Below are 56732 nucleotides of genomic sequence, written 5' to 3' on the forward strand. Positions count from 1 at the left end.
CCACGTTTCTCTTTCTTCACAATATTCAATTGTCAAATAACAGACAGCCCTAAGCCGTCGACAAAACCCGTTCCAAACTCGCGCCCAGAACACAAACCAGCAATCCGCTAATCCGCTTGAGTTTCTTCAGAACGAAAGACTTCGTCGCCAGCAGCGCCGCCGCCCTCGTTCAGTGAGTGGGCTTATAGAACTAACCCATTAGAACAGTCAACACACCCAACCAAAGTTTTTTGACATTTTTGTAACAGGTTGATTCGGCTTGTGTTTTGTTGATGGGTATTATCCACAGGGCGCGTTTTCGGAACGGATTTTCGAAAAAATCTTTACCGACTGGTCAAAAATCCACCGGAAAGTCGCTCTCAGCTACCGAAAGATAGCGGAAAAACAGGATCTTGCGCGGATTTATGGTTAACAGAGGATTAACGTGCCCCCAATCGGCGAGCTTTAAATTTCCGTCACAAATCAGCGGCTGAGATTTCGGAACCTATCACCGAGTTGGGTGTTGTCTTTCCCATTGAAGGAAGGAGACCAACATGGCTGCCAATACCGATGATATCAGAGCATCTGTCAGCAAGGACATTACCGCACTCCAGCAGGAAGTCTCGCGCCTGCAGAAGATGATTTCCGCTCAGGGCGCCGAAGCCTATTACGAGGTGCGCGGCCGCGCCGGCAAGGCTTATGATGAAGCCCTGCCCCGGGCAAAAAATGCTGTCGCCCAGATCAGGGCCGAAGGCGTCGCCGCCGCCGACGCCGCCCGCGAGCATCCGGCCGCAACGACCACTGCGCTGGTGCTTGCAGGCGCCATCGGATTCCTCGCCGGGTACCTGCTTTCCGGCAGCCCACAGCCCCAGCCTCGCCAATGGTGGCGCTGAACGCGCTTACCCACCCATAAACTAGTTTTTACGCACCCGCCGATCCGTTTTTCGGCAGGGTGCGTAAATGCTTATGTCTTACAAAAACCAATTTTTAATGTGAGCTATGGGAACATAAAAAAATGAAGGGAGGACTACCATGGAAAACAAGCGGGCCAACTGCATTATCGAAGTCAGCGTCGACAGCGCCAATGGCCGCTATGCGGTCGGTATCATGAATATGCGCCAGGCACTCGATTTGCCGGAAATGCCTAGTCTGTCCTACACACATCCGGACCCGGTCAAGGCCGCCGCTGGTATCGTCGTCAGCCGTAAGGAACTGGCCGGCTTCATGGCCTGCCGCTGAGGCAGCGCCACCCTATCAAGCCGTGACGGCGCTTTCCCCAAAGCGCTGGGCCTCTTTTGCGGCGCCTGTTATTCCCCCTCGTTTTTAATTTGCCTTGCTGGCATCCTTGCGCCGTTCATGCCAAGAAAGCGGCACCAAAAGCAGGACAAGGATGGCAGATGAGGGAGCGGCGCCCACCGCACAAGACGCGTGAGCGGACAAAGCCCGCCGATAACGCCGCGGCTAAGCGGGTTACCCTTCCCCGCGCCCTTTCCAAGCTCGGTTATTGCTCCCGCACGCAGGCTGAACGTCTGATTGCCGAAAATCGCGTTGCGGTCGACGGGCGCACCGTCAGCGATACCTCCGCATGGGTCGATCTTGCCACGGCAAGGATCAGTATCGATGGCCTCGTCATCGCTGCCGAGGCGAGAATCTATCTGATGCTCAACAAGCCCCGCGGTCTCGTCACCACCCGCCACGATCCAGAAGGAAGGCCGACGGTCTATGATTGCCTCAGGGATTTCGACATCCCGCATCTCTCTCCGGTCGGCCGGCTCGACAAAGCGAGCGAGGGCCTGCTGCTTTTCACCAACGACACCGAATTCGCCCAGATCCTGCTCGATCCGGTCACGCATGTGACGAAAACCTATCATGTCCAGATCGACCGCATCATGGACGACGAGGACATTGCCGCCATGACATCGGGCATCCGCCACGACGGCGAGTTGCTGACGGCGACCGCCGCGCGGCGCCTGCGCCAGGGCGACAGGAATTCATGGATCGAGGTCGAGCTCGACGAGGGCCGCAACCGCCAGATCCGCCGCATGCTGGAGGCGCTGGGAACCGAATGCCTGCGCCTCGTGCGCGTCGCAATCGGCGGGCTTGAACTCGGCGAACTACCGAAAGGCGCCGTGCGTGCGCTGACCGAACCGGAATTGCAGGCACTGCGCCGGAGAACCGGCATGGAAAGGACGAGACGCAATTGACAGCTGTGACGGAGATGGCGCCGCACGATTTCTGGCAAGAGATCCACCCGCCCGGCACCTTTGCCAGCGATGGGGAATTCACCTCCTTCTATGTCGCTGCGCTCGAAGACGGTCGTCAGCTTCGCCTGCCGATCCGTGTGCTCGCGGATGGCGATCACGCCCTCGCCTCGCTGATCGTCAACCAGGCAAGCTTTGCCGTGCTCGATGCGCTCGCCGAATGCCTTGCCGAAAAGATCAGGTCCATGCGCATCGATGTCGTCGCCGGCCTGCCGACGCTCGGCCTGACGCTGGCCGCCGCCGTGGCGCAGAAGCTCGGCCATGACCGCTACGTTCCGCTCGGCACCTCGCGCAAATTCTGGTATCGCGACGAACTCTCCGTTGCCCTGTCTTCGATCACCACGCCGACACAGCAGAAACGCCTCTATATCGATCCGCGCATGCTGCCGCTGCTTCAGGGACGGCGCGTCGCACTCATCGATGACGTCATTTCCAGCGGCGCCTCGATTGTTGCCGGTCTGCATCTGCTGACGGCCTGTGGTATCGAACCCGTTGTCATCGGTGCGGCCATGCTGCAATCGGAGCGCTGGCGCGAAAGCCTCGCAGCCGCCGGGCCGCAATGGATCGCGCGCACCGTCAGCGTCTTCGCAACCCCCATTCTGCAGCGGAACGCCGCCGGCCGGTGGCAGGCACCACCAGCCTGACGCGAGATATGAGGATTGTTCAATCTTGACCTGAAGGCGCTCTGTACAGCGCAGGAGGAACGATTACAGTTCGCCTGGTCGATGAAACAACGGACCCGCCCATGTCGTTCGAGCAAGCATCCCTGCTGATCCTTCTGCTGGCGATGCTCATTCTCTTCTCGCTCGATCGCATCCGCATCGAGGTGGTCTCGATCGCCGGCCTGCTTGCCGGCTACGCGCTCGGCCTTTATCCCGCCGACCAGATCTTCACGGGCTTCGCCAGTCCCGTCGTCATCACCGTCGTCGAGATCCTGCTGATCGTCCAGGTGCTGGCGCGCGCCAGGCTCTTCGACAGTCTCGCCGCCCGTTTCGCGGCCGCAAGACCCTCGGACTTCACTGTGATCGCCGGCACATCTGCGCTCGCCGGCTTCATGTCCATCTTCATGAACAATATCGGCGCTTTTGCGATCACCTTGCCGGTAGCGCTGCGTCTCGGCACGGTCCTGACGATCCCCCGCCGCCAGCTCGTCATGCCGGTCTCGTTCGCGGCCCTGCTTGGCGGCCTCGTTTCGCTGATCGGCACCCCGGCCAACCTGCTCGTCAGCGATGCCCTTACCAAAACGACCGGAACCGGCTTTCGCTTCTTCGATTTCGCTTATGTCGGCCTGCCGGTCGCCATCGCCGGAATTTTGCTTATCGCCTTTCGCGTGCAGCGCCTGTTTCCGGAACCCGACGAAACACCGGTAACGATCCCCCCGGCCGCGCGCCGCATCGTCGTCGAGCGTCGCATCCCTGACATCTCGCCGCTGATCGGCGTGCGACTTTCCGATTGCCCGGTGCGTTTCGGTATCAAGCCGCACGCGCTGATCCGCGGTGATAATTTCGTCTTCGGTCCGCTCGACCAGTCGGTAATCGAACCTGGCGACGTGCTGCTTGCCGAAGGCGCCGATGCGGTCTTTACCGACCTTGCCGCCACACAGGCGCTGATGGCCGATGCCCATCCGCATGGCCTGCAGCCGGATTTCACCCGTGTCGAAGCCGTCGTCATGCCGGAAAGCACGTTGGTCGGTTCGCGCGTCCGCTCGCTCGAAATCTTCCACCGTCGTGGCATCGCGGTCACCGCCCTTTCCATGCGCGCGCCACGCATCGAGGGCCGCTTCCTCGACCTGCAATTATCGATCGGCGATATATTGACACTGGAGGGGCCGCTCACGGCGATCGGCGAAGCGTTGGAGGAAAGCGAGTGCCTGCCGCTCGCCCCGACAGCACCGGCCAAACCGGCGCTCCTCTCCTGGCGGCCCTTCGCGCTCTTTGCCTGTGGCGTCGCCGCCTCCGCTGCCGGCCTGCGTCCCGACGTCGCTTTTGCCGGCGTCGTACTCGTGCTCGCTCTGCTCAATCATCTGAACATCCGTCAGGCGATGGCCGATCTCAATTGGCCGATCATCATCATGCTGGCGGCGATGATCCCGATCGGCCAGGCGGTGGCGAGCACCGGAGCGGCTGAAACCATTGCCGGCTGGCTGAGCCTCGTCGTGCCGATCACTCATCCGCTCTTCGGTATCGCCCTCATCCTCTTCCTGGCCATGGCATTGACGCCTTTCGTCAACAACGCGACGGTCGCAATCGTCCTGACCCCGATCGCACTGGAATTCGCAAGAGCCGGCCGGCATGCGCCGGAAGCCTATCTGATCGCGGTCGCAGCCGGCGCCTCCCTGGATTTCCTGACACCCTTCGGCCATCACAACAACACACTGGCAATGGGCATCGGCGGCTACCGCTTCGGCGATTTCCTGCGCACCGGCTGGCCACTTGCCGTCACAAGTTACGGCCTCGCCCTGCTTCTTACCGCTCTGTTCTGGCTGTGATGCGATATCCGATCGGCTTGACTTCCCCAGCAATGAAACTAGAGCAAGAAGTCTTCACCCAATAATTAAGGACAGTCGAGCGCCGTGCGAATTCTTTCCGAAGCCCATTTCCCGGAATTGCCGAACTATTATCGCGGCAAGGTGCGCGAGAATTACGATCTTCCGGACGGACGCCGCATCATTATCAGCACCGACCGGCTGAGCGCTTTCGACCGCATTCTCACCTGCATCCCCTATAAAGGCCAGGTGCTGACACAAACGGCGCGCTACTGGTTCGAGGCGACAAAGGACATCTGCCCGAACCACGTTCTCGACTATCCCGATCCGAATGTCGTCATCGGCAAGCGGCTCGACATCCTGCCGGTCGAGATCGTCGTGCGCGGTTATCTCGCCGGCACCACCGGCACCTCGATCCTGACGCTTTATAAAAAAGGCGAGCGCGAGATGTACGGCATGCGTCTGCCCGACGGCATGCGCGACAACCAGATCCTGCCGGAACCCGTCATCACGCCGACCAGCAAGGAATTCGACGGCGGCCACGATGAACCGCTGACGCCGGCCGAAATCGTCACGCGTGGCCTTCTCACGAAAGAGCAATGGCAGACGTTGTCGACATATGCGCTCGCCCTCTTTGCCCGCGGCCAGGAGATGGCGGCGAAAAACGGGCTGATCCTGGTCGACACCAAATACGAGTTCGGCACCGACGGTGACGGCAACATTATCCTCGCCGACGAGATCCATACGCCGGACAGCAGTCGCTACTGGCTTGCCGAAAGCTATCCGGCAAGCTTTGCCGCTGGAAAACGCCCGGAAAGTTTCGACAAGGATTTCGTCCGCGCCTGGGTGGCGGAGCGTTGCGATCCCTATAAGGACGAGATCCCGGAAATCCCCGCCGAACTGATCGAGCAGACCTCGGCCGTCTACATCAAAGCCTACGAGGCGATCACCGGTGAGCATTTTGCTCCCGACAACAGCGGCGAGACACCGCTTGCCCGTGTCCGAACCAACCTCGCCCGCTATTTCCCTTGAAATCGCGGCACACGAAAGCCGCCGGGCCGATCACCGGCTTGCAGCATTTCGTCCAATTGCGCTAGAGCGCCGCGCGTCCGAAAGGACGCGCTATCACTTTGAATTGGCGCATAATCCTTTCCGAAAATCGATTCCGATTTTCGGGCTTATACGCTAGCATTGGCAAAAAGGGGTATCGGGCTCGGCCCGGCGGGGAACAGATGGCAAGAAGGCCAAGACGCAAGGCCGAGGAAACGCGAGAGGACATTCTCTCCATGGCGGAGATGCTGTTTCGCGAGCGCGGCTTCGTTGCTGTGTCGATCGCCGATATCGCCGGCGCGCTCCACATGTCGCCCGCCAATGTCTTCAAGCACTTCCGTTCCAAGGTCGCGCTCGTCGATGCGATCGCCGGACGCCATCTCGACGATGCTGCCGAGCGCTTCGCCGCCTTTGATGGGAACCTGCCGCCGAGGGAACAACTGCTCCGCTTCATCCTGCGCCTGCTGGAAAGCCACCTGCAAGACATCCAGAAGAACCCTTATATCTTCGAAATGGTGCTCTCGACGATCGAAGCCAAACTCGAGGCCGGCAATCGCTATCGCGCCCGCATCGAAGCGACGCTCGGCGAGATCATCCGCGAAGGCATGGCGGAGGGACGTTATCATTGCCGCGATCCAAAGAGCGCGGCACATACGGTCGCAGATGTCCTGGCCTGCGTGCTGCACCCTGTCCTGATCGCCCGCGACGACAAGGAGACACTCGTGCACCGCGCCGAAAAAATCGTGTGTTTCGTCGATGCCGCACTGCAAAATAGCGCTTGCTAAGTGATGATTGCTGAATTACGTCACTTCGTAAAGCTTTTCTTAAATTCGGATAACGGCATTTGAAGCCAACCCAATCCTGACGCCTATATCAGCCTGCGCTCGCTCAAGCCGAGCCCGCAGGCCCGAGCTCGTAGATTGGACGGCGATTGCCACCGCACAGGAATTCAGCATGATACGGCGTGCCTTCCTCATCTCCTCGGCCCTGGCATTCGCAGCCCTTCTCGCCGCCTGCAGCGACAGTGGCTCCAAGCCCGCCGGCAATGCGGGTGCAGCCGGGGCGCAGCAGGCTGCCCCCGTCGGCGTCATCACGCTGACGAAGGGCAGCTTCCCGATCACCACGATCCTGCCCGGCCGCGCCGAGACATTTCAGACCGCAGATATCCGGCCTCAGGTCAGCGGCCTGATCCGCGAAGTCGCCTTTAAGGACGGCGGCGAGATCAAGAAGGGCGACCTTCTCTACCAGATCGAGGATGCACCCTATATCGCCGCCGTCGAGCAGGCCAAGGCGGCGATCTCCAAGGCGCAGGCGAGCGTGCCGAGCGCTGAAAGCAATCTCGACCGCTACCAGCGCCTCGTCGGCAGCGGCGCCACCCAGATCGAATTCGAAACGGCCAAGACGACGCTGCTCCAGGCCAAGGCCGAAGTCGAGTCGGCGAAGGCCTCGCTTTCCGCTGCACAGATCGACCTCGACCACACCAGGATCGTCGCCCCTTTCGATGGCATCATCGACCAGACGGCCGTTAATGTCGGCAACGTCGTCTCGGCCAACCAGACGACGGCGCTGACGACGATCCGCCAGCTCGATCCGATCTACATCTCGCTGACGGAATCGAGCACCAACCTCTTGAAGCTGCGTGATGCGATGGCCGCCGGCGACATCAAGGGCGAAGCCAACGTCGTCTTCCATCTGATCCTGGAAAACGGCAAGGAATACAACCAGCAGGGCAAGCTCGACATGTCAAAGCAGGTGGTCAGTGAGACGACCGGCACCTTCATCATCCGTGTGCTCTTTCCCAATCCCGACCGTATCGTGCTGCCCGGCATGTATGTCCGTGCAACCGTCGAGCTCGGCGCCGAGGCCGGTTATGCGCTGCCGCAGCTGGCGACGAGCCGTGACGCTAACGGCCGGCTGACGGCACAGTTCGTTTCCGCCGACGGCAAGGTCGAAACCCGCGCCTTCGAGAACAGCTCGCCCTCCAACAATTCCTGGCTCGTGACCGAAGGCATCAAGGACGGCGATCAGCTGATCGTCAGCGGCCTGCAATCGATCACCTCAGGCATGCCGGTGAAGCCGGTCCCGATGAAGATTAACGACACCGGCGTGGTCGTGCCTGCCGAGCAGCCCGCGGCCGGTGACGCGCAGAAGCCCGCAGCGAAATAATCGCCGCAGGCCCGCATCGTCACCGTCTCAGCCGCACAGGAACAACCGATGGCCAAGTTCTTCATCCGACGTCCGATTTTCGCCTGGGTCATTGCGATCACCATCATGCTCGCCGGCCTGCTGGCGATCTTCACGCTGTCGATCTCGCAATATCCCGACATCGCCCCGACGACGGTTCGTATCAACGCCACCTATCGCGGCGCCAGCGCCGAGACTGTCGAGAAATCGGTGACGACGATCATCGAAGACGGCATGACCGGCCTCGACGACCTCACCTACATGACCTCGACCTCATCGACGGGTTCGGCCAGCATCCAGCTCACTTTCGGGACGAGCGCCGACCCCGATATCGCCCAGGTGCAGGTGCAGAACAAGCTGCAGCTGGTTCAGTCGCAGCTTCCAAGCGACGTCATCGATGCCGGCATCAGCGTCACCCGCTCGACCTCGAGCATCCTTCTGGTCGGCTCGCTCGTTTCGACCGACGGCAAGCGCAACTCTGTCGACCTCGGCAATATCATGTCGACCTCGATCGAGGATCAGATCCAGCGCCTGGAAGGCGTCGGCAGCATCAATGTCTTCGGTTCGGGATACGCCATGCGCGTCTGGCTCGATCCGTTCAAGCTGCTGAAATACCAGTTGACGCCGAGCGACGTGACGTCTGCCATCCAAGCCCAGAACACCCAGGTCTCCGTCGGTTCGCTCGGTGCTCAGCCGACGATCCCCGGCCAACAGATCAACGTCACCATCACCGCCCAAAGCCAGCTGACCACTGTCGCCGATTTCGAGCATATCATCCTGAAGGTCGAAAAGGACGGCGCGACGGTGCGCTTGAGCGACGTCTCGCGCATCGAGATCGGTCAGGAAAGCTACGGCGGCAGTTCTCGGTACAACGGCCAGCCGTCAACCGGTTTTGCCGTCAACCTTGCGATCGGCGCCAACGCCATCGATACCGCCGCCCGCGTGCGCTCCGCGCTTGAGGTTATCAGCCGTGGCCTGCCGGCGGGCGTGGAGATCACCTATCCCTATGACACGACACCCTTCGTGGAACTGTCGATCGAGAAAGTTGTCCACACGCTGATCGAAGCGATCGTGCTCGTCTTCGTGGTGCTGCTCGTCTTCCTGCAGAATCTTCGTGCGACGCTGATCCCGACGATTGCCGTTCCCGTGGTGCTGCTCGGCACCTTCGGGGTGCTGGCGGTCACCGGTTACTCGATCAATACCTTGACGATGTTCGCCATGGTGCTGGCGATCGGCCTTCTCGTCGACGACGCCATCGTCGTCGTCGAAAACGTCGAACGCATCATGTCCGAAGAAAAGCTTTCGCCGCTCGAAGCAACGGAAAAATCGATGGGCGAGATCACCGGCGCCATTGTCGGCATCGCGCTCGTCCTCACCGCCGTCTTCATTCCGATGGCCTTCTTCGGCGGTTCGACCGGCATCATCTATCGGCAGTTCTCAATCACCATCGTCTCAGCCATGCTGCTGTCGGCGCTCGTCGCCCTCGTGCTGACGCCTGCACTTTGCGCCACAATGCTGAAGCCGGTCGGCGAACACAGGAAGCACCGCGTCGGCGACTGGTTCAACCGCAACTTCACGCGCTCGACCAACGGCTATATCAGCGCCATCGGCTATCTGCTGAAGCGACCGATCCGCGTCATGCTGGTCTTCCTTCTGGTCGGCGCCGGCTGCGCCTATCTCTTCACCCGTCTGCCGAGCTCCTTCCTGCCGCAGGAAGACCAGGGCGTGCTGCTGACTATCGTCACCACGCCGCCGGGCTCGACCACGCAGCAGACCCAGGCTGTCGTCGAGAAGGTCGAGAAATACTATCGTGAAAACGAGAAGGATGCCGTCGATTCCGTGTTCGGCGCGCTCGGCTTCGGTTTCAGCGGTTCCGGCCAGAACAGCGCCATCGTCTTCACCAAGCTCAAGGATTTCGCACAGCGCACCGATCCGACGCTGAGCGCCCAATCGGTCGTCAACCGTGCGCTGCGCAGCTTCTTTGCGATCCGCGAGGCGCAGGTCTTCGCACTGCTGCCGCCGGCGATCCAGGGGCTTGGCGTATCGAGCGGCTTCTCGATGTATCTCGTCGACACCGGCGGCCATGGCAACGATGCCCTGACGGCCGCCTCCAAGCGGCTGATCCAGATGGGCAACACGTCAGGCAAGATCGTGGCGCTGCGCAGCAGCAGCAAGGAAGTCGAGCCGCAGATGCGCATCGTGCTCGATCAGGAGAAGATCGGCGCCATGGGCGTCGACATCGCCTCGGTCAATTCGATGCTGTCGATCATCTTCACCGGCCGCGACGTCAACGACTTCACGCTGAACGGCGAGATCAAGCCGGTCTATGTCGAGGGCGATGCGCCCTTCCGCATGCAGCCGAGCGATCTCAACCACTGGTACGCCCGCAACAATGACGGCGAAATGGTGCCTTTCTCCGCCTTTACCCGCACGGAGTGGGTGAAGGGCGCGCCTTCGCTTGCCCGCTTCAACGCCGTCAGCGCCATTCCGCTCGACGGCGCATCCGCTCCCGGAGTGTCCTCCGGCGATGCGATGAACGAAATGGAAGCGCTGACCAATGAGCTCGGCGGCGGTTATACGGTCGCCTGGCAGGGCATCTCCTATCAGGAACGGCTTTCCGGTTCGCAGGCGCCGATGCTCTATGCGATCTCGGTTCTCGTCGTCTTCCTCTGCCTGGCAGCGCTTTACGAAAGCTGGTCGATCCCCTTCTCGGTGATCATGGCGGTGCCCGTCGGCATCCTCGGAGCGCTGACGGCGGCAACCCTTTTCGGCCAGGCGAACGACGTCTATTTCAAGGTCGGTCTGCTCACAACCATCGGGCTGGCGGCGAAAAACGCCATCCTGATTGTCGAATTCGCCAAGGATCGTATGGAAAGCGGCATGGGGCTCTACGAGGCGACATTGGAAGCAGCGAGATTGCGGCTGCGGCCGATCATCATGACCTCGCTTGCCTTCATTCTGGGCGTCGTGCCGCTGGCAATCGCCACAGGCGCGGGCTCGGCGGCACAGAATGCCATCGGCATTGGCGTTCTCGGCGGCATGCTGGCGGCGACGATGCTCGGAATTTTCTTCGTGCCGTCGTTTTTCGTCGTCATTCGACGCATCTTTGCCACACGCGGCAAAAATGCGGCAGGACTGTGATATAAATGCACTGTGATAATGCAGTTCGCGTTGCTACATTGCGCCCGACTGCTTCGGAATGGTGTTTTTGGTAGAACGAAGCGCGGCGGCCGATAGTGAAGCATGAAGCTTCGGACAAGAATTGACTTGCTCGAGTACAGGATGAAATGAATGGTATCTCTTCGTTTTGCCACACCGGCATTATTGTTATTGTTGTCGGGCTGCGTTGTAGGCCCAGATCATGTTCCTCCTGAGATGCCGCTGCCCGCCAAATTCGGAGAGGGTGGAACCAAGAGCGATGGCGATGTTGCTACTGCAGCATGGTGGACCGCCTTCAAGGATTCAAGACTGAACGGCTACGTCAAGGCCGGCCTCGATCAGAACCTGACAGTTCAGCAGGCGATCGAAAGAATCAATGCAGCTTCCGCAAACGTCACCACCGCCGGCGCCGGCGGCCTGCCGAGCCTCACGGTCGGCGCCTCGCAGACGGTCAGCGGCCAGAAGGGCGAGCTGCGCACGCAGCTCGACACGCGCAACACCAGTGCCGGCGACGTCCAGCTGAGCTGGCTGCTCGATCTCTTCGGGCTCTACAAGCGCAATACGGAGAGCGCGCTTGCCTCGCTCGATTCCGCTTACGCATCGGCTGACGTTGCCAGGCTGACCCTCATACAGGACCTTGTCTCGAGCTATATCGACGTTCGCTTCTTTCAGCAGCGCCTGGCGCTTTCGAAGGCCAACCTGAAGTCTCGCCAGGAAACCTACGAACTGACCAAGTTCCAGCTTGAAGCTGGCGCCGCCTCGCGTCTTGACGTCGTTCAGGCCGAAGGCCTGGTGCAGTCGACGCTCGCCGAAATTCCCGGCCTCGAAACCAATATCCGAATATCAGCCCATCACATCGCCACGCTGCTCGGCCTGCCGGCTTCGGCTCTTGTCGATGAATTGCTGAAGGGCTCCGGTCAGCCGGTATTCCGCGGCGGCATCACCTCCGGCATCCCGGCCGACCTGATCCGCAACCGTCCCGACATCCGCGTCGCCGAGCGTGATCTCGCCGCCGCAACGGCCAATATCGGTGTTGCCCAGGCGCAGCTCTATCCGAGCATCTCGCTTAGCGGCTCGATCTCGCCGTCCTACATCAACCAGCGTGGCATCCATGGCGGCCTGACGCCCTGGTCCTTCGGCCCGACGCTCAACCTGCCGATCTTCGATGGTGGCCGCCTTCGCGCCAACGTCAAGTCGGCACAGTCCGATGCCGCGACCGCCTATCTCAACTGGAAGTCGACGGTGCTGACCGCGGTCGAGCAGGTCGAGAATGCGCTTTCGGCCGTCCGGCGTGACGCACAAACGGTCGCGGCGCTTCAGGCCCAAGTGAAGACCACGCAGGAAACGCTCGAACTTTCCACAGCATCCTACAAGGACGGCGCCTCCTCGTTGCTCGACGTTCTCGACGCGCAGCGCCAGGTTTCGCTGGCCCAGGCAAGCCTTGCCGCATCCGTCCAACAGATGGCCAAGGACTACGTCTCGCTGAACATCGCAGTCGGCGGTGGCTTCGCCCCCGGCGGCAAGACGACCGCACCGGCGGCGAAGGTTGTGACTGTCAAGGGCTGACAGCTGCTGCAATCGACCTGAGGAATACAAAGCCTCGCGATCGTCTCGCGGGGCTTTTTCTTGCCTGTCGCATGCCGTAACCGAATAATTGCGCATAAGATGAATTCAGATTCGACACGCGGAAAGAGCTAAGCTACTAATCTGGTTAAACGATTAATCAGAGTAATCTCGTCAATCATGACAGCATCGCGCCCGGGACCGAACCTCAGCAGGATAGCGACGTCGCTCGGCGTCTCCGTCGCCACGGTCTCCAATGCGCTTTCCGGCAAAGGCCGGGTCTCCGGCCAATTGGTCGAAAGAATTCGCGAGCGTGCAGCCGAGCTGGGTTACGTCCCGAGCCAGGCCGGCCGGGCCTTGCGGACCGGCCGCAGCGGCGTTCTCGGCCTGGTGCTGCCCGATATCGCCAATCCGCTGTTCCCGAAGATCGCGCAGGCGATCGAATTCGCTGCCTCCGCCGCCGGTTACGGCGTGCTGATCGCCGATTCCCGCGGCGATGTCGCCGCGCAGACCGAGGCGATCAACCGGCTGGTCGAGCGCGGCGTCGACGGCATGGTCATCATTCCTCGCCGCGCCACCCGCATTTCGGCCGCTGCCTGTCCCGTCGCCATCATCGACACTCCCTCGACGCCTGGAAACACCGTTGCTGCCGACCACTGGCAGGGCGGGCTCGAAATCGCCGGCCATCTCGCGGGTCTCGGCCATCGCCGTGTCCTCATCATCGGCAACAATCAGGAATCCAACGTCCAGAATGACCGCGCCGGCGGCATCCGCTCCGGCATGCGCTCGGGCATGCATTCGGAAACCCTGTGGATCGACCGGCTGGAGCAGGAGAACGGCATTGGCTGCCCGCTCGGCCTCGCCGAAAAAGTCAGGCAGGGCTTCACCGCCTTTGCCGCCCTCTCCGACCTGCAGGCGTTGCGGGCACTGACGGAGTTGCAGCAGGCTGGCATCAACATTCCCGCCGATGTCAGTGTCACCGGCTTCGATGACCTCATCTGGTCGCCTGTTGTTACGCCGTCGCTGACTACGGTCCGGATGGACATGGATAGGATTGCCGAAATTGCCGTGTCGGCGCTGGTGGATACCATAAAAACAAGCAGCATCCGGGAGGGCGTGCTCGTTACCGCAGAGATCGAACGCGTCGCCATGCAGCTAATCGTCCGCCAATCATCCGGGTCCCGCGAACCCGGCACAAAAGACCTCAGAGATGGAGAACATGTAAGATGAAAGCTTTCATTGCCTCACCAGCACTCCTCATCGATACCGCACTCGCCTTCGATCTGCCGGTTGCCCGCGCGGCAACCCTCAAACGGTTCGGGTGAAATCATGGGCGTCTGGATCGACACAGACATGGGCTTCGACGACATTGCCGCCATTCTGGTGGTGGCACAGTCTGAATTTGAGATCGACGGCGTATCACTGGTCTTCGGCAATACGCCGCTGCCGCAGGTGAGAATGAATGCCGCCGGCGCCGCCAGTGCCTTCGGCTGGAGGTTCCCCATTCACACCGGTCGCGCCATGCCTGTTCTCGGCAAGCTCGAAACCGCTCAGGCGATCCTTGGCGAAACCGGCATCCCGACATCAGGCAAGAGCCTGCCGAAGGCAGCAGCCCTTGCCGAAAGCGACGCCTTCGCAGCACTCTGCCGTTGGCTGGAGCGCAAAGGCCAGCACCGCATCCTCGCGCTTGGCCCGCTCACCAACATCGCCGCCGTGGCGCTTGCCCGGCCCGATCTTGCCGCCCGCATCACCGAACTCGTCTGGATGGGCGGCGGCGTCACATCAGGCAACCATACGGCCTCCGCCGAATTCAATGCGCTCGCCGATCCCGAGGCCCTGTCGATCGTCATCGCCCACGGCTTGCCGCTGCGCATGGTCGATCTCGACCTCTGCCGCAAGGTGCTGGCAAGACCCGAGGATGCCGAGCCGGTGCGAAATGCCGGCGGCGCCAATGCCGAACTCATCGCCGATATGTTCTCGGGTTATATCCGCATCGGCACCAGCCGCGGCCGCCCGGCCATGGCAATCTACGACCCTTCCGCCGCCGTCGCCTTCGTCACTCCAGATATCGTCAGCTTCCGCCCCGCCCATATCGACGTCGAGCTGCAGGGTGCCCTCACCCGTGGCCGCACCGTCGTCGAGACCCGCGCCACGCATGCGACCTTCAATGCCCAATTCGCCGCCGACATCGATGCCGACATGGCGCGTGTCATCATTCTTGCCGCTTTGGTCAACGAGGCCCGCAAATGACCGCCACCCCTCGTCAAGAACCCGCCGATCTCAACGATCCCGCCTTGCGCGCCCGCGCCGTCACTGCTGCGCGCGGCGACGCACCTTTCGACATGCTGATCACCGGTGGCCGGTTGCTCAATGCGGTGACAGGCCTGATCCGGGAAGCCGATATCGGCCTCGTCGGCGCGCTGATATCAAGCGTCCATGCCCCCGCAAGCCGCACGGATGCCGTCGAGATGATCGATGCTTCGGGCAGTATCCTGACGCCCGGCCTGATCGACACGCACATGCATATCGAAAGTTCGATGGTGACACCCGCCGAATATGCGAGCGCCGTCTTGCCGCGCGGCGTCACCACGATCGTCTGGGATCCGCATGAATTCGGCAACGTCCATGGGCTCGACGGCGTGCGCTGGGCGATCGAGGCGGCGCGCTGCCTGCCGCTGCGCATGATCCTGCTCGCGCCCTCCTGCGTGCCCTCCGCACCGGACCTGGAACTTGCCGGCGCCGATTTTGATGCCTCCGTCATCGCCGAGATGCTGCGCTCCTCCGCCGTCGGCGGCGTCGCCGAAGTGATGAACATGCGCGGCGTCATTGACGGCGATCCACGGATGACAGCCATCGTCAATGCCGGCCTTGCCTCAAGCAAGCTCATCTGCGGCCATGCCCGCGGCCTCGAAGGCGCCGACCTCAACGCCTTCATGGCATCAGGCATCACCTCCGACCACGAACTTACCTCCGGTGCCGATCTCCTCGCCAAGCTTACCGCCGGCCTGACGATCGAGCTGCGCGGCTCGCACGACCATCTGCTGAAGGAGTTCGTCGAGGTGCTGAACGGTCTCGGCCACCTGCCTTCAACCGTCACGCTCTGCACTGACGACGTCTTTCCCGACGAACTGCAGGAAGATGGTGGCCTCGACGACGTCATCAGGCGCCTGGTGCGCTACGGCATGAAGCCGGAATGGGCCATCCGTGCCGCGACTTTCAATGCCGCACAACGTCTGAAGCGCTCCGATCTCGGCCTCGTCGCCGCCGGCCGCCGCGCCGACATCGTGCTCTTCGACGACCTCACGGAATTCCGGGCTCGGCTGGTCATATCAGGTGGCCGCATCGCTGCCCGCAACGGCAGCATGCAGGCTGCCGTCCAGCAGATTGATACGGCGCCGCTTGTCAATTCGGTGAAGCTGCCCCCGCTGACCGAGAATGATTTCCGCATTCCGGCGAAGGGCGAGCGTGTCCGCGTCGCCACCATCGACCGCCCGCGCTTCACGCAATGGGGCGAGGCCGAAACCGAGGTCAGGGACGGTTTCGTCGTGCCGCCGGCCGGCAGCGCCATGATCGCCGTCGCCCATCGCCACGGCAAAGCAGATGGTACCCCGCGTATCGGCTTCCTCACCGGCTGGGGTGAATGGCGCGGCGCCTTCTGTACCACCGTTTCGCATGACAGCCACAACCTCACCGTCTTCGGCGGCAATGCTGGTGATATGGCGCTCGCCGCCAATGCCGTCATATCAGCCGGCGGCGGTATGGCGGTCGCCAAAGACGGCCGGATCGAGGCGCTCCTGCCGCTACCGCTCTCCGGCCTGGTGACGGATGCATCGCTGAAGGACACTGCCTTGGCCTTCACCAGCATCCGCAAGGCAATGGAAAAGATCGTCGACTGGAAACCGCCCTATCGGGTCTTCAAGGCCTGCTTCGGCGCAACGCTCGCCTGCAATGCCGGCCCGCACCAGACGGATCGGGGAGTTGCCGATGTGGTGACGGGGAAAGTGCTTGAGAGTCCAGTGCTGGAGGTTCTGTAAGCCGAGACGCACAGACTCTATGCAAAGGGGCGTGCGTCCCGCCACCTCAAACTCCAGCTAGACCTTCAATTCCCGCTCGACCAACGCAACCCAGTATGCCGCCCCATATCCAAGCGCTTCATCGTTGAAATCATAGGCCGTGTTGTGATGCAGCGCCCCATCCACCGCCGGGCCGTTGCCGAGCCAAACGTAACAGCCCGGCGTATTCTGGGCGAAGAAGGCGAAATCGTCGCCCGCCGTCGACGGCGGAAAGCTTGTCTGCACCTTCCCGCCAAACACCGAGCCGGCCGCCACGAGCGCCCGCGCGGTTGCATCCGCGTCATTGATGACAGGCGGAATCCGCCGTTCGAATGCATAGTCCACGGCGATGCCGTACATAGCTGCAGTACCCTGCGCCAACCGTCCGATCTCGGTCTCCAACTGATTACGCACATCAGGCGAATAGGCCCGCGCCGTCCCGCCGATCTCGACGATATCAGGAATGACGTTCAGCGCCTTCGGGTCGCCCGCCTGCAGGAAACAGGCGCTGACGACGGCCGGTTGCAGCGGATCGACCACCCGTCCGACGATCGTCTGCAGCGATGACAGGAAGGTGCCGGCGGCCGTGATCGGATCGCGGCCGAGATGCGGCTTGGCGCCATGCGTGCCGGTCCCGCGGAAGGTCATGCGCCAGCTATCGGAGGAGGCCAGCTGCGGGCCCTCGACCACGGCGATCTCATCGACCGCAAGCCCAGGCATGTTATGCAACCCGTAGACGGCATCGCAGGGAAAAAGCGTGAACAGCCCCTCCTCGACCATGCGCCTTGCTCCGCCTCGCCCTTCTTCGGCCGGCTGGAAGATGAAATGCACCGTGCCGGAAAAATCCCGCGTTGCCGCAAGGTGGCGCGCAGCACCGAGGAGCATCGCCGTATGGCCGTCATGGCCGCAGGCATGCATCTTGCCAGGCACCGTCGATTTATAAGGCCGCTCCGCCATTTCGGGCATGGCGAGCGCATCCATGTCGGCGCGCAGCCCAATCCTGCGTGTGCCGTTGCCGAGCTGCAGCGTGCCGACCACGCCGGTGCCGCCGAGGCCACGATGCACCGTGATGCCAGCCTCTTCGAGAAGTCTCGCGACAATGCCGGCGGTACGCTCCTCCTCGAAACCGAGTTCGGGATTGGCGTGCAGGTCGCGGCGCAGGGAGGTCAGAAACGGCAGATCGTCCTTGATCCGGGCGGGAATGCTCATCGGGCAATGCTCCTGGGGCCTGGATATCCTGTCATGCGAAACGGGCGCCCAACCGGCGCCCGCATCAGATCATTCTTTGTTTATCAAACGGCCCACAAGTTCAACCCCAGAACAGGATGATTTTAGGCCGGGCCAAAAATCTGAATCCTGTTCTCAAATAAAGAGTTAGAGCATGATGTCGTCCGAAAACCGCTCACACTTTTCGGCATCATGCTCTACGCCTCCTCGACGAACACCTCCTCGCGCTTCTTCTTGACGCTCGGCAGGAAGACGACAATGAGGACGGCGACAGCAATGGCGAGAAGAGTGGCACTGATCGGCCGCGTGACGAAGGTGGTCGGATCGCCGCGTGACAGGATCATCGCGCGCCGGAGGTTTTCCTCGAGCAACGGCCCGAGCACGAAGCCGAGCAGGAGCGGCGCCGGCTCACAGCGAAGCTTTGCCAACACATAGCCAATGAGCCCGAAGAAGGCGACGGCATAGAGGTCATAGACGTTGGCGTTGACGCTGTAGACCCCGATCGAGCAGAAGGCCATGATGACGGGGAAGAGCACGTAGTAAGGCACGGTCAAGAGCTTCACCCAGAGCCCGATCAGCGGCAGGTTGAGGATGACCAGCATCAGGTTGCCGATCCACATCGAGGCGATGATGCCCCAGAACAGCGCCGGCTGCTCGGTGGCGACATTCGGCCCCGGCACGATGCCCTGGATGATCATCGCGCCGATCATCAGCGCCATGACGGGATTGGCCGGAATGCCGAGCGTCAGGAGCGGAATGAACGAGGTCTGCGCACCGGCATTGTTGGCCGATTCCGGCCCTGCGACGCCGGCAACCGCACCCTTGCCGAATTCCTCCGGCGTCTTCGACATCCGCTTTTCCACCGTATAGGAGGCGAAGGAGGCAAGGATGGCGCCACCGCCCGGCAGGATGCCGAGCGCCGAACCGATCGCCGTGCCGCGAATGACAGGTGCGATCATCTCCTTGAATTCCTGGCGGGACGGCAAAAGGCCGGACACCTTGGCCATCAGCACCGTGCGTGTCGACTCGCCCTCGAGGTTGCGCAGGATTTCCGCCACCCCGAAGACGCCGACGGCGAGCGCCACGAAGTTCAGCCCGTCGGCATATTCGCGGATGCCGAGCGTGAAGCGCGGTGTGCCGGTATAGATGTCGGTGCCGACGAGGCCGAGCAGCAGCCCGAGCGCCACCATGGCCAGCGCCTTGACGACAGAACCATGCGCGAGAGCGATCGAGGAAACGAGGCCGACGATCATCAGCGAGAAATATTCCGCCGAGCCGAACTGCAGCGCGATTGCGGTGAGCGGCGGCGCGAAGATCGCGACGAGGAAGGTCGACACGGTGCCGGCGAAGAACGAGCCGAGCGCCGCGATTGCAAGCGCTGCCCCCGCCCTGCCCTTGCGGGCCATCTGGTAGCCGTCGATCGCGGTGACGGCCGAGGAAGATTCGCCCGGCATGTTGATGAGGATCGCCGTCGTCGAGCCGCCATACTGCGCGCCGTAATAGATGCCGGCGAGCATGATGAGCGAGGAAACCGGTTCGAGCTGGAAGGTGATCGGCAAGAGCATGGCGATCGTCGCCGTGGCGCCGATACCGGGCAGCACGCCGATCAGCGTGCCGAGCAACACACCGATCAGGCAGAAGAACAGGTTTTCCGGAGTGCCGGCCGTTGCAAAGCCGAGCGCGAGATTGCTGAAAAGATCCATCATCGTCTCCTAGAACCGGACCCAGGGGCCGAAGCGCTCGAACGGCAGCCCGAGCCCGTAGCTGAAGACCGCCACCGAAAAGATCGTCAGCAGCAGCGAGAGGATGATCGCGAAGAACACGTTCATCTTTTGCGATGCGAAGCAGGCGATGAAGGCGGTGAAGAACAGCGCCGGCGCAAATCCGAGCCCCCGCACCGTCAACCCGAAGAACACCGGCGCCGGCAGGATGAAGAGCATGCCGCGCCAGGCAAACGGGTCGATCGGCTCGCCCTCGACGCGGAGTGCCTGAATGAAGATGATCGCGCCGAGAAGCACGAGCACACAGGCAAGCACGAGCGGAAAGTAACCAGGGCCCATGCGCACTGCCGTGCCGAGGTCGAGCCCCAGCGACTGGATGGCGAAGAAAGCACCGGTCGCGACGAAAAGCGCGCCGCAAATCGCATTGGTGGTATCGAAACTGATGGATTTCATGGTGTCTCCTGGGGTTGGAGATGGTTCGTGACGCGCTTCTGCTGCGATTGCCCCTCATCCACCTGCCGGCACTTCTCCCCGTATGCGGGGAGAAGGAGATATGCCGTGAAGCTCTCGCCTCTGCCGCCGCTGTTCGTGGCAAGTCCCCTCTCCCCGCGCGGGGAGAGGGTTAGGGTCAGCGGCTCATCCGGCATGTCCTGGACGAGGATAATCTTCAGTCGGCATATTCTCCGGCAGCCTCGATCACGGTTTTCCAGCGGGCGATCTCGCTTTCGAGCTTGGCTTTCAGCGCCGCCGGCGTCGCATCGGCGTCGGAGGATGGCGTCGTGCCGAGCTCGGCGAAGCGGGCGCCGACATTCGGATCCTTCAGCGCCACCTGCAGCGATTTCGACAGACGTTCGTTGATCTCAGCCGGCGTGCCCTTCGGCGTATAGATGCCGTGCCAGATGCCGACTTCAAAACCCGGCAGGCCGGCTTCGACCGCCGTCGGAATGTCCTTCATAACATCGAGGCGTTTGGGCGAGGTTACGGCATAGGCCTTGATCGTGCCGCCCTGGATCTGCTTCGTCGTGTTGGTCGTCTGGTCGCACATGACGTCGACCTGGCCGCCGAGCAGATCGGTCATGGCAGGGCCGGTACCCTTGTAGGGCACGGTCGTCAGCGGCGTCTGGATGGCGCTCATGAACATCATGCCGCAGAGATGCGAGGCCGCACCGATGCCGGCATTGGCAACCGTCACCTTGTCCTTGTTGGCCTTGATATAATCGATCAGCCCCTTGAGGTCGGCCGGCTCCATGTCCTTACGTGCGACGATCGTCATCGGCACCTCGGTGACGAGGCCGACATAGTCGAAGGCGCCAAGCGTGTCGTAGGCGAGCTTGCGGTAGAGCGTGGCGCTGGTCGCCATGCCGATATGGTGCAGCAGGATGGTGTAACCGTCGGGATCGGCATTCGCCACGCGGCCGGCACCGAGTGTGCCGCCGGCGCCGCCGACATTTTCGACGACGATCTGCTGGCCGAGATCCTTCGACATGGATTCGGCGACCAGGCGCGCGACGGTATCGGTCGGGCCGCCGGCCGCAAAGGGCACGACCATGGTGATGGTGCGCTCGGGATAGGTCTGCGCCGAAGCGACGCTGGCGAGAAGAGAGACCGCGGCAGCCGCGGTCAGGCCGAGCATGGCCTTCAGAATTTTCATCGTTTCCTCCCTGATGAAATAAGCAAGCCCGCCGACACATCCTCCGCGCCGGGGATGACCTATTTGCCGCCGGGAAAAATCGACCCGCAATCACTACAGCCGCTTTCGAAAGACGATTTTGCAACAGTGCGATGCAGCATGGGTCGATTCGGAAACAAACGGCTCTGGCGATGGGTGGAAATCCACCCATCGCATCGCAGTCGGCTCAAGTGTCGCGCTGTCCCTCTCCGGAGATCTCCGTCGCCAGCAGCTTCTTGTCGAGCCCATACTTCTGCATCTTCTCGTAGAGTGTCTTCCGGGAAATGCCGAGCGACTCATAGACCGGCCTAAGGCTGCCGCCATGTGCCACCAGCGCGCTGGCAATGACTCCTCGTTCGAATTCAGCGACGCGCTCCGCAAGCCCAGTCGCCTCCTCGGCTTGCCGCCCGCCATTGTCGAGACCGAGCACCAGACGGTCTGCGGCATTCCTCAGCTCACGCACATTGCCGGGCCAGTCGCGCTGAGCAATGTCGGAAATCACGTCTGGCGGCACGGCCATCTCGTCGCGGGCGTAGCGGGCGGCTGCCTCCCGCACCAGCTGCAGGAAAAGCAGCGGAACATCCGCCCGCCGCTGCGACAAAGACGGCACGTGCAGCGTCGCGACGTTCAGCCGATAGAAGAGGTCGGCGCGGAAGCGCCCCGCCGCCACCTCCGCCTCCAGATCGACCTTACTTGTCGCGATGAAGCGCACGTCGAGCGCCACCACCTCGTTCGAACCGAGCCTGGAGATCACCCGCTCCTGCAGCACCCGCAGGAACTTCGCCTGCAGGTCGAAGGGCATGGAGCCGATCTCGTCGAGCAGGATCGTGCCGCCGCGCCCATGTTCGAATTTTCCGTAACGCGGCCTCACCGCGCCCGGAAAGGCCCCCACCTCATGGCCGAAAAGCTCGCTCTCGATCAGGTTTGCCGGCAATGCGGCACAATTGATCGCGATGAACGGCCGGCTCGCCCGGGCGCTGATGTCGTGGAGCGCCCGCGCCACCACCTCTTTGCCGGCCCCGGTCTCGCCGACGATCAGCGTATCGGCATCGCTCGCCCCGATCGCCCGGATGCGGTAGCGCAGATCCACCATCACCTGCGTGCGCCCCGGCAGCCGCGCCTCGATATCGTCGCGCTTGCCGGCAACCGCTTTCAGCAGTCGGTTCTCGAGCACGAGGCCGCGCCGCTCCATCGCCCTGCGGATGACGCCGGCGAGCATTTCGGGCGTGAACGGCTTCTCGATGAAATCATAAGCGCCTTCGCGCATCGCCTTCACCGCAAGCTGAACGTCGCCGTGGCCGGTGACCAGAATGACCGGCACCTCAGGGTCGAGCTCGCGGATCTTCTGCATCAGCGTCATGCCGTCCATGCCGGGCATGCGGATGTCACTGACGACGACGCCGGGAAAGCTGTAGCCGATCAGTTCCAGCACATGGTCGCCGTTCGAATAGGTCTCGACGCTGAAGCCGGAGAGCTCCAGCGCCTGCGCCGTCGAGCGGCGCAGTTCCTCCTCGTCGTCAACCAGCAGGATCTTCGCATCGTTCATTCCGCCGCCTCCGGCATCAGCCCTGCCGCCGATCGCAGCTCGATGCGGAACACCGCGCCCCCTTCGGGATGATTGGCAGCAGCAAGGCTGCCGCCGAAATCCTTGATGATGTTGTAGGAGATCGAAAGCCCTAGGCCGAGCCCCTTGCCGACGCCCTTCGTCGTGAAGAAGGGATCGAAGATACGCTCGGCGATCGCCGCCGGCACACCCGGCCCGTGGTCCCGCACCGTCAGCACCACCTTGCCGGCCTCCTCGAAGGCGGAAACCTCGATGCGCCGATCATCCAGCCCTTCCACCGCATCGGCCGCATTCGAGATCACGTTCACCAGCACCTGCTGCAGACGCACAGAACCGGCGCGCACCACCGGCGGACGCGGCCCGAGAGCGAGCAGCAGTTCGGCATCCGCCGCCTTCAGCCGCCAGGCGATGATCTCGAGCGTATCGCGCATCGCCTCGTCGAGGGAAACGGGACCAAGCTTCTCGTTCGGCTTGCGGGCGAAGTTGCGCAGGTGCCGGCTGATCGCAGCCATACGGTCGATCAGCCCGCCGATACGCCGGATATTGTCCCGCGCCTCCTCCGTCCGGCCACGGTCGATGAGAACGGAGGCGCTGTCTGTATAGGTCTTGGCGGCGGCGAGCGGCTGGTTGAACTCGTGCGAAAGCGCAGCCGACATCTGTCCCAGCCCGGCAAGCTTGCCCGCCTGGATCAGATCGGCCTGCGTCTGTCGGAGCTGGTGCTCGGTCAGCCGCCGTTCGGCGATTTCTTCTTCGATGCGGCTGTTGACGCGGGCAAGATCGGCCGTGCGCTCCTCGACACGCCGCTCCAGTTCGTTGCGGGCTTCGGCTTGCATCTGCATGCGCTCGGCAAGCCGCGCCCGCCTCTGGCGCAGGACCGCGACCGCGAGCCCGGCGATGCAGAGGAAGAGAAAGACTGCCGCAAGCGCCGTGCGTGCCTGGGCACGGATGGAACTCGTCTCCATCAGCACGTTCACCGTCCAGTCCTCGGCCGGCATGTAATGCGAGAGCACCAGATATTCGCTCGAGCCGCGCTCGCCGGCCAGCGTCATCAGCTCATGCTGCTCGAAGTGATGTCGCGTCACTGGCAGCGCCGCCAGCCTGGCATTGGCATAGCGCCGCGAGGCCTCCGTGCGTGCGATGCGGTCGGCCGTCAGCGGCAGGATCGCGCCGTAAAGCCATTCCGGGCTGCCGGACATGAAGATGATGCCCTCGGGATCGGAGACGAAAATCTTGTATTCGCCGCCGCCCCAGGAGGATTCGATCATATCGATATCGACCTTGAAGACGATGACGCCGCGAATATCCGCGCCGGTTCGGATCGGTGCGGCGAAATAATAGCCGCGCTTCAACGAGGTGGTGCCGAGCGCGTAGAACCGCGCCTGCCGGCCTTCAATCGCATCCTGGAAATAGGGCCTGTAGCTGAAATTCTGTCCGACGAAGCTTGCAGGCCCATCGTAATTGCTGGCCGCGATCGTCTCTCCATCGGGCTTGACCACATAGATGTCGGAGGATTTCAGCAGCCCGTTGATCTCCTTGAGATAGAGATTGGCCGCATCGCGCAGCGCCGCATCTTCAGGCGCGCTCACCAAGTCCTTGATATCGTCATGATCGGCGATCAGTGCCGGCAGCGCCTCGTAGCGGTTGAGATGGCCGCTGAGTGCCGAAACGGCAAGCCGCAGCGCCGTTCCTGCCTGTGCCGAAGCCTCCTCCATATAGGCGCGCGTCGCAATCGCGCTCCCATAGGTGAAGAAGGCGAAGATGATGAGCGGCACCACGAGCAACGCCGCTATCGCACGATATCTCGAAGACAGATGCGGTCCTCCCCTTTCTGCCTCCACTCCCCAGCGAGGCATGCCCGACAGCTCAAGTTAACGCATAACCCCGAAAATCGGAATCGATTTTCGGAAAGGATTATGCGCCAATAAAGTGATAGAGCGCCGCGCTCTATTGGGGTAGGCGGGGATTTCCAAGGGCCTGCCGAAACTTGACACCCGCCAAGGGCGGATGTCCTATTGCTGCACCGCAAGGAGGCCCCGCCCATGAGCGACGACCAGACGCCCGCCGACAGCAAACTCACCACATCCAAGCGTCGCTGGGCGGCAGAAGGCAAGTTCCTGACCGGCCGTATCAGCCGTCCCGAAGCCGAGCGCCTGCCGCCCGGCCAGCACCTTGTCAAGAACTGGCCTGTACTCGACCTCGGCCAGCAGCCTGTCATCTCGACCGAGACCTGGCGGCTCGACGTGCGCGGCCTCATCGAAACGCCGCTCACCCTCACCTGGGCCGCCTTTCAGGCGATCGAGCAGAGCACCAAGGTCAGCGACATCCACTGCGTCACCACATGGTCGCGCTACGACAACAAATGGAAGGGCGTCTCGACGCGCGATCTGCTTGACCTCGCAATGCCGAAGCCGGAAGCAGCTTACGTCATGCTGACAAGTTATGACGGCTATACCACCAACCTGCCGCTGGCCGATTTCGCCGCCGAGGATGCGATCCTTGCCACCGCCTGGGAAGGCCTGCCGCTGACATCGGAGCACGGTGGCCCGATGCGCCTCGTCGTGCCGCATCTCTATTTCTGGAAAAGCGCCAAATGGCTGCGCCGCATCGAGCTGATGCCCGCCGACCAGGCCGGCTTCTGGGAAAAGAACGGTTATCACATCTACGGCGATCCCTGGCGCGAGCAGCGCTATTCCGACGATTGAGCTGTCGGCCGCGAGAAACGGCGAAGCGCAAACACGCCAAAGCCGAACAAAGAGGCAAGCCCCGTCAGCGACGCCATGCTGGCGGCATGGAATGGTATCCCGCTCCAGCGTGGCTTGACGATGTCAGCGGTGTTGAAGGCCTCGCCGCTGAACCGACAGGTGATGAGCGCAAGACCGCGCCGCACCATATCGGCATCGACCGCGGAAATGATTTCATCCGCCGCAGCCCTCTCCCGCGGCATCTCACGCATCGAAAGCAATACCGCCTTGGCCGCCGCGAGATAGGCATGGGCGCATTCGTTGAACGGGCTTTGCTCATCGGTCACACTGCCCGGCATCCGGCCCCATAGGCAGTAGGAATACTGGATTTCGGCATAGTTCAGAATGCGCCGGAACGGCTCGTTCGTATCGACTGCGCGGGATGCAAGGTCGATAATCCCACTGCGATAGTCAGACATGACAGCCATCTCGCCATGGGAAATCTCCGGGATATTGAGGCCCGCATGGCTGCCGCCATCGCTGCGGCTATGAGCAAAAGCGCTTCCGGCAACCACACACAAAAAGGTGGCCGTGATAAACGCCGCCGACAAGAGTGGTGTGGTTCTGCTGCTTTTCATACTCGCTCGAAAAAGTCGGGCTTGCTCCAAAAGTTCAGGGCGCCGGCAAAGCGGCGCCCTTCGATGCCTTAGTGGAATGCCGTTGCCGGCCGACCTCGTTGCCCGCCCTTAACTGCAAGCCGCCTTTCGGCAAGCGCTCCGAAGGCCAGCCCCAAGGCTGCCCAGAGGATCACATGCATGCCAAGCGAGGTCGTGCGGAACCGCCAGAGCACCATCGCCGAGAAGTTCTCCGGCACCTCGTTAATCGGCGGCAGCAGATAGAGCACGACGCCGATGAAGACGAGATAGACAATGCCGGCGATGATCGCGCCGTTCCAGAGACCGAAGCGCTCGGAAAGGCGGCGAGACAGCGCCACGGCGGCAATCAGGGCTGCGAGCGAGACGACGATCATCAGGAAGAACAGCTCGGTCCTGGCGCCGATCGTGTCGGGATTGCCGACCGCCGGCGGGTTGGCCGGATACTTGATACTGGGAACGACGACGATCGCCACGAAGGCGGCAATGGCGATGACGGCTGAGGTGCCACGCGCCGAAAGGCTGCTGAAACGGCCGTGTACGAAAGCGAAGGCAAGTGCAAAGAGCCCGCCGACGGCAACGCTGTAGGCCATGACGCCGGTGAAAAGGCCGAGACCGGCCTGCGTGGCGCGGCTGACAATTTCAGGTTCGGCAGCTTCGCCGTCCGCCTGGGCGCTTGCTTCCTCGAAGGCGATCGCCGCATCGACTAGCGGCTCACCGAAAGTATGGGCGAAAGCGAAAACGAGGATGCCAGCAATCAGGCCCGCGAGCATGCCGCGAAGCAGAAGATTTCCAACCATGTCAGGAACTCCCTTAGTGGCAGGGAAAGCCGAGGAGATGGCGGCCGTCATGCACGAATTCGTGCACATACATGCCGTTGAACAGCGCCATCGCGCCTTCCTCGGTGCCGACGAAATAGAGGACGATGAGCATCAGCAGGCCGCCAAAGATCGCCCAGGGCAAGATCTCGCCTACAGGGATCGGCGCCGGTACCGCAACGGGCGCGAAAGTGGTGTCAGACATGTATTCCTCCGGGAATGACGCGTTCAGTCGAAAGAGTGCTTGTGCAGTAGGGTCTGACTTCCAGCGCGAAGAACTTTCAACACGCTGGTCACAGTGGCGCGACCGCGCCGGACTTACACCGGCTTCCAAACCCGCAACAGCACGGTTATATCTGCACGCTGAAGAGACTGTCAACGAAACTTCACAAGCCGGCGAAGGACGCTGTAGCCGCATTCCGGGAGATCAGAACGACCGTGAATACGCGCCTCACCTGGATCTGCCACGGCGCGACGACGGCGAGCCGTAAGGCGCTCTTCCCGCTCGACGAACCGCTGGAAGGCGAGGCGGCGGAAGAAGCCGGCAAAATGGCCGCCCCGCCGCGTGCCGACCGCATTGTCATGAGCCCCGCTTTGCGTGCCCGCCAGACCGCGGAAGCGCTCAGCCTCGAAGCCCGGATAGACCTCGCACTTCGCGACTGCGACCATGGCCGCTGGGCCGGCAAGTCGATCGCGGCGATAGAGGCCGAAGAGCCGGAGAACCTCATGGCCTGGATGAGCGATCCGGAAGCGGCGCCGCATGGCGGCGAGAGCCTTGTTGACCTGCGCACCCGCGTCGCCGGCTGGATGGACAGCGAATCCGCTCTCGGCGGCCATGTGATCGCCGTCAGCCACGCGGCCGTCATCCGGGCGGCGGTCGCCCATGTGCTTGAGGCGCCGCTCTCTTCTTTCTGGCTGAGCGACATCGAGCCGCTCGCCATCGTCCGCATGACCAGCAACGGGCGGCGCTGGTCGCTGCGCTTCCAGCATTAGAAACTGCTGATTCTTATCCAGCCTTGCACAAGCAAATCGCGTCATCTCTGTTGAACCCGGTTTCGCGGGGACTACTTCCTTGTCCCAAGGAGATGGAAGAATGACATATGATTGGAGTGGTGAGCGCACGCGACGTCTGCGTTTCATGCGTGTCGCCACAGTCACGGTTCTGGTCGGTCTCATCGTCAGCGTTCCGCTGCTGATCGTCACCGCCTGAGGTACGAGAAAGGGCGAGCGATGCATTAGCACGCTCGCCTTCGTTCTTCCCGCATCAGTTGGTCTCCCGAACCGGGATCGCGCTGACAACGACGCCCTGGTTCCCCCACAAGCTCCGTCGGATCTCTCAGCGGCACAGCAACAGGCTGCCGCCTCCGATAATTCGCCTTCTGGTTTCAACAAACATTTCAGACTTTCGTGATATCTCGGCGAAGGGTGGGAGATGGAGAAGGCATAATGCCGGTGTTTTTCCAAAGCAGGGCCGGAAGGCAATGCGTGTCGATCGTCGGATTTGGGGTAACCCTCTGGCTCCTCGGCACGCTGTTGCAGCTCGACGATAGCCTGGTCTCCTTCATGACCGGCTTCGGCGAGTACGGCGCCGACAAGCTCGTTCTGGCGCTCGGCATCGCCGGCGCCATGAGCTTCATCTATTCGGTGCTGCGCATCGCCGACCTGCGCAAGGAAATGGAACTGCGCGCCACCGCTCAGGCAAAGGCCGATTGGACCGCAACCCACGACCATCTGACCAAGCTGCCGAACCGCTACGCCTTCGAGCGCAAGATCCTCTCACGGCCGATCAAGGACGACGAGGCTGAGATCGAGGAATGGGACCGCAACGTCACCATCTTCTCCGTCGACCTCGACGGCTTCAAGAAGGTCAATGACCTCGTCGGCCACAAGGGCGGCGACATCCTGTTGATCGAGGTTGCCAGACGCATCTGTGCGCTCGGCAATGCCGATTGCGTCTATCGCTTCGGCGGCGACGAATTTATCATTGTCGCCTTCGCCCTGACGGCGCAGCGCGAGGAGCGTTTTGCCAAGCTGCTGATCCAGGCCGTCACCCGGCCGATCCATATCGATGGTTTTGCCGTCGAAGTCGGGGCCAGCGTCGGCTATGACCGCTGGGCCGAGGAAGCCGAACCGCTGGAAGATGCCGCCCACCGTGCCGACCTCGCCATGTACGAGGCGAAATCACGCGGGCCTAACCATTATTTCGTCTTCGAACCTTCGATGCAGGACAAGGTAACGGAACGCGCCGCGTTGGAAACCAGGCTGCGCGCCGCAATCTCCAACAAGGCGATCAAGCCCTTCTATCAGCCGCTGATCGACCTGAAGACCGGCCAGCTCTGCGGCTTCGAGGCGCTCGCGCGCTGGATCGGCGACGATGGCGTCAACATCCCGCCGCCGGTCTTCATCGATATCGCCGAGGAAACCGGCATGATCACCGCATTGTTCGAGGATCTTCTCGCCCAGGCCTGCAGCGACGCCCTCACTTGGCCGGAGCATGTGACGTTGTCCTTCAACGTATCGCCGGTGCAGATGGAAGACAGATTGCTGACGTCGCGCATTCTCAAGGTGCTATCGGCAAGCCGGCTGCCACCGCAGCGCCTGGAAGTGGAGATCACCGAAAACGCGCTGATCCAGGATCCCGCCGTCGCCGCCCTCATTCTCGACGAACTGCACGCCGCCGGCATCCAGATCGCACTCGACGATTTCGGCACGGGCTATTCGAGCCTCGCCCAGCTCTCCCGCTATCGTTTCGACAAGATCAAGATCGACAAAAGCTTCATCGCCACCTATCGCGACGAGGAGCGCCAGGAAAAGATCGTCCGCGCCATGCTCGGCCTCGGCAGGAGCCTCAACATCAAGACGACTGCGGAAGGCATCGAGGAGCACGGCCAGCTCGCCTTCCTGCTACAGCTCGGCTGCGACATCGGCCAGGGCTATCTCTTCGGCAAGGCGATGCCCGCCGCCGAGGCGGGCATCTTCATCAGCGATCGCAATGCCAGCCTGGCCTCCACGGCCTGACGGTACGCCTTAAAAAACCTGACGCATGATCACGAAGAGCACGAAGGCGATCGCGATCGAGGCAGGCAGCGTCAGCACCCAGGCCATCAGCATGTTGCGCACGGTCGACCATTGCAGGCCGGAACCGTTCGCCGCCATGGTGCCGGCAACGCCGGACGACAGCACGTGGGTGGTCGAGACCGGCAGGCCGAGATGATCGGCCGAGGCGATGGTGACCATCGCCACGACTTCGGCTGCCGCACCCTGCCCATAGGTGAGATGCGTCTTGCCGATCTTCTCGCCGACGGTGACGACGATGCGCTTCCAGCCCACCATCGTGCCGAGGCCGAGCGCGATCGCGACCGCCACTTTCACCCAGAGCGGGATGAACTTCGTCGCGTTGTCGACCGCCTTGTGGTAGTTCGTCACTGCCGTCAAGTCGCCGGCATCCATCGGCAGCAGCTTCTGCTTGTCGATCAGCTTCAGCGCCTCGCCGATCAGATAGATGTCGTTGCGGACGTTGCCGACGAGATTGGTCGGCACCGCTTCGAGCGTCGGGAAGCCGGCGACTTCGGCACTTGTCTGGTGGATATATTGCTGCAGGGCCGGCGTCGTCGCATCCGTCCATGTCTTGTTCTTGACGGCGTTGCTAACCTCGGCCTTGTAGTCCGCGACCGTAACGCCCGGCTTCACATACTTGCCGAGTGCGGTTTCCACCTGAGCAGATGCCGACTTGTAGGCTTCGAGATAGTTGACATCGGGCGTACGGTTCAGCGCGAAAGCCGTCGGCACCAGGCCGATCAGGATGAGCATGATGAGGCCCATGCCCTTCTGGCCGTCGTTGGAGCCGTGAGCGAAGCTGACGCCGGTGCAGGTGAAGATCAGGATCGCACGGATCCAGAGCGGCGGCGGCTGGTTGCCCTTCGGTTCGGCATAGAGCGCCTCGTTGCGCACCAGAAGCTTCATGACCAGCAGGAGAACAGCGGAAAGACCAAAGCCGATCAGCGGCGAGATCAAAAGCGACAGACCGATATTGGTCGCCTGCGACCAGTCGACGCCGCTGGTCGCCGTGCCTGCCGGCGCCAGGAACTGGTTGGCAAGGCCGACGCCGATAATCGAGCCGACCAGCGTATGCGAACTCGACGACGGCAGACCGAGATACCAGGTTCCCAGGTTCCAGACGATCGCGGCAATCAGCAGCGCGAAAACCATGGCAAGGCCGGAGCCGGAGCCGACCTGCAGGATCAATTCCACCGGCAGCAGTGCCAGAATGCCGAAGGCGACGGCGCCGCTTGAGGTCAGCACGCCGAGGAAGTTGAAGAAGCCGGACCAGATGACGGCGAATTCCGCCGGCATGGAACGGGTGTAGATCACGGTGGCGACGGCATTGGCCGTATCATGGAAGCCGTTGACGAACTCGAAGCCGAGCGCGATGAGCAGCGCAAGGCCTAGGAGAATCCAGGGAACGGCGACTGCGGTCGTCAGGTCGCGGGCGAGTGCATAGGCGACATATCCAAGGCCGCAGATCAGAACGAGTGCGAAGACCGGCAAGAACCACTTGCCGGCCGAATTCGAACTGTGGAGCGGATGGGACGTGTCGCTATGAACCTGGCTGGGGGCAATATCGGCCATGACATAGTTCCTTATTCCGTTTGCAAATTTGCCTTTTGTTAATAATTCCGCCGCGTGAAGCTCTCATGACGCCCCGACTGAACCGCCCGTAAGCCACTGATGTCGGGCGATATTGACGGTGATGCGCCTGGTACCGTCGCCTCTATAAAAGATGCCGCGTTGCGATCCCAAGCGGCGGACGATGGTTGTCTACGCAATGACAAAAGCGCGTCCCGAGCGAATAAATCCTTCCCGCCTGGAACTCCGACGCTAAGTTCGGTCATCTCACACCCGCGCGGAGTCTTAGAAGACATGTCATCGACCGACCTGCTGCTGACCTTCAACACCGGCTCCTCGACCGTCAAGATCGGCATCTTCGCGATAGACGGCGCCGAGGCACGGCGCATCGGCAGGGGCGTGATCGATTTCCGCGCCGAACCGCTGTCACTCGGCCTGACGAAAGGGCCGCAGACCTTCGAGATGCCGCTGAATGCCGAAGTGACGGAAGATCTGCACGGCGTCATCGATGAGACCTTCGCGCTTCTCGCCGATCATTTCGACATGACCGCCGCGCGCGCTGCCGGCCACCGCATCGTCCATGGCGGCGACCGCTTCATCAGGGCGATCGCCCTCGACGCCGCCGCAATCGATGCCATCGACGCGCTAACCCCGCTGGCCCCCCTGCACCAACCGCAGGCGCTGCGTTTCATCCGCGCGCTCAAGCATCTGAAACCGCATCTTGCCCAGACCGCCTCCTTCGATACCGCCTTCCACGCCACGCAGGACGATCTCGTTCGCCGCTTCGCCATTCCCCGTACGCTGCATGACGAGGGCATCAAGCGTTACGGCTTCCACGGCCTTTCCTATAAATTTATCGCCGGAGAGCTTCGCCGCAAGGCGCCCCGCGCAGCAAAGGTGGTCGTCGCCCATCTCGGTAGCGGCGCCAGCCTCTGCGCATTGGATGACGGCGTCAGCCGCGATTGCAGCATGGGCTTTTCGACGCTCGATGGCATCCCGATGGCGACGCGCCCGGGCTGGCTCGATCCCGGCGTCATCCTGCATCTGGCCGGTCAGAGGAAACAGTCCTTCGAGGAGATCGAAGACCTGCTCTATCACCGCTCCGGCTTGCTCGGCGTCTCCGGCATCAGTGCCGATACGCGAGAGCTGTTGAAGGACGGTCGGCCGCAGTCGCGGCAGGCGATCGACCTCTTCACACTGCGCATTGCCGGCGAAATCGGCCGCATGGCGGCAACGCTGAACGGGCTTGACGCCATCATCTTCACCGCCGGCATCGGCGAACATCAACCGGAGATCCGCGCTGGCGTCGCCAGGCGGCTGTCCTGGCTTGGCCTTGCAATCGACGAAAAGGCCAATGCCGCCAATGATTTTACGATCAGCACCAGGGAAAGCCGCATCGGCGCCCATGTCGTCGCCACCGATGAGGAGCAGATCATCGCCGAGGAGGCGCTGTCCATTCTTCGCGACGGCTGATCCAGATCAACAGCTTGCCGGCATCCGCCGGTAGAATTGACGTTGAAGACGTTTTCGAACGGGAGAAACCCATGGAAAAGCATGTCTCGACCGCCGCACTGACCGACACCGAACTCACCCTCATCGACCGCTATTGGCGCGCCGCCAATTATCTCTCCATCGGCCAGATCTATCTGCTGGCCAATCCACTGTTGCGCGAGCCGCTGCAACCGGAGCACATCAAGCCCCGTCTGCTCGGCCACTGGGGCACGACGCCCGGCCTCAACTTCATCTATGCGCATCTGAACCGGCTCATCCGCGCCCGCGACCTCGACATTATCTACATGTGCGGCCCCGGCCACGGCGGGCCGGGCATGGTCGCCAACACCTATCTCGAAGGCATCTACAGCGAGATCTATCCCGATATTTCCGAGGATGCAGAGGGCATGCGCAAGCTCTTCCGGCAATTCTCCTTCCCCGGCGGCATTCCGAGCCACGCAGCACCCGAAACACCGGGCTCGATCCACGAGGGCGGCGAGCTCGGTTACGCCCTCGTCCATGCCTATGGCGCCGCCTTCGACAATCCCAATCTGATCGTTGCCTGCGTCGTCGGTGACGGCGAAGCCGAAACCGGGCCACTGGCTGCGAGCTGGCATTCCAACAAGTTTCTGAACCCTGCCCGCGATGGCGCCGTGCTGCCGATCCTGCATCTGAACGGCTACAAGATCGCCAATCCGACCATTCTTGGCCGCGCCAGTCACGAGGATTTGCAGAGCCTCTTTGAAGGCTACGGCTACGAGCCCTTCTTCGTCGAGGGTCACGAGCCGCGCGACATGCACCAGCAGATGGCCGCAACCTTCGACAGGGTCTTCGACCGCATTCGCGAAATCCAGGAGGAAGCCCGCAATGGCAAGGCGCCCGATATCTGCCCGCGCTGGCCGATGATCGTGCTGCGCAGCCCGAAGGGCTGGACAGGACCGAAGGAAGTTGACGGCAAGAAGGTCGAAGGCTTCTGGCGAGCCCACCAGGTGCCGGTCTCCAATTGCCGCGAGAACGAAGGGCATCGCAAGATCCTCGAGGACTGGATGCACGGCTATGATCCGGAGGACCTGTTCGGCAGCGACGGCCGGCTGAAACCCGAGCTGCGGGCGCTAGCCCCTGTCGGCGAGCGCCGCATGGGCGCCAATCCGCATGCCAATGGCGGCTTGCTGCGCAAGGAGCTCGATGTTCCCGATATCCGCGACTATGCGGTCGATATCGGCAAGCGCGGCAGCGCCATGGTGCAATCGACGGAAATCCTCGGCCATTACCTGCGCGACACGATGAAGCGCAACGCCGATGCCGCCAACTTCCGTATCTTCGGCCCCGACGAGACGGAATCGAACCGCCTCGGCAGCGTCTTCGAAGTCACCGACCGTGTCTGGATGGAGGGTATCGAACCCTACGACGTCCACTTGTCCCGGGATGGCCGTGTCATGGAGGTGCTGAGCGAACATCTCTGCCAGGGCTGGCTGGAAGGCTACCTGCTGACTGGCCGGCACGGCCTGTTCTCCTGCTACGAGGCCTTCATCCACATCATCGATTCCATGTTCAACCAGCACGCCAAGTGGCTGAAGGTGACGCGGGAACTCGAGTGGAGAAAGCCGGTCTCGTCGTTGAATTACCTGCTGACCTCTCACGTCTGGCGTCAGGACCACAATGGCTTCAGCCACCAGGATCCCGGTTTCGTCGACCTCGTCGCCAATAAGAAGGCCGATATCGTCCGCATCTACCTGCCGCCGGATGCCAACACCCTGCTCTGGGTCGGCGACCATTGCCTGCGCACCTATGACCGCATCAATGTCATCGTCGCCGGCAAGCAGCCGGAGCCGCAATGGCTATCGATGGACGAGGCGGTGAAACATTGCGAGGCCGGCATCGGCACCTGGCACTGGGCGAGCAATGAGGACGACACCATCCTGCCCGATCTCGTCATGGCCTGCGCAGGCGACGTGCCGACCATGGAGACGCTCGCCGCCGTCGATCTGCTGCGCCAGGCCATTCCGGAACTGAAGATCCGCACCGTCAACGTCGTCGATCTCCTCGCACTGCAATCCAGGGATCAGCATCCGCACGGCCTGACCGACGAGGCCTTCGATGCGATCTTCACCGCCGACAAGCCGGTCATTTTCGCCTATCACGGCTATCCCTATCTCATCCACCGCCTGACCTATAAACGCACCAACCACCGCAACATCCACGTCCGCGGCTTCATCGAGGAAGGCACGACGACCACACCCTTCGACATGACCGTCCTCAACGAACTCGACCGCTTCCACCTCGCCATCGAAGCGATCGAGCGTGTGCCGGGCCTGAAGGAAAGAGCAGGAGAAGCGCTCGCCGCCTTCCGTGGCAAGCTTGCGGAACATCACGACTATGTCCGCGAATATGGTGAGGACATGCCGGAGGTGCGGAACTGGACATGGCCGACGGCGTGAAGCAAAAACCAAACAGAATCGCGCGGACCTGGTCGGCGGAGACCATCCGGCGGGAGCAACCGTCAAGCAACGTCTAAAGTTGGTGAAAACGATCGGGGCGCTGTTCCAGAACGGCCATATCGTAGGCTATGTGTCTTGGGAAAGCTCTAAGCCACTGACCGAGGAAACGACATGAAGGGTTTCGCTGCCACGCTCACCGCCGCCCGGCTGGAAAAGGCGCTCGCCTTCTACATGACGCCCGAAGCCCAGCCGGATGGCTCAGCCGATGCCGTCAAGCCAGCTGGGGAACGCGAGGCATACGAGGCCCGTGCCGGCGAACGCGCCCGCAACACGGAAGACGGCGCCGAAGCCTGGTAAGGCGATCCCCACCGGGCGTCCTCGCGGATGCCTGTCCGCGAACGCGTCGCACCCGGAATGCCGGAACCCCTATGCATGTTCGAGCCGGACTTTTTCCTTCATGCGCCAGACCCGCGGCGTTTCTCCCGTATATTTAAAAAAGAAGCGCGAGAAATAGGCGGGATCGGCAAAGCCGAGCCGAAACCCGATCTCCTGAACGCTGCCGAGCGTAAAAACCAGCTGGCGTTTCGCCTCTTCGACGAGTTTGCCGGCGATCAGTTCATGGGGAGTATTGCCGGTCATCGACCGGACGATGCGGGTGAGATGCGTCGGCGAAACCCCAAGCTCTCTGGCGTAGAAAGACGCGGGCTTGTGTGATCGAAAATGTTGCTGAATGAGCTCGCTCAGCATTTCCATCCGCCGCTCGTTCTCGTTGGGCGGAAGTTCATGCGTATTCCCCTCATGGGAAATCCTCGCCGTCAGCCGCAGCGCCAGGGCGACATAGGCGGCCAACGCCTCGTTGCGGCCGCCGCGGCGATTTTCGAATTCGTCGCCCAGCCGCTTCAACGTCTGCATGACATAGACGGCCTCGGCATTATCGAGATCGAGCGGAGTCAGATGCGGCGCCGCCAGCCATTCACCGAGCTGGCTTCGATCACCGAGCGGATGGCTGAGATGGGATCTCAACAGGGTGATCACCAGGCCGTCGATATCGCGTGAAAAACGAAAGCCGTGATTGAGCCCGGGCGGCACGGTGATGATGGCCGGCGGACGGATGGCATGGCTCTTTTCGCCAAAAATCGCATCGCCCGAACCGCTTTCGATGTACAATATCTGAAAGAAACTCTCGTGGCGGTGCGGGCGAATCTCCCAGTGATGCAAACTGCTGCGAGAGCGAATTGTTTCGCAATGCACCCAAAAATCCGGTTCTCGCCCGGTCTTTTCGCCGTAGAGTTCATAGGTAGGGACCTGTCTGCTCATGGGGCTCCGCGGGGCTTCTCCGACACCAATGTTCGATTAGTGCAATTTTTAGGTCGGGATGTCCATTGCTGCGGCAAGCGCGGCACGGCAGAATCTGGCAAAGCGCAAAAATGCAGGGAGGCAGCATTTGCGAACTCAGGTCGCCATTATCGGTTCGGGACCATCCGGCCTACTGCTCGGCCAGCTTCTGACCGAAGCCGGTATCGATAATGTCATTCTCGACCGTGTGAACAAGGATTACATCCTCGGCCGGGTTCGTGCCGGCGTTCTGGAGGAAGGCACCGTCGGGCTGCTGGATCAGGCCAAATCAGGCGCGAGGCTGCATGCCGAGGGCCTGCCGCATGACGGTTTCTCGCTGGCCTTCGACGGACGCGACCATCGCATCGACCTTCATGAATTGACCGGCGGCAGGCGCGTCACCGTCTACGGGCAGACCGAGGTAACGCGCGATCTCATGGAGCGGCGCGAAGAAAGCGGCTCCCTGTCGATCTACGATGCCGTCGATGTCGCGCCGCATAACTTCGACGGCCATTCATCCTTCGTCACCTATGTGAAAGACGGTGTTGCCAGGCGCATCGATTGTGACTTCATCGCCGGCTGCGACGGGTTTCACGGCGCCAGCCGAAAGGCCGTCCCGGAACGGGCGATCAGGAGTTTCGAGAAGGTCTATCCCTTCGGTTGGCTGGGGATCCTTGCCGACGTGGCGCCTGTCAGCCATGAGCTGATCTACGCCAACCATCCAAGGGGCTTTGCGCTCTGTTCGATGCGCTCGGCCACCCGCAGCCGCTACTACATCCAATGTGCGCTCGACGAGAAGATCGAGGACTGGAGCGACGACCGCTTCTGGGACGAGTTAAGACGGCGGCTGCCGACGCATCATGCCGAAGCATTGGCGACCGCGGCATCCTTCGAGAAATCGATCGCGCCGCTGCGCTCCTTCGTCGCCGAACCGATGCGTTTCGGCCGGCTTTTCCTGGTCGGCGATGCCGCCCATATCGTCCCGCCGACCGGGGCCAAGGGATTGAACCTTGCCGCCAGCGACGTCCATTACCTTTTCTCCGGGCTGATCGATCATTACCGCGAAGGCTCGAATAGTGGCATCGACGCTTACTCGCAGAAGGCGCTCGCCCGTGTGTGGAAAGCCGTGCGGTTTTCCTGGTGGATGACGACGATGATGCATCGTTTTCCCGATACCGGTGATTTCGACCAGAAGATCCAGGAGGCGGAACTCGACTATCTCACCCATTCCCGCGCCGCCTCGACAGCGCTCGCGGAAAATTATGTGGGATTGCCATTCTGAGACGAGGATAGTTCCGCATCCTCGATGCACAATCATAATCGCTTGGTCATGGATTACGGCATTTATTTCATTTTACATCACCATTTCGCATGACAAGCTAACGCTCAATTTTGAGCGGCTAGCGAATACGGCGCGGGAGTGCGCCAAAAAGGGAGAGAGAGAATGAAGAAGCTATTTCTGGCCGCCTTTGCGGCCGCCGTGCTCAGCGGCGCGGCCTATGCAGAGACCATCAAGGTCGGCGTCATCGGCCCGTTCTCCGGTCCGTTCGCGCTGCAGGGCAAGAACTTCAAGGCCGGCATCGACGCCTATATGACGGTCAACGGCAACACGGTCGGCAGCGACACGGTCGAGATCGTCTATCGCGACGTGCCGCAGGCCGATCCCGCCCAATCCAAGGCGCTGGTGCAGGAACTGATCGTCAAGGAGAAGGTCCAGTATCTGGCCGGCTTCTATTTCACCCCCGATGCCATGGCGGTGACGCCGATCCTGAAGCAGGGAAACGTGCCGATGGTCATCATGAACGCCGCCACCTCGGCGATCGTGACCAAGAGCCCGCTCGTCGTTCGCACCTCGTTTACCACCTGGCAGACCTCGACGCCGATCGCCAAGGTCGCCTTCGACGCCGGCGTCAAGAAGGTGATTTCGGTCGTCAGCGATTACGGCCCCGGCATCGACGCAGAGAACGCCTTCAAGGCCGGCTTCGAAAAGGCCGGCGGTCAGGTGGTCGAGGCGATCCGCATGCCGCTTGCGACCAACGATTTCAGCCCGATCATGCAGCGGATCAAGGATTCCGGTGCTGAGGGCGTCTTCGCCTTCCTGCCCTCCGGTCCGACGACGCTCGGCTTCGTCAAGGCTTACAATGACAATGGCCTGAAGACGGCCGGCATCAAGTTCTTCGCGCCGGGCGATCTGACCCAGGAATCCGATCTGCCGGCGCTGGGCGATGCCGCACTCGGCATCCAGACGACCTTCCACTATGCCGTGTCGCACGATTCTCCGGAGAACAAGGCTTTCGTCGAGGCGGCGACCAAAGCGATCGGCAACAAGGCCGAACTCTCCTTCCCCGCGGTCAGCGCCTATGACGGCATGTATGTCATCTACAAGATGATCGAGGCGACGGGCGGCAAGCAGGATGCTGAGAAGGCCGTTGATGCGGTCAAGGGCCTTGCCTGGACGAGCCCGCGCGGCCCGGTTTCGATCGATCCGGAAAGCCGCCACATCACGCAGAACATCTATCTGCGCGAAGTCACCAAAACCGATGACGGGACCTACATCAACAAGGAGGTTCAGACCTTCGAGAAGCAGGGCGATCCGGGCCTAGCGGCCGTCAAGTAACATCGAGCATCACGGCATGCGACGGGCTTGGGCAATGCTTCGGGCAGACTTGCGATCTCTCCGGAGCTGCCCGAACGTGTCGAGCCCGTCGCATCGAAGCAAGGTATCTCCATGCAGACAGTCTTCAGCATAGCCGTCGATGCCTTTGCCTATGGCATGGTGCTCTTCGTCATATCGATCGGCCTTTCGGTGACCATGGGGCTGATGCGTGTCGTCAACCTTGCCCACGGCGCTTTCGCGATGATCGGTGGCTATATCGCCTCCTATGTCGCCCGCGACCTCGGCCTTGGTTATGCCACGGCGGTCATCGCCGCCGTTGTCATCACCATCATCGTCGCCATTCCGATCGAGCGTTTTCTCTACCGCCGGATCTACGGCGCGCCGGAACTGACCCAGGTGCTGATGACCATCGGCATCACCTTCTGCGTCATCGGCATCGCCAATTATGTCATGGGCCCGACGCTGAAGACCATCCCGCTTGCTGGTGCGCTGCAAGGATCGGCCGATCTCGGCTTCCGCACCATTCCCGTTCATCGGCTTTTCGTCATCCTCTGCGGCCTCGTCGTGGCGCTCGCCCTCTGGTTTGCGATCGACAGGACCAGCTTCGGCGTCAAGCTGCGCGCCTCCGTCGATGATGCGGCAATGGCTGCGGCACTCGGCGTGCGCACCGAGATCATCTATGCGGTGAGCTTTGCCGTTGCCGTCGGGCTTGCCGCCTTCGGCGGCGTGGTCGGCGCCGAACTCCTGCCCGTCGAACCCTATTATGCGCTGCGCTACATGGTCACCTTCCTGGTCGTCGTCTCCGTCGGCGGCGCGGGTTCCATTCCGGGCGCGCTGATTGCCTGCCTGCTGCTAGGCGCGATCGATACGACAGGGCGGTATCTGATGCCGGAATTCGGCGAATTCTTCTTCTATCTCGCCGTGATCGCAATCATCTGCGTCTTCCCGCGCGGCCTTGCCGGAAGAGCGAAATAAGATGGCGCTTGTCATGAACGACGAAAACCAACCTCTCCAGCATCGGCGCGGATTCATCAGCCGCGATCTCGCCGGAATAGCGGTTATCTTAGCCATTGCCGCGATCGGCTATTTCGCCTTCCCCGACAATCTCGCGCTTCTGACCCGGATGATCACGATCGCGCTGCTCGTCCTGTCGCTCGATCTGGTGACCGGTTATTGCGGCGTCGCAACGCTCGGCCATGCCGCACTTTTCGGCTCCGGCGCCTATGCCGCCGGGATCCTGTCGGCGCATTACGGCATCAATGACCCGCTGCTGATGATGCTGGCCGGCATCACAGGCGGCGCGCTTGCCGGGCTGCTCTGCGGCGCCATCATCCTGCGTGCGCATGGATTGCCGCAGCTGGTGCTGTCGATTGCGCTGATCAACCTCTTCCATGAATTCGCCAACAAGGCCTCGTCATGGACAGGCGGCAGCGATGGGCTTTCCGGCATCGCGCCGGACCCGGTCTTCGGCCTCTTCGAATTCGACCTCTATGGCCATACTGCCTTCTTCTTCGGAATGGCGCTGCTGCTGATCGTCTTTGTGCTGCTGCGGTTCCTGGTCCGCTCACCCTTCGGCATGCTCTGCCGCGCCATCAAGCAGGATCCGCTGCGCATCCGCGCCATGGGCGCTTCGCCGAAGGCAGCTCTGATCAGGATGTACGCGATCTCCGGCGCCGTTGCCGGTGTCGGCGGCGCTTTGAATGCGATTTCGACACAGGTCGTCGGCCTCGACAGCCTGTCTTTCACGCAGTCGGCCGAGGCGCTTGTTATGCTGGTGCTCGGCGGCACCGGTTCCCTCTTCGGGGCGCTCTCCGGTACTGTCATCTTCATGCTCTTCGAGGACTATGTCTCGGCCGCCAATCCCTTCCATTGGCTGACCATGGTCGGCGCGCTGCTGATCGCCGTCGTGCTCTTTGCGCCGAAAGGTCTCTATGGCACGTCAGCAGCCTTCGTTAGCCGCCGCAGGGAGCAGCGCTCATGAGCCCGGTCTTCGAAGTCGCCAATCTCAAGAAAGCCTTCGGCGGCCTTGCCGTCACCAATGATGTCTCGCTCACGATGTCACCAGGCGATCGCATCGCGCTGATCGGCCCGAACGGCGCCGGCAAGACCACCTTCGTCAACCTCGTGACCGGCAATCTCTCTCCCGATTCCGGCGAGGTTCGCCTCGGCGGCGAGGTGGTGACGAAGGTCGACGCGATCGGCAGGGTCAGACGCGGCCTTGTCCGCTCCTTTCAGGTGACGCGGCTCTTCCAGGACATGACGCCGGCCGAACATGTGGGACTTGCCGTCCTTCAACGCGACGGAAAGACCGGGCGCATGTTCGGCAATTTCCTGCGTATGCCCGATGTCATGGCAGAGGTTGACGATCTCCTTGGAAAGCTCGGACTGGCTTTCCTGATGCATCGCAAGGTCAGCGAGATCGCCTATGGCCAGCAGCGGCTTCTCGAGATTGCCGTAGCGCTGGCGCTGAAGCCGAAGGTGCTGCTGCTCGACGAGCCGGCAGCCGGCGTGCCGCAAAGCGATACCGGCCGCATCGAGCAGGCGCTGGCCGATCTGCCCGCCGATCTCGCCGTGCTGATGATCGAACACGACATGGACCTCGTCTTCCGTTTTGCCAGACGCGTCATCGTGCTGGCCGCCGGCACGATCATCTTCGACGGCCTGCCTCAAGACGTCACCAAGGATGCGCGTGTGCGCGAGGCCTATCTCGGGAGCTATGCCAATGCCAGCCATATCGCTTGAGGTCGAAAATCTGTCGGCCGGATATGGGCCGACGAAAGTACTCGAAGGAATTTCCTTCTCCGTGCCGGCAGGCGCCCGGCTTGCCGTGCTCGGCCGCAACGGCATGGGCAAGACCACGCTGCTCGCAACGCTCGCCGGCCAGACCAGGCGATACGAGGGCAGTATCCGCCTCGGCGGTTCGGATGTCAGCGCAGCACCGAGCGCCACACGCGCGCATAAAGGCCTCGGATATGTGCCGCAGGCACGCTGCGTCTTCCCGACGCTGACAGTCGAGGAAAACCTTTTCGTCGGCTTGAAGGCGCGACCGAAGACGGCACTGGAGGAAGCCTATGCGATGTTCCCGCGCCTGAAGGAGCGCCGCCGCAATCTCGGCAGCCAGCTCTCCGGCGGCGAGCAGCAGATGCTCTCCACGGCCCGCACCATTCTCGGCCGCCCGTCCGTCCTGTTGCTCGACGAACCGCTGGAAGGCCTCGCACCTGTTATTTGCGAGGAATTGATGGCTGCCTTCGCCGACCTCGCCAAGACAGGAGACATGACCATCGTGCTGGTCGAGCAGCGCATCCAGAGCGCGCTCGATTTCGCCGATCAAGTCGTCATTCTCGAACGCGGCAGACTGGCCTGGACGGGAACGCCGGAGAGCCTCACCAGGGATCACGAGGCTGTCGAAAGCCTGCTCGGGGTTGGCGGCCTGCATTGATTGATGGTCGGCAGAAGCTTGGGCTCTGCCGATTGACTCCATTTCTCCCTCAAGCTTGCTCTTGGCACGCCAAGCAATTTATACAGTATATCGTCATGACGACGTCATCATTGGCCTGTCATTATTATCCTTCTTGAAAGTTTTCTGCCGGCCAAGCTGATGCATCGCCTGAAAAGGTGAGAAAGACCGCGATCGACGAAGCGGCAGCAGCGTAAGACAAGACATAAAGTCCTGGTTCATAAACAGGATCGACATCAGAGCTGCTTCTTTACTTGAATGCTTGAGCTGTAACCGATCAAAATCTGTTGGATTGACCAGCGGAATTGCTCTGCCACTCAATCAATTTCGGTTGCCAGATACCCGATAGGGTTGCATAGTCGAATTGAACATCACATGGGAGGTAGAAATGGCAAACCACAAGCCGGTCGCAGGTGACGTATACTTGCCTGTTTTCGATATCAACGACCCGATCAGCGGCGACATCCTCGAAAATACCAGTTCCACCGATGTCGACGGAGATGCGGTACGCCTCAATTTTGTCAATGGACAACGCATTCCGCAACCGGCCAATGGATCCCCGGCCACAAGCACGGCGATCGACGGAGAGTATGGTACGCTCACCGTTTACTCCGACGGCAGCTACACCTATGCGCTCGATCACTCCAACCCGGTGGTGGCAGCGCTCGGACCGGGAGATGCGCTCGTCGAAAAGTTCACCTTCAAGATATCAGACGGCAAAGGCGCCACCGACGTTGGCGCGTTCAGTATCGCAATAGACCTGCCGGAACGCGGCGATGTGTTCGTCAACTTCGAGGATGTCGGCCAAAGTGACTTCCCGACAGGCTACAAGGGCTTTGATTGGGGTGCTTGGTACGATGGTGACGACGCAACGGTACAGAGGGAAGCCGACGGCAACCATTATCTGTCAGGCGGCGTGTTCTGGACACCGATCCAAGCCGCCGATGGCGGTCACTTTCAGATCGAGCAATTCAGTGTCGCAAACGGCACATCGGACTATGACAACGTTCTGACGATCGAAGGTAAGCTGAACGGCGATACCGTATTCTTGGTCACGGTCAACGTCACCGCCGACAGCATTCATGACCCGCAAGTGATCGATCTCAGCGCCTACGGCGAAATCGACAATCTCGTGCTCGACACGGAGCCCGTCATCACAGAGACGAGCGGCCCGGATTATTACGGCGCGCGATACGACAACTTTCATTTCATCGTTTGACGGAGGGGGAAAAGGGCATCGTGTCGCCGAAATCTTTGCATCTTCGCCAAGCGCTCTCTGCTGTGGCTATCTGATACCAATATCTTGCGATAGCTGACCGGGTTGCGTCTTGCTAGCATAGGATCGTGCGAGGAGGCACGGTTATGCTGGGATGGAGGAAATGATGCAGCCAGTCGGGATGAGGTTAGCGGCGGTCATGTTCTCGCTTGCCGTATGGGCTATTATTATCGCTGTCGCATCCCATTTTTGGGCGACGAAGATGCCTCTGTTGCTTTTGGCTCTCTACAGATAGGCCTGTCCTCGGCGTTGGCGGAAATCTGCAGATCAGGGGCGCAACTGGTTTTGTCCCCTCGCCGCGACGTTTGGCGCTGCGATCAATGTGCTACCACGGCCGTCGGAACCAGCTCAAAATCGAGCTGCAAAAATCGCTAATTCTGCAATGAGGAGATGGTAGCGGAGGTCCGTTCTGGTCACAACAGCCGACAGCATGAACGGACAGAGATCAGCCTGGGAACGTGGCAGATCGAATTGAAACGGGCCATCAAGCAATATCTTGAAGAAACTAGGAAAGCTGCCGCGGCAGACAACGACGATGCCGCGGCAAGTAAGGGTGAACGAAGCGGTCGTTAGGCAGCCTGCTTGACGATCGCCCTTCGCTTTTTGCATTTCCTGAACCAGGTGATCCCGAGTGCCCTCCAAAATGGCACTTTGTGCGTGGCAGCAAAGAGCTTCGCCTCATCCTCCGCCGTGAATAGCAAGTCGACGATGGCGTCGGTCAGATCTTCCGGCGTGATCTTGTCGCAGTATTCCTCGTCGGTGAGGAGCAGTTCGACAGCCTTGATTTGCGGGGCTGTCAACGGACCTCGTTCCGCACTTGCCAATACCTCCAATATTTCACGCGCCAACTTCGGGCCGCGCCGGCTGATCAAAGCCTCGATCTGCTTGATCGCGATCGTCTGACGGGTGCCAGTTCCAGTGTAGGCATTGGTAGTCTTCAAAACCTTCACGCCAGCTCTAGTGCAAACGAGTTCCAGCGTTTGGGCGTCCTCGTCTGCCGCCGCCAATGCTGCCTGATGAAGCTGCAGTGTCGTCACACCAAGCCGGTCTGTGTTCTGGCCTATAAATGCCTTTGCCTGAGCGATGGTGCTCTCTGCCTCGACGATCATGACCGGGATCTTGTCAATGTGCGGGTTCGACGCTGCGGCAATCGCTGTGTGCTGACCATCCAGAACCTTGAGGATCGTCTGTCCGTCGCATTCAGCATATGCGCAAATGGGCGCCTTGAACTTGACCCAATCAAAGCCTTCGATAATGCGCCTAATCTGGCGAGTACCCTTTTCGCTGATGTTTCGCTGATAGGCTGGATCTACGAAGAGGTCGGTCGGATTGACAAGCTCGAAAATTGGCATGCCGGTCGGCGGCTCCTGAGGCTCCAGACCTGATATGCCTACTGGAGCGATTGGGCGAATGTTTTCCTGCATTTCTGTTCCTCGTTTTTGTCGCCGGGGAACGTGAGAGATGAACGCTGAGAAGGAAACTAAGCACGACGCCGTATCGTTTCGGCGTTGCTAACGTCCACAGGCGACCGCCCTGTTTTGGCGCATCGTGTGGATAACTTGCCTCGCGAAGTCTGGTTGACATGCACCCGAGCAATGCCACTGTGTCGCCTAACGCGAATTGGAGCCTACCATGACCCCTGCTCGTTTCACGGAATGCCTTCTCCACATCCGCTGGACGCCAATAAACCTTGCCAGTGCGCTGCAGTGCGACCTCTCGTGGGTGGAAGCAATGGAAGTCGGGAATGCTGAAGTGCCGGCGGGGTTAGCAGCATGGCTGGAGACGCTTGCGCAGTGCCACGAGGCGGCAGGTATCCCTGCGACCTATCGCGGGCGCGGACACGAGTGAGGAGAGAACTTGGATGGCAAAGATCACAGTTTATCGGGTAAGGCGCTACGACATCACCACAGACAACTATGTCGATTCACGACGGCTGATGACCGACAAAGGCGCTCGCATGATCTGTAGTGAGATCATTCGAAGCACGGCGGTAGAGATTGATGAAGGGGATCTCGAATCCGGCGAGGAGTGGACGCCGATCGGATATGTTCCGAAGGGCAACGGTGACGGAATTCCGGCGCAAGTCTTTCCCGGATGATCGTTCGGGAGTGGATGGAGAAGAACACCTATCTGCCGGCGCACAACGTCGATGAAGACAGCGAAGTCGACGGAAGCGAGTAGGGTAACCTTTTGTTAACCCTATTGCATCAGCACGATTGGAGAAAAGGTTACTAAAACCTTATATTGCTCTTGCGACTCGATGTCGCAGTTCCCATGTGGGACTCGCTCTGCATCTGCAGAGAGAAAAACGGCGGCCCGGTAGATGCGCTAACATCCCCGGGCCTGACAACCACCTTGCGGCGGCTTGTTTGTGATCACGAGGCAGTAGTTGGGTATCTTCCGACGGGTTGTCAAGCGGTTTCTTACCTCGTCGTCCGCGGTTACGCGAAGGAAATCGCTAGTATGACTATCAAAATCAACCGGTTAGCCCGCAATGGCAGCCAAAAGGAAATCACCCCTGGGCAGGGCATTTTACCTTTAACAATCCAAAAGGATCGTGAGGTTCAAGGTATCGGAATGGGTGTCCTCTCCGATGGAACGCCTTACCTAAATCAACGCGGCCTAGCCGCACTTTGCGGCGTTCAAAATGCCCACATTGGAACGATTAGTTCCCAATGGCACGATGTTGACCAGAAGCCCAGACTTCAGGCCGTTAAGAACATCCTCGGCAAAATCGGTCCTACTAAGCACGCTCCCCATATCGAACTAACGCACAAGAGTGTCACACACTTCTGCTACCCGGCCGACGTTTGCTTAGCCATTCTAGAGTATTACGCGTTCGATGCCGGCGCAAATGTCTCGGCGACGGCGCGGGACAACTACCGAAAGCTTGCCGGTTCAAAACTCCAGGACATGATCTATCAGCAGGTCGGCTATGACCCCTCCGGCGCCGACCGTTTTCACAAATGGCACGAGCGCCTGGAGCTTAACTATCAGTCTGCGCCAAAGGGTTTTTTCCACGTCTTCAATGAAGCAAATACGATCATCTACGAACTCATAATCGCTGGTGCGGAAATCGGCGAGAAATTTGTCGTAGACATATCCATCGGCACATATTGGTCGAAATACTGGGAAGATAGCGGACTGGCAGAAGAATACGATGTCCGACGCAAATATCCTCACCGGTATCCTGATAGCCATCCTCAGGCGAAGGCGAACCCTCACGAATCTTGGTGCTATCCGATCGCCGCGCTGGGCGATTTTCGAATGTGGCTTCAAGAAGAGTACCTAGAGGGCGGCAAGTTTCGCAATTACCTGCAGGGTAAGGTGAAGAAGGGAGATCTTCCCCCATCTTTCGCGGAACTGGCACTCGAAGTGTTGGAGCCGCCTCGGTTAGCCTGATCGGCGAATCGGAGGCCATAACGATAGCCCCGCGATGCGGGGCTTTTCCATCGGACACTTCAATCCATCTGATAAACGTCGGCATTGTCCTGCCGCTCGCGCAGTCCCTAGAAGCATGCCGCACCTTGCCGTCATGCGTCCATGCCCGGTATTCGACCTCGGCAACAAGCTTCGGCTTCACGAATGTCGCCACCCTACGATCGACAGCGGCGGCCGGCGTGGATGTGATGAGGCCATCGAGCTTCTCACGAAGCTCATAAGCGTTGCGCTCGTTGAAGCCCGTCCCTACCCCGCCGACGTAGACCAGCTTCTTGCCCTTGCGCGCGACTAGCAGAAGCCGACCGATGCCCCCGAAGGATGCTGTCGACGTCAATCTGGACGTTCGTAAAGCCCGATGTATAGTTTGGGCAGTTTGGGGGCGAATCTATGAGACTTCGAATTGCTGCAATAGCCTTCCTCGTGGCTACGTCTGCGGCCGCACAATCAGCTGAAGAGACCGTGGCCTACATTATGATCGGCGCTGACGATGGCGCTTCCACGACGGCCTTCCAAGGCTCTAAGTGGAAGATGAACTTCCACATGGACGACGCCGCCCAATACTTTGTTCGTGACAGCTTGAACGTAGAGGAGATTGAGGTCGAGCGGATATCGGATTGCCGCTACAAATATCTCATCGCCCACTATGGCCTCGACCCTAAGAAGGAGGTCATGAAGGCCAGTGAATACGACCTCGATTTCACGAACGCCCGAGAGTACGAGATTACCTTGGAGCCTTCAGACAGAAGTGGGTTCATTTTCACAATGAAAGGCTTGGAATATGAGTGCCGCCCTCATCCCGATCACCCGGACACACCGAGTTGCGATGACAAGATCGGTTTCATCAATTTCGGGGACCCATTCAGGGCTAAAAACGCTCTGAAGTACCTCAAAGAGAAATTCTGTGTCGGCAAGGCTTTCTAGGGGGGCAGTCCTATTGATCTCGTCTAACGCGGCAGCAATCTTCCGCACTCGTAGCCGGCAACCCCGCCCATCCGCAGGATTAAGTTCGCCGCCAGCCGCTCAGCCAGCACCGTCTGGGCGACGGGCATCATGGAAGCAAAGAAGAAAGCCGAAGTTGAGGCTGATTTCCGCGCGGCACAAAAGGGCTGGCCGATCCCGAAAGCGGGCTGGCAACTCCAGGAGGAAAGATGAGCGAGACCGACAAGCCGGCACTTATGAACCGCCGTACCGACCTCATCGACAAGGCCAATCTTCTGCGGGACCAGCTTCGCTTAATAGAGATGGCGGCCCACGCGATCGACGATCGAGACCAACGAAGCGCGCTCATAGGAGGCTGTGAGCAGGCAAGGGAATATATGGAAGAGCTGCTCGAGATGATGCGAGGCATTCCGAGGGGCGAGCCAATCATGACGACAAACGAATAGATATGACGATGATTGCTGGACTGATCATCTGCGCATCGCTGAGCGTCGTCGACGGTGACACTGTGAAATGCGACGGGCAGAACATGCGACTGCTGGGCGAAGGTGTTCCGTTCGTCTCGGGCATTGACACGCCGGAGATTGGATCGCACGCAAAGTGCATCAAAGAACGGAAGCTGGCGTTGATCGCCAAGGGAAGGCTGAAAGAGCTTTTGGCTGAAAAGGGATTGCGGATCGTCGCGAGTGGCGCGGTGGACCGAACGCCTTCACACCGGCCGCTCGTCAACATCTATCGAACGAATGGGGAAGAGATCGGCATGAAGCTGCTCAAGGAGGGCTTCGCGCGGACCTGGAGCCCGAAGAGGCGGAACGAATGGTGCGACTGATTAAAGAAAATCTGTCGGCACGGGAACAATATGCTCCGTTGATCGTAAAACCTTCGGGCCGTGCGGAGATTCGTTGCACTTCGCTATGCGGCCCACCTCAACCTTAGCCCCGCTCCGAAGCGGGGTCTTTTTTGGCATTGGCATGCCTCAATTGATCTTCAACCAATGCCGTAACGCCGCTACCGCGCCATCGCTCATATAGGCGACAACCCCGCCGATCGTGAGGCCGGCAAAAGCAATTAGCCCTGAAATCCCGTAGCCGAGAGTCTTCATTTTTTTCCACTCCTCAAGAGTGGGGGCGACCGCCTCGTGGTTCTTTTCGACGGTGTCCTTGAGGGTCTTGATTTCTTCGCGGATCTGACCATCGACGTTGCTGCTGACGGTTACAGTCATGTCGAGCAGATGGATCTGCCTTGCCTGCTCGTCGAGCCGCCTATGGATCACGGCCCGGCTTTCGTGTGCATTATCCTTCTCGTCGCTCAGCTCGTCGCGAAGATGCGAAACGCTGTCCTCGATGCCGGTCAATCTGCCTTCGACACGGCCGAGCGCGCGAAGAATGTCGTCATTGGATGTCATTCGGTACGGGCCGTTGTTCGCGTTATTTTTTGGGGCAATGTCAAGCTGTCTCGTAGCAGCCGATGTCATACAGCCCTTGGGGAATGGTGTTGCCGAAAAGGTCTCGCGATCCCATGCTAATGCCGTAGAGGGCATTGAGATCCTGCCCACCGTTTTTGCATACGGATGCGGCCTGCGTCTTATAGGCTCCGAGAAGCAATGGATCGAAGCCCCCGATAGTCCCGACGGGCACCGTCCCCACCAGGCTTGGATTGGCAGCTTTGAAGGTGGCGCCTCCGGCTACAGTCTCCTGAGTCGGGAAGGCGGCCCGCCAGTTGGAGAACGTCGTGTAAGTTGTTGCGCCCCATTTGATCGAGGTGGCCGGCGATGAATAGCAGTTGCCGATAAACAGCAGCGCGGGCGCTGTGCTGGTGGACGAGAGAATAAACTTCGAACTAGCGCCGGTCAGATAGAAGATGTTGTTCCCGACATAGCTGGTGGCGAACTGGTTCGGGTTCGAGAAAATGTAGACCGCGTTCGCGCTCGCGGTACTGTTGAACACGGTGCAGCCATAGATCGCGTTCCCCGAGCACGCGCGGGTGTTGTCCGCGCTGCCGAGGAGAAAAGCCCCCTTGGTAGCAGTGTTCTGCTGGCAGTCGTTCTCCGAAATGCAATACCGGATTGTGTTGCCAGTGAGCGACAAGATGTTGGTCGGGTCATTGTACTGATAGAGCTGGTAGCCCTGACCATAATTATCATGGCTGTAGCAATATTGGACGGTGCAATTCTGGCATCCGCCATCAAGGTCGAAGCCGTCACCATCAGATGTGCCGAGGCCGGTCTTGTTGTGATGGCTTTCGCAAAACTGGATGATCGAGTTGGTGGTGTCGTAGAACCAGATGCCAACAGGCCCCTGAGCATACGTGTTGCCGGCGCCGTTATTGTATGCCTCGCAGGATTCCACCAGAGCGCCGTCTGTCTGTGCCAGAAGGATGCCGGAACCGGAATGGCTGGTCGGGGAAGCATAGCCGCCGGGATTGTCGTAGACCTTGCAGCTCCTGATGATCGTGCGCTTGAAAGTCGGAGCTAGATTCTTCAGACCGTAGGCATTCGACACCATGAAGATGCCGTTTCCTGTTGTGCAGCAGTCATGCACCAAGCAGTTGAGCAACGTTAGATCATCGAAGCCGGAGGGGCTGCTATCAGATGGGTGAGACCATGCCAGGATGCCGCAGTCGCCGAAGCCGGACACATCGACATTGGAAAGCGTGACAGCCGGGAGGCGCGTGCTGGCGAGCTTGAGGACTTCGAGGAAGACGCCAGAGGCGGTGCTTGTCGTTCTGCCGACTCCGGTGACAATGAGGTTTTCGATTGTGACGTATTTCGGATCAATGGCATAAATGCCGTAGTTCGTAGATGTCGTCGTGTTGATTGTGGCCCTACCGGTCCCATAGGAGCCATACCTGGTGATGAGGCCTGAGGAGCCATAATGCCGAGCCTCAACGAGGTTTAGCGATCCGGTGAACGTGGAGCCACCCTTGAAGAGAACCGAGGCCCCCGCCGGGATTGTCGCCCCGTTGACCTTAGACAGCGTTTGCCACGCGGTTGCTGGAGATAAGCCGTTAGCGGCGTCTGAACCGGCTGGGTCTACGTAGTAGATAACGGTCGGCGCCGCGCCGCCGCTGTTCGCATTTGTCACCGCAAGAGAAATGCCAAGGATCATGTTCATCGGTAGGTCACTCCTGCATCCACGGCTGCGACGCACGCGGCTCGGCGAGACTCGCCAATGTTCCGCGCCGTCCGGTCAGCCGACCAGCCGTTGAATATTTCTTCCTGGGTCATGTCATGATCCGGCTTGGGAGAGAGAGCGGGCGTCACCTTCCGGCACTCGGGCGGCAGCAGCACAGTGACCATCTTCGTGATGACGATCGGTTCCGGTTTTGGATTAGTCAGGGAGCAGGCGGACACGATCAGCGGTAAGGCCGACATCGCCGCCATGAGGCAGAGCCGCATTGCGTTTCCTCAATTCTTCGAGCTGCTGGGAAGCGGCGTTGACGCGATCGGCCGCGTCAGCCTGGATGTCGATTACCGCCTTCGCCTGGTCGGCAATTCGTCTGTTCGCCTCGGCATTGGCCTTCTCGATCTTCGCGCTCCACTCCGCGTCAGAGAGCGCTTTGGAGCGTGCGGCCGCCTCGCCGATCATCGAATGGATCTCTCGGACGATGAGAAGCGCCACCGTCGCTAAGGTCAAGATAGTGAGCAGCGCCGCGAGGCCCGCGACGATGGGTTTCGAAAGGCCGAACATCAGGCGCCTCTGAGACAGATATTGCGCTCAACGACGCGGCGCTTGGCGAGCCCAGCCAGAATGACTTTCTTGCCGCCGACGGTTCCTTTGTTCCAGGCCAGCATCGCATCACATGCGGCTTTAATATTGCCGGTGCTGAGATAACGCGCCGCGCTCGATCCGCAGAAACCGCCAATGCCGACGTTGTAGCTGAAGCTGTTGAACGCCCCGCGCGTCTCGACCGGCAGGCCGTTCCAGTTGGAGACGCACTTCTCGTTGCCCTGGTCGTAGTGCGCCATGCGCTTCACCAGCAGATCATGGCATTCCTGCTTGGAGAAGGTGCGGCCCTGCATGGACTTGGCGTTCTCGGTCTCGCCATAGCAATAGGTCAGCACGCCGACAGCATCACGATAGACGTAGCCGGCATAGCCCTCCTGAGGCTCAGCGATGCCGACAGCGAGAGATATCGCCGCAGCAGCACCAGCGGCCACGCCTGCTTTAGCTTTCGCTGCCATCGTCATTTTCCTTGAGGTTGCGTTGCTCGATGACCCGACCGAACGGAGACAGCGCCAGAATGGAGATGATCAGCCACCGCGGCAGCCAACCATCCAGGAACGGCACGATGTACGGCAGGATGCCGAGCAGACCCGCCAGGTAGACAGGCCAGAGGGCAAGCGACCACGTGAGTACGCGGCGCTTGTTCTTCACAAGACGCATGGGAGGCTCCAGATGTGGGTTGGTTCAGGCCCGTTGAGGCTTCACTTGGAACATGAAGGGGTAATAATTTCCGCCTCGCTTGATCGGGTTCCAGCCCAGCCAGAGCTTGAGATAGAAGCCGAACGCCAGCGGCAGATCGCGCTTGACGGTGAATGCCGAGTCGATGTCATCGACGCCGAGCAGTTCCGACTGCCAGCCATTGCATGGATTCCGCCACGTCCAGCGGGTCCGCTGCCACCAGAGTTTGAAGCCCTTGGCGGCAGGATCGAACCCTGCGACACGCTGTGGGATATAGCCGTCCAGATCAGCATTCAGCGTCGAGAACCACCGCCATTTGCCCGGCAGAACCGGGCCGTGCTTCATCGACCAGGCCGCCAGCAATGGCGAGAGGAGATAGGCCAGTAAGACGAATGTGAGATTGACTGGAAGTGAAACGATATATCTCAAAACCGATATCGTCATTGCTCGGGCATCTCCTCAGGAGAGATTGCCATAGGATAGGCCGACGGAGGCGGCACAAGCGCCGCATAATATGCCAGCAGCTCCGGGTCGTCGGGCGCAATGTACTCGTTGGCACCGAACATTGGCTCGACTACTACAGCGTTGATATGGCCTTCTTCATCACGGCGCACATACGGCATTAGCTATCCCCTATTCTTGGCAGAGTAAAATCCTCATACCCAAACACAACCAGGTCTCCATTGCCGCCACTGGCCCCGGAGTAAAACATCCCGATTTGTCTGGATTTGTTTGTCCTGGCCCTGGCGGTACCGATGAACGAAGTGCCGTTGCTAATGAAAAACGAGTGCTGATCATTGCCTTCGCCGTCGTAAACGCGACCGCTTGTGCTCGCACCTGACACGGATCGAATGGTAACTTCGCACATTAGATCAACTCTAACCCCGGACGGGCACGGGATAGAATTCGGCACGGTGTACAGCGCGTTCGGCACGGAGGAACTTGAAGCAAACCAACTGACAGCAGATAGGTACGTATTTTTGTTGTTAATCTGCGTATAAGTGCCGATGTTGCTTGAAGAGTCCGTCCAGACATACCAAATTCGCCCCACCCATTCATATCCGGCGGGGATAGTCGGCGCCGTCAACGACAGCGAATAGAGCCACTCGAACGCTCCATCAGAAATCTTGCGAATGGCGTGAATGTAATATCCGGTCGAGGCCGCTACGCTGCCAGTGTCTAGGCCACCCGCGCCGCCGCCGGCCGCCCAGTTGGAGCTGATGTTTTTGGTCATGGCGGCAGTGTTCTTCACATACCGGCCATTGCCCTTCATGGAGCCAGTGCTGACAGAGATCACCGTCCCGCTGGTCCGGGTGGTGGTGAGGCCTGTCAGATAGTCCGCAACACCCTCGTTAACATTGAGGAGATTATGGCCGGCAAGGTCAACATCATCGTTGATCTTGCCGATTGAATCGATGCCGTTAGCCGACCATGTGGCGACTTCAGTCCCGCTGGCTACCAAAGCCCCAACACCGGAGGCCTTGCGATACATGCCGGTCGTGACGTCGGAAGAGAACGTGACGGATGGCAGCGCCTGTGTGCCATCGGCATTCTTGAGCGGTGCCGTCATCGGAGCCGACCCGTCACGCGGCAGCGAGTTGGTGATTTCGTTGCCGAGGTCGGTGGTCAGCGCGTTCCAAGGCACCGGGTCGATGACCTGGCCTACGGAAGGAGTTGTTCCGGCTGGCTTTGAATATACGCCTGAGGAGTTTCTGGGCATTCACCTTCTCCAACAAGAGAAGGCCCCGCGAATTGCGAGGCCCTCAATGGTGTAGTATTGGTTGCGGTATGATCCGTGTCTTGCAAATCGCCTGCATCATCGCGACGACCGCATTGCTCTATGCGGTCGTGTCTGGCGTGGATGCGCTTAGATATGTCGTTGGTGACGATTTTAACGGAGGCGTTATAGTCGGCGTTCTATTCGTGATCGCTCTCTACCTAGTCATTTGCTGGATCGATCCGTCATCGCGTCCGCGAGGTTCCGGCGTTCAAAAGCAAGGCTTTGACAACAGGGTCGACTGAAGCTGGCGTCGTTCCCATCCCCTTAGCTCTCATAAGCCCTTGGACCAGCTTTTCACGCTGTTCCCCAATAAGAGCCCGGGCCAGGCTTTCGCGGGTTGCATTGCCGGTCTCGCTCGACATAAGCGCCCTGACGATGTCGTCGACCTTATCGACAGCGGCCGATCGCGCTGCACCGAGAAAGCCGCCAGCCTTGAATGCTTCCTTCACACCAAAATTTCCACTGGCGCCGCCGCCCAGCTCGTTCTGAGCTGCGAGACGCGCCGCAGTTTCGCTGTTACGGGTCACTGTGTTGGCGGTATCGGCCCAGACGCTCTCGTTATCGAGTACTTTGAACAGTCGCTCCGCTTTCTCTGGGCCGAACAAGGTTGCGAGCCTCGCGCGGTTCCAATCGCCCTCTCCCTTGATCAGCCTATTCATGGCGACGATATCGTTGGAATTTGTGCCGACTATGCGGTCAATCTCGGCCCTGGCACCCTGAGACAGCCGCAACGGCACCGCTGAAGGCCCGATCTGCATCCCCTGCGGCTGAGCGCCGCGTTCGACCTCTCCCGCGAGCTCAGAGGGCCTAGGCGCGGTCCGTCCACTATCCAACACCTGCTGACCACGCGTCACCGCCTCGTCCTGACGAGCAAGTTCGGCGTATCCAGCATCAATCTCCTTGATGCGCGGGACAGCGCGCGTGAGGCCGTCGTCGAGCATCTGACGAGCTTCGGTCAACGCGGAGATCACCTTCGGGTCAATTTCCGTTTTCAAAAGTCCATCGATCGCCTGGCGGGTCTGAAACATGACGCCGGGATCGGTAGACAGAACATTGGAGTCAGCGACGTTCAGCATGCCGCGCACTTGGCGCAGCCGAGCTTGCGCAGGGCCGCGAAGACGGCTGATGTCAGCCTCCAGCGCGGATGCAATTGGCTCGGTACTGTAAGGCCTGGCTTCGCGGAATGCCTCGCGATAGAGCGGCGAATGTGCATTCTGGTTTGCGGCGATATCTGCCTGGACCTCCGACGGGACGACGTTTCGACCAGTCGTTTCGTCGATCGTTTGACCAATTCGGGCGTTGGCGCCCGCGGCTCGATCGGCGAGCGTCGTCCGAATCGTTGTCTGCGCAGCTCCGGGCGTCGCAGCAAGCGCACCGGCCTGCTTCTGAAGGTTCGGGCCAAGGTCTGCCGGAATAGCCTTTGATCCCATCTCCTGCAGCCTCTGGGGCAACGTCACCGCGTCTAAGCCGTCGTCTGTCACTGCCCGCCGGAAATAGCCGAACGCCTGCGGGTCCATGCCAGCCACTCGCGCTGCGGCACGAGTGCGGAGTACATCGACGAGCGATCTGGCTCCAGCCCCAATGACCTTTCCGGCCACGGGACCACCCAAACCAAACAGGCCGCCCAGGGTGATGCCTTCCTTGATCTTCTCAGCATCACCTCCTGAGCGAACACCAGCGTCCGCGCCGCCAATTGTCGCGCCCGTTAACCCCGAGATACCCGAACGCAGGAGCAGACTTCCGCCGCCTGCTCCAAATGCAGCGGGGGCAGCCATGACCGCCGGTATAGTCCCGGCAACGGCTCCTGTTATCTGCGCGCCCTTATCGACGATCGGGTTCGCCTCTTTTTCCGCTCTGTTCGCA

The 56732-nt window shown here is 60.8% G+C and carries 51 protein-coding genes and 3 pseudogenes (1 of these 54 cut by a window edge); 32 read left to right on the plus strand and 22 right to left on the minus strand.

The annotated features are described in order from the left end of the window. Positions 1–533 precede the first annotated feature (533 nt). From ELH03_RS17165 to ELH03_RS17225, 13 genes and pseudogenes are all read left to right on the plus strand, one after another. The gene (locus ELH03_RS17165) at positions 534–872 is read left to right on the plus strand and encodes a hypothetical protein (RefSeq protein WP_128402955.1); all 339 of its coding nucleotides are present in this window, start codon (positions 534–536) and stop codon (positions 870–872) included. 139 nt (positions 873–1011) lie between these two features. Beyond that, positions 1012–1218 carry a hypothetical protein gene (locus ELH03_RS17170; protein WP_003542611.1) on the plus strand — a complete coding sequence of 69 codons (207 nt, stop codon included), beginning with the start codon at positions 1012–1014 and terminating at the stop codon, positions 1216–1218. Between the two features lie 158 nt (positions 1219–1376). Then, positions 1377–2183, plus strand: coding sequence for a pseudouridine synthase (locus tag ELH03_RS17175; RefSeq protein WP_128402956.1), 807 nt, complete (start codon positions 1377–1379; stop codon positions 2181–2183). A 14-nt stretch (positions 2184–2197) separates the two neighbouring features. Beyond that, complete coding sequence (locus ELH03_RS17180) at positions 2198–2884, plus strand: phosphoribosyltransferase (RefSeq protein ID WP_128412746.1); 687 nt, start codon at positions 2198–2200, stop codon at positions 2882–2884. A gap of 101 nt (positions 2885–2985) precedes the next feature. Further along, on the plus strand, positions 2986–4728 hold the full coding sequence (locus ELH03_RS17185) for an SLC13 family permease (RefSeq protein WP_128412745.1): 1743 nt from the start codon (positions 2986–2988) through the stop codon (positions 4726–4728). A gap of 84 nt (positions 4729–4812) precedes the next feature. Next, a complete protein-coding gene (locus ELH03_RS17190; protein ID WP_128412744.1) occupies positions 4813–5757 on the plus strand; it encodes a phosphoribosylaminoimidazolesuccinocarboxamide synthase in 945 nt (314 codons plus the stop codon). A gap of 200 nt (positions 5758–5957) precedes the next feature. After that, a complete protein-coding gene (locus tag ELH03_RS17195) occupies positions 5958–6560 on the plus strand; it encodes a TetR family transcriptional regulator (RefSeq protein WP_128402959.1) in 603 nt (200 codons plus the stop codon). A gap of 169 nt (positions 6561–6729) precedes the next feature. Further along, positions 6730–7941, plus strand: a complete 1212-nt coding sequence (locus tag ELH03_RS17200) for an efflux RND transporter periplasmic adaptor subunit (protein WP_128402960.1) — start codon at positions 6730–6732, stop codon at positions 7939–7941. 48 nt (positions 7942–7989) lie between these two features. Then, a complete protein-coding gene (locus tag ELH03_RS17205) occupies positions 7990–11100 on the plus strand; it encodes an efflux RND transporter permease subunit (RefSeq protein ID WP_128402961.1) in 3111 nt (1036 codons plus the stop codon). 150 nt (positions 11101–11250) lie between these two features. Next, positions 11251–12684 carry an efflux transporter outer membrane subunit gene (locus tag ELH03_RS17210; RefSeq protein WP_018068951.1) on the plus strand — a complete coding sequence of 478 codons (1434 nt, stop codon included), beginning with the start codon at positions 11251–11253 and terminating at the stop codon, positions 12682–12684. A gap of 177 nt (positions 12685–12861) precedes the next feature. After that, positions 12862–13906, plus strand: a pseudogene (locus ELH03_RS17215) (LacI family DNA-binding transcriptional regulator). Between the two features lie 104 nt (positions 13907–14010). Further along, positions 14011–14931 (plus strand): nucleoside hydrolase, encoded by a 921-nt coding sequence (locus tag ELH03_RS17220; protein ID WP_128402963.1) that lies wholly within the window; start codon positions 14011–14013, stop codon positions 14929–14931. After that, complete coding sequence (locus ELH03_RS17225; protein WP_128411987.1) at positions 14928–16715, plus strand: adenine deaminase; 1788 nt, start codon at positions 14928–14930, stop codon at positions 16713–16715. Before ELH03_RS17220 ends, ELH03_RS17225 begins: the two co-directional genes overlap by 4 nt. 57 nt (positions 16716–16772) lie before the next feature. On the opposite strand, the gene ELH03_RS17230 is transcribed toward ELH03_RS17225, so the two are convergent. The 6 genes from ELH03_RS17230 to ELH03_RS17255 all read right to left on the minus strand — a co-directional run bounded on the left by ELH03_RS17230 (position 16773) and on the right by ELH03_RS17255 (position 24767). After that, positions 16773–17942: a M20 aminoacylase family protein gene (locus ELH03_RS17230; protein WP_128402965.1), complete on the minus strand. Its 1170-nt coding sequence runs from the start codon at positions 17940–17942 to the stop codon at positions 16773–16775. A 215-nt stretch (positions 17943–18157) separates the two neighbouring features. Beyond that, positions 18158–19663: a tripartite tricarboxylate transporter permease gene (locus tag ELH03_RS17235; RefSeq protein WP_128402966.1), complete on the minus strand. Its 1506-nt coding sequence runs from the start codon at positions 19661–19663 to the stop codon at positions 18158–18160. A 9-nt stretch (positions 19664–19672) separates the two neighbouring features. Then, a complete protein-coding gene (locus ELH03_RS17240; protein ID WP_128402967.1) occupies positions 19673–20134 on the minus strand; it encodes a tripartite tricarboxylate transporter TctB family protein in 462 nt (153 codons plus the stop codon). A gap of 214 nt (positions 20135–20348) precedes the next feature. Beyond that, positions 20349–21332, minus strand: a complete 984-nt coding sequence (locus ELH03_RS17245) for a tripartite tricarboxylate transporter substrate-binding protein (protein ID WP_128402968.1) — start codon at positions 21330–21332, stop codon at positions 20349–20351. Between the two features lie 205 nt (positions 21333–21537). Then, positions 21538–22896 carry a sigma-54-dependent transcriptional regulator gene (locus ELH03_RS17250; protein ID WP_128402969.1) on the minus strand — a complete coding sequence of 453 codons (1359 nt, stop codon included), beginning with the start codon at positions 22894–22896 and terminating at the stop codon, positions 21538–21540. Continuing rightward, positions 22893–24767, minus strand: coding sequence for a sensor histidine kinase (locus ELH03_RS17255; protein WP_261319783.1), 1875 nt, complete (start codon positions 24765–24767; stop codon positions 22893–22895). The genes ELH03_RS17250 and ELH03_RS17255 overlap by 4 nt, the downstream gene beginning before the upstream one ends. 186 nt (positions 24768–24953) lie before the next feature. On the opposite strand from ELH03_RS17255, the gene ELH03_RS17260 reads away from it, so the two are divergent. Then, positions 24954–25616, plus strand: coding sequence for a sulfite oxidase-like oxidoreductase (locus ELH03_RS17260; RefSeq protein WP_128411989.1), 663 nt, complete (start codon positions 24954–24956; stop codon positions 25614–25616). On the opposite strand, the gene ELH03_RS17265 is transcribed toward ELH03_RS17260, so the two are convergent. From ELH03_RS17265 to ELH03_RS17275, 3 genes are all read right to left on the minus strand, one after another. Beyond that, the gene (locus ELH03_RS17265) at positions 25601–26233 is read right to left on the minus strand and encodes a hypothetical protein (RefSeq protein WP_128403008.1); all 633 of its coding nucleotides are present in this window, start codon (positions 26231–26233) and stop codon (positions 25601–25603) included. The two genes, ELH03_RS17260 and ELH03_RS17265, sit on opposite strands and share 16 nt — an antisense overlap. Before the next feature lie 68 nt (positions 26234–26301). Continuing rightward, the gene (locus ELH03_RS17270) at positions 26302–27048 is read right to left on the minus strand and encodes a CbtA family protein (RefSeq protein ID WP_128411990.1); all 747 of its coding nucleotides are present in this window, start codon (positions 27046–27048) and stop codon (positions 26302–26304) included. A 13-nt stretch (positions 27049–27061) separates the two neighbouring features. Further along, positions 27062–27271 carry a CbtB domain-containing protein gene (locus ELH03_RS17275; protein WP_003542661.1) on the minus strand — a complete coding sequence of 70 codons (210 nt, stop codon included), beginning with the start codon at positions 27269–27271 and terminating at the stop codon, positions 27062–27064. Between the two features lie 233 nt (positions 27272–27504). On the opposite strand from ELH03_RS17275, the gene ELH03_RS17280 reads away from it, so the two are divergent. Beyond that, positions 27505–28059 (plus strand): histidine phosphatase family protein, encoded by a 555-nt coding sequence (locus tag ELH03_RS17280; protein WP_128402973.1) that lies wholly within the window; start codon positions 27505–27507, stop codon positions 28057–28059. Between the two features lie 453 nt (positions 28060–28512). Further along, positions 28513–30084: a putative bifunctional diguanylate cyclase/phosphodiesterase gene (locus tag ELH03_RS17285; RefSeq protein ID WP_128402974.1), complete on the plus strand. Its 1572-nt coding sequence runs from the start codon at positions 28513–28515 to the stop codon at positions 30082–30084. 9 nt (positions 30085–30093) lie between these two features. On the opposite strand, the gene ELH03_RS17290 is transcribed toward ELH03_RS17285, so the two are convergent. Next, positions 30094–31695 carry an inorganic phosphate transporter gene (locus tag ELH03_RS17290; RefSeq protein WP_128402975.1) on the minus strand — a complete coding sequence of 534 codons (1602 nt, stop codon included), beginning with the start codon at positions 31693–31695 and terminating at the stop codon, positions 30094–30096. A 291-nt stretch (positions 31696–31986) separates the two neighbouring features. Here ELH03_RS17290 and ELH03_RS17295 point away from each other — a divergent pair, with 291 nt between their 5' ends. From ELH03_RS17295 to ELH03_RS17305, 3 genes and pseudogenes are all read left to right on the plus strand, one after another. Then, the gene (locus ELH03_RS17295; RefSeq protein WP_128411991.1) at positions 31987–33165 is read left to right on the plus strand and encodes an acetate/propionate family kinase; all 1179 of its coding nucleotides are present in this window, start codon (positions 31987–31989) and stop codon (positions 33163–33165) included. A gap of 71 nt (positions 33166–33236) precedes the next feature. Then, a complete protein-coding gene (locus ELH03_RS17300) occupies positions 33237–35621 on the plus strand; it encodes a phosphoketolase family protein (RefSeq protein ID WP_130766536.1) in 2385 nt (794 codons plus the stop codon). Between the two features lie 79 nt (positions 35622–35700). Further along, positions 35701–35978, plus strand: a pseudogene (locus ELH03_RS17305) (hypothetical protein). Positions 35979–36047: 69 nt separating this feature from the next. Here ELH03_RS17305 and ELH03_RS17310 read toward each other — a convergent pair. Further along, positions 36048–36938 carry a helix-turn-helix domain-containing protein gene (locus tag ELH03_RS17310; protein WP_128402978.1) on the minus strand — a complete coding sequence of 297 codons (891 nt, stop codon included), beginning with the start codon at positions 36936–36938 and terminating at the stop codon, positions 36048–36050. 127 nt (positions 36939–37065) lie between these two features. Between ELH03_RS17310 and pobA the strand changes: the two genes are divergently transcribed. The 7 genes from pobA (at position 37066) to ELH03_RS17350 (ending at position 44249) form a co-directional block, all read left to right on the plus strand. Further along, on the plus strand, positions 37066–38238 hold the full coding sequence (pobA, locus tag ELH03_RS17315) for a 4-hydroxybenzoate 3-monooxygenase (protein ID WP_128411993.1): 1173 nt from the start codon (positions 37066–37068) through the stop codon (positions 38236–38238). Between the two features lie 162 nt (positions 38239–38400). After that, a complete protein-coding gene (locus ELH03_RS17320) occupies positions 38401–39573 on the plus strand; it encodes an ABC transporter substrate-binding protein (protein WP_128411994.1) in 1173 nt (390 codons plus the stop codon). Positions 39574–39684: 111 nt separating this feature from the next. Continuing rightward, positions 39685–40548 carry a branched-chain amino acid ABC transporter permease gene (locus tag ELH03_RS17325; RefSeq protein ID WP_128411995.1) on the plus strand — a complete coding sequence of 288 codons (864 nt, stop codon included), beginning with the start codon at positions 39685–39687 and terminating at the stop codon, positions 40546–40548. 1 nt (position 40549) lies between these two features. After that, positions 40550–41554 (plus strand): branched-chain amino acid ABC transporter permease, encoded by a 1005-nt coding sequence (locus tag ELH03_RS17330; protein WP_128402982.1) that lies wholly within the window; start codon positions 40550–40552, stop codon positions 41552–41554. Beyond that, positions 41551–42315 (plus strand): ABC transporter ATP-binding protein, encoded by a 765-nt coding sequence (locus tag ELH03_RS17335; protein ID WP_105007256.1) that lies wholly within the window; start codon positions 41551–41553, stop codon positions 42313–42315. The genes ELH03_RS17330 and ELH03_RS17335 overlap by 4 nt, the downstream gene beginning before the upstream one ends. Continuing rightward, a complete protein-coding gene (locus tag ELH03_RS17340; RefSeq protein ID WP_128402983.1) occupies positions 42296–43012 on the plus strand; it encodes an ABC transporter ATP-binding protein in 717 nt (238 codons plus the stop codon). Before ELH03_RS17335 ends, ELH03_RS17340 begins: the two co-directional genes overlap by 20 nt. Before the next feature lie 406 nt (positions 43013–43418). Next, the gene (locus ELH03_RS17350) at positions 43419–44249 is read left to right on the plus strand and encodes a cadherin-like domain-containing protein (RefSeq protein WP_128402985.1); all 831 of its coding nucleotides are present in this window, start codon (positions 43419–43421) and stop codon (positions 44247–44249) included. 626 nt (positions 44250–44875) lie between these two features. Here ELH03_RS17350 and ELH03_RS17355 read toward each other — a convergent pair. After that, the gene (locus ELH03_RS17355; RefSeq protein ID WP_130806703.1) at positions 44876–45730 is read right to left on the minus strand and encodes a hypothetical protein; all 855 of its coding nucleotides are present in this window, start codon (positions 45728–45730) and stop codon (positions 44876–44878) included. 208 nt (positions 45731–45938) lie between these two features. Between ELH03_RS17355 and ELH03_RS17360 the strand changes: the two genes are divergently transcribed. The 3 genes from ELH03_RS17360 to ELH03_RS17370 all read left to right on the plus strand — a co-directional run bounded on the left by ELH03_RS17360 (position 45939) and on the right by ELH03_RS17370 (position 47708). After that, a complete protein-coding gene (locus ELH03_RS17360) occupies positions 45939–46154 on the plus strand; it encodes a hypothetical protein (protein WP_130806705.1) in 216 nt (71 codons plus the stop codon). Positions 46155–46167: 13 nt separating this feature from the next. After that, entirely contained in the window at positions 46168–46404 is a 237-nt protein-coding gene (locus ELH03_RS17365; RefSeq protein WP_130806707.1) for a hypothetical protein, read from the plus strand. A gap of 365 nt (positions 46405–46769) precedes the next feature. After that, positions 46770–47708, plus strand: a complete 939-nt coding sequence (locus ELH03_RS17370) for a BstA C-terminal domain-containing protein (protein WP_130806709.1) — start codon at positions 46770–46772, stop codon at positions 47706–47708. Positions 47709–47767: 59 nt separating this feature from the next. Here the strand turns inward: ELH03_RS17370 and ELH03_RS17375 are convergent. Further along, positions 47768–48075: pseudogene (locus ELH03_RS17375) on the minus strand (ATP dependent DNA ligase); the annotation flags it as partial. Between the two features lie 59 nt (positions 48076–48134). Between ELH03_RS17375 and ELH03_RS17380 the strand changes: the two are divergent. The 3 genes from ELH03_RS17380 (at position 48135) to ELH03_RS17390 (ending at position 49515) form a co-directional block, all read left to right on the plus strand. Beyond that, positions 48135–48668, plus strand: a complete 534-nt coding sequence (locus ELH03_RS17380) for a hypothetical protein (protein ID WP_130806711.1) — start codon at positions 48135–48137, stop codon at positions 48666–48668. A gap of 227 nt (positions 48669–48895) precedes the next feature. Further along, complete coding sequence (locus ELH03_RS17385; RefSeq protein WP_130806713.1) at positions 48896–49132, plus strand: hypothetical protein; 237 nt, start codon at positions 48896–48898, stop codon at positions 49130–49132. Between the two features lie 8 nt (positions 49133–49140). Continuing rightward, entirely contained in the window at positions 49141–49515 is a 375-nt protein-coding gene (locus ELH03_RS17390; protein WP_130806793.1) for a thermonuclease family protein, read from the plus strand. A gap of 147 nt (positions 49516–49662) precedes the next feature. Here the strand turns inward: ELH03_RS17390 and ELH03_RS17395 are convergent, their stop codons facing one another. The 9 genes from ELH03_RS17395 to ELH03_RS17435 all read right to left on the minus strand — a co-directional run. Continuing rightward, the gene (locus ELH03_RS17395) at positions 49663–50091 is read right to left on the minus strand and encodes a DUF1515 domain-containing protein (RefSeq protein ID WP_130749721.1); all 429 of its coding nucleotides are present in this window, start codon (positions 50089–50091) and stop codon (positions 49663–49665) included. A gap of 40 nt (positions 50092–50131) precedes the next feature. Then, complete coding sequence (locus ELH03_RS17400; protein WP_130806715.1) at positions 50132–51799, minus strand: right-handed parallel beta-helix repeat-containing protein; 1668 nt, start codon at positions 51797–51799, stop codon at positions 50132–50134. Between the two features lie 216 nt (positions 51800–52015). Next, the gene (locus ELH03_RS17405; protein ID WP_130806717.1) at positions 52016–52375 is read right to left on the minus strand and encodes a hypothetical protein; all 360 of its coding nucleotides are present in this window, start codon (positions 52373–52375) and stop codon (positions 52016–52018) included. Next, entirely contained in the window at positions 52375–52869 is a 495-nt protein-coding gene (locus ELH03_RS17410) for a lysozyme (RefSeq protein WP_165447337.1), read from the minus strand. Before ELH03_RS17410 ends, ELH03_RS17405 begins: the two co-directional genes overlap by 1 nt. Next, complete coding sequence (locus ELH03_RS17415; RefSeq protein WP_130806721.1) at positions 52853–53071, minus strand: hypothetical protein; 219 nt, start codon at positions 53069–53071, stop codon at positions 52853–52855. Before ELH03_RS17415 ends, ELH03_RS17410 begins: the two co-directional genes overlap by 17 nt. Before the next feature lie 24 nt (positions 53072–53095). Then, positions 53096–53533 carry a DUF7338 family protein gene (locus ELH03_RS17420; RefSeq protein WP_130806723.1) on the minus strand — a complete coding sequence of 146 codons (438 nt, stop codon included), beginning with the start codon at positions 53531–53533 and terminating at the stop codon, positions 53096–53098. Further along, positions 53530–53712 (minus strand): hypothetical protein, encoded by a 183-nt coding sequence (locus ELH03_RS17425; RefSeq protein ID WP_130806725.1) that lies wholly within the window; start codon positions 53710–53712, stop codon positions 53530–53532. The genes ELH03_RS17420 and ELH03_RS17425 overlap by 4 nt, the downstream gene beginning before the upstream one ends. Then, positions 53712–54809: a hypothetical protein gene (locus ELH03_RS37970; RefSeq protein WP_245511839.1), complete on the minus strand. Its 1098-nt coding sequence runs from the start codon at positions 54807–54809 to the stop codon at positions 53712–53714. The genes ELH03_RS17425 and ELH03_RS37970 overlap by 1 nt, the downstream gene beginning before the upstream one ends. Positions 54810–55051: 242 nt before the next feature. Then, a protein-coding gene (locus ELH03_RS17435; protein WP_130806727.1) for a hypothetical protein crosses the window boundary here: on the minus strand, positions 55052–56732 show its 3' portion. 260 nt of this gene lie beyond the right edge of the window; the window shows 1681 of its 1941 coding nt (coding positions 261–1941); the start codon falls outside the window, past its right edge; its stop codon occupies positions 55052–55054.

It is taken from the genome of Rhizobium beringeri (genome assembly GCF_004306515.1).
Taxonomy (GTDB): Bacteria; Pseudomonadota; Alphaproteobacteria; order Rhizobiales; family Rhizobiaceae; genus Rhizobium; species Rhizobium beringeri.

What these genes read in the sequence shown, in the direction of transcription:
- ELH03_RS17165 (WP_128402955.1), top strand. Translation starts at nt 534, where the DNA reads ATGGCTGCCAATACCGATGATATCAGAGCATCTGTCAGCAAGGACATT.
- ELH03_RS17170 (WP_003542611.1), top strand. Translation starts at nt 1,012, where the DNA reads ATGGAAAACAAGCGGGCCAACTGCATTATCGAAGTCAGCGTCGACAGC.
- ELH03_RS17175 (WP_128402956.1), top strand. Translation starts at nt 1,377, where the DNA reads ATGAGGGAGCGGCGCCCACCGCACAAGACGCGTGAGCGGACAAAGCCC.
- ELH03_RS17180 (WP_128412746.1), top strand. Translation starts at nt 2,198, where the DNA reads ATGGCGCCGCACGATTTCTGGCAAGAGATCCACCCGCCCGGCACCTTT.
- ELH03_RS17185 (WP_128412745.1), top strand. Translation starts at nt 2,986, where the DNA reads ATGTCGTTCGAGCAAGCATCCCTGCTGATCCTTCTGCTGGCGATGCTC.
- ELH03_RS17195 (WP_128402959.1), top strand. Translation starts at nt 5,958, where the DNA reads ATGGCAAGAAGGCCAAGACGCAAGGCCGAGGAAACGCGAGAGGACATT.
- ELH03_RS17200 (WP_128402960.1), top strand. Translation starts at nt 6,730, where the DNA reads ATGATACGGCGTGCCTTCCTCATCTCCTCGGCCCTGGCATTCGCAGCC.
- ELH03_RS17205 (WP_128402961.1), top strand. Translation starts at nt 7,990, where the DNA reads ATGGCCAAGTTCTTCATCCGACGTCCGATTTTCGCCTGGGTCATTGCG.
- ELH03_RS17210 (WP_018068951.1), top strand. Translation starts at nt 11,251, where the DNA reads ATGGTATCTCTTCGTTTTGCCACACCGGCATTATTGTTATTGTTGTCG.
- ELH03_RS17220 (WP_128402963.1), top strand. Translation starts at nt 14,011, where the DNA reads ATGGGCGTCTGGATCGACACAGACATGGGCTTCGACGACATTGCCGCC.
- ELH03_RS17225 (WP_128411987.1), top strand. Translation starts at nt 14,928, where the DNA reads ATGACCGCCACCCCTCGTCAAGAACCCGCCGATCTCAACGATCCCGCC.
- ELH03_RS17230 (WP_128402965.1), bottom strand. Translation starts at nt 17,942, where the DNA reads ATGAGCATTCCCGCCCGGATCAAGGACGATCTGCCGTTTCTGACCTCC.
- ELH03_RS17235 (WP_128402966.1), bottom strand. Translation starts at nt 19,663, where the DNA reads ATGGATCTTTTCAGCAATCTCGCGCTCGGCTTTGCAACGGCCGGCACT.
- ELH03_RS17240 (WP_128402967.1), bottom strand. Translation starts at nt 20,134, where the DNA reads ATGAAATCCATCAGTTTCGATACCACCAATGCGATTTGCGGCGCGCTT.
- ELH03_RS17245 (WP_128402968.1), bottom strand. Translation starts at nt 21,332, where the DNA reads ATGAAAATTCTGAAGGCCATGCTCGGCCTGACCGCGGCTGCCGCGGTC.
- ELH03_RS17250 (WP_128402969.1), bottom strand. Translation starts at nt 22,896, where the DNA reads ATGAACGATGCGAAGATCCTGCTGGTTGACGACGAGGAGGAACTGCGC.
- ELH03_RS17255 (WP_261319783.1), bottom strand. Translation starts at nt 24,767, where the DNA reads ATGCCTCGCTGGGGAGTGGAGGCAGAAAGGGGAGGACCGCATCTGTCT.
- ELH03_RS17260 (WP_128411989.1), top strand. Translation starts at nt 24,954, where the DNA reads ATGAGCGACGACCAGACGCCCGCCGACAGCAAACTCACCACATCCAAG.
- ELH03_RS17265 (WP_128403008.1), bottom strand. Translation starts at nt 26,233, where the DNA reads ATGAAAAGCAGCAGAACCACACCACTCTTGTCGGCGGCGTTTATCACG.
- ELH03_RS17270 (WP_128411990.1), bottom strand. Translation starts at nt 27,048, where the DNA reads ATGGTTGGAAATCTTCTGCTTCGCGGCATGCTCGCGGGCCTGATTGCT.
- ELH03_RS17275 (WP_003542661.1), bottom strand. Translation starts at nt 27,271, where the DNA reads ATGTCTGACACCACTTTCGCGCCCGTTGCGGTACCGGCGCCGATCCCT.
- ELH03_RS17285 (WP_128402974.1), top strand. Translation starts at nt 28,513, where the DNA reads ATGCCGGTGTTTTTCCAAAGCAGGGCCGGAAGGCAATGCGTGTCGATC.
- ELH03_RS17290 (WP_128402975.1), bottom strand. Translation starts at nt 31,695, where the DNA reads ATGGCCGATATTGCCCCCAGCCAGGTTCATAGCGACACGTCCCATCCG.
- ELH03_RS17295 (WP_128411991.1), top strand. Translation starts at nt 31,987, where the DNA reads ATGTCATCGACCGACCTGCTGCTGACCTTCAACACCGGCTCCTCGACC.
- ELH03_RS17300 (WP_130766536.1), top strand. Translation starts at nt 33,237, where the DNA reads ATGGAAAAGCATGTCTCGACCGCCGCACTGACCGACACCGAACTCACC.
- ELH03_RS17310 (WP_128402978.1), bottom strand. Translation starts at nt 36,938, where the DNA reads ATGAGCAGACAGGTCCCTACCTATGAACTCTACGGCGAAAAGACCGGG.
- ELH03_RS17320 (WP_128411994.1), top strand. Translation starts at nt 38,401, where the DNA reads ATGAAGAAGCTATTTCTGGCCGCCTTTGCGGCCGCCGTGCTCAGCGGC.
- ELH03_RS17325 (WP_128411995.1), top strand. Translation starts at nt 39,685, where the DNA reads ATGCAGACAGTCTTCAGCATAGCCGTCGATGCCTTTGCCTATGGCATG.
- ELH03_RS17330 (WP_128402982.1), top strand. Translation starts at nt 40,550, where the DNA reads ATGGCGCTTGTCATGAACGACGAAAACCAACCTCTCCAGCATCGGCGC.
- ELH03_RS17335 (WP_105007256.1), top strand. Translation starts at nt 41,551, where the DNA reads ATGAGCCCGGTCTTCGAAGTCGCCAATCTCAAGAAAGCCTTCGGCGGC.
- ELH03_RS17340 (WP_128402983.1), top strand. Translation starts at nt 42,296, where the DNA reads ATGCCAGCCATATCGCTTGAGGTCGAAAATCTGTCGGCCGGATATGGG.
- ELH03_RS17350 (WP_128402985.1), top strand. Translation starts at nt 43,419, where the DNA reads ATGGCAAACCACAAGCCGGTCGCAGGTGACGTATACTTGCCTGTTTTC.
- ELH03_RS17355 (WP_130806703.1), bottom strand. Translation starts at nt 45,730, where the DNA reads ATGCAGGAAAACATTCGCCCAATCGCTCCAGTAGGCATATCAGGTCTG.
- ELH03_RS17360 (WP_130806705.1), top strand. Translation starts at nt 45,939, where the DNA reads ATGACCCCTGCTCGTTTCACGGAATGCCTTCTCCACATCCGCTGGACG.
- ELH03_RS17365 (WP_130806707.1), top strand. Translation starts at nt 46,168, where the DNA reads ATGGCAAAGATCACAGTTTATCGGGTAAGGCGCTACGACATCACCACA.
- ELH03_RS17370 (WP_130806709.1), top strand. Translation starts at nt 46,770, where the DNA reads ATGACTATCAAAATCAACCGGTTAGCCCGCAATGGCAGCCAAAAGGAA.
- ELH03_RS17380 (WP_130806711.1), top strand. Translation starts at nt 48,135, where the DNA reads ATGAGACTTCGAATTGCTGCAATAGCCTTCCTCGTGGCTACGTCTGCG.
- ELH03_RS17385 (WP_130806713.1), top strand. Translation starts at nt 48,896, where the DNA reads ATGAGCGAGACCGACAAGCCGGCACTTATGAACCGCCGTACCGACCTC.
- ELH03_RS17390 (WP_130806793.1), top strand. Translation starts at nt 49,141, where the DNA reads ATGATTGCTGGACTGATCATCTGCGCATCGCTGAGCGTCGTCGACGGT.
- ELH03_RS17395 (WP_130749721.1), bottom strand. Translation starts at nt 50,091, where the DNA reads ATGACATCCAATGACGACATTCTTCGCGCGCTCGGCCGTGTCGAAGGC.
- ELH03_RS17400 (WP_130806715.1), bottom strand. Translation starts at nt 51,799, where the DNA reads ATGAACATGATCCTTGGCATTTCTCTTGCGGTGACAAATGCGAACAGC.
- ELH03_RS17405 (WP_130806717.1), bottom strand. Translation starts at nt 52,375, where the DNA reads ATGTTCGGCCTTTCGAAACCCATCGTCGCGGGCCTCGCGGCGCTGCTC.
- ELH03_RS17410 (WP_165447337.1), bottom strand. Translation starts at nt 52,869, where the DNA reads ATGGCAGCGAAAGCTAAAGCAGGCGTGGCCGCTGGTGCTGCTGCGGCG.
- ELH03_RS17415 (WP_130806721.1), bottom strand. Translation starts at nt 53,071, where the DNA reads ATGCGTCTTGTGAAGAACAAGCGCCGCGTACTCACGTGGTCGCTTGCC.
- ELH03_RS17420 (WP_130806723.1), bottom strand. Translation starts at nt 53,533, where the DNA reads ATGACGATATCGGTTTTGAGATATATCGTTTCACTTCCAGTCAATCTC.
- ELH03_RS17425 (WP_130806725.1), bottom strand. Translation starts at nt 53,712, where the DNA reads ATGCCGTATGTGCGCCGTGATGAAGAAGGCCATATCAACGCTGTAGTA.
- ELH03_RS37970 (WP_245511839.1), bottom strand. Translation starts at nt 54,809, where the DNA reads ATGCCCAGAAACTCCTCAGGCGTATATTCAAAGCCAGCCGGAACAACT.